At 62.4% G+C, this 55819-nt stretch carries 54 protein-coding genes (2 of these 54 cut by a window edge); 37 read left to right on the forward strand and 17 right to left on the reverse strand.

Translation table 11 applies throughout. The features are described from left to right. Window positions 1–1365: the 3' portion of a DUF1254 domain-containing protein gene (locus tag ABI582_RS15165; protein ID WP_442119626.1), read on the forward strand. 75 nt of this gene lie to the left of the window's left edge; 1365 of the gene's 1440 nt are visible here — the last part of the coding sequence; its start codon lies beyond the left edge, outside the window; its stop codon occupies window positions 1363–1365. A 47-nt stretch (window positions 1366–1412) separates the two neighbouring features. Next, window positions 1413–2906, forward strand: a complete 1494-nt coding sequence (locus ABI582_RS15170; protein WP_442119581.1) for a DUF1254 domain-containing protein — start codon at window positions 1413–1415, stop codon at window positions 2904–2906. Between the two features lie 64 nt (window positions 2907–2970). Here ABI582_RS15170 and ABI582_RS15175 read toward each other — a convergent pair whose 3' ends face one another. Further along, window positions 2971–4491 carry an NCS1 family nucleobase:cation symporter-1 gene (locus tag ABI582_RS15175; RefSeq protein ID WP_442119582.1) on the reverse strand — a complete coding sequence of 507 codons (1521 nt, stop codon included), beginning with the start codon at window positions 4489–4491 and terminating at the stop codon, window positions 2971–2973. Between the two features lie 295 nt (window positions 4492–4786). Here ABI582_RS15175 and ABI582_RS15180 point away from each other — a divergent pair, with 295 nt between their 5' ends. From ABI582_RS15180 to ABI582_RS15205, 6 genes are all read left to right on the forward strand, one after another. Next, the gene (locus tag ABI582_RS15180; RefSeq protein ID WP_442119583.1) at window positions 4787–5821 is read left to right on the forward strand and encodes a L,D-transpeptidase; all 1035 of its coding nucleotides are present in this window, start codon (window positions 4787–4789) and stop codon (window positions 5819–5821) included. A gap of 90 nt (window positions 5822–5911) precedes the next feature. Then, complete coding sequence (locus ABI582_RS15185) at window positions 5912–6622, forward strand: murein L,D-transpeptidase catalytic domain family protein (RefSeq protein ID WP_374045938.1); 711 nt, start codon at window positions 5912–5914, stop codon at window positions 6620–6622. A gap of 191 nt (window positions 6623–6813) precedes the next feature. Further along, window positions 6814–7644 (forward strand): winged helix-turn-helix domain-containing protein, encoded by an 831-nt coding sequence (locus ABI582_RS15190; RefSeq protein WP_442119584.1) that lies wholly within the window; start codon window positions 6814–6816, stop codon window positions 7642–7644. Window positions 7645–7802: 158 nt separating this feature from the next. Further along, the gene (locus ABI582_RS15195) at window positions 7803–8102 is read left to right on the forward strand and encodes a hypothetical protein (protein WP_442119585.1); all 300 of its coding nucleotides are present in this window, start codon (window positions 7803–7805) and stop codon (window positions 8100–8102) included. A 176-nt stretch (window positions 8103–8278) separates the two neighbouring features. Continuing rightward, complete coding sequence (locus ABI582_RS15200; protein WP_442119586.1) at window positions 8279–8851, forward strand: DUF1090 family protein; 573 nt, start codon at window positions 8279–8281, stop codon at window positions 8849–8851. 322 nt (window positions 8852–9173) lie between these two features. After that, complete coding sequence (locus ABI582_RS15205; protein ID WP_442119587.1) at window positions 9174–9488, forward strand: DUF2388 domain-containing protein; 315 nt, start codon at window positions 9174–9176, stop codon at window positions 9486–9488. Between the two features lie 59 nt (window positions 9489–9547). Here ABI582_RS15205 and ABI582_RS15210 read toward each other — a convergent pair whose 3' ends face one another. Both ABI582_RS15210 and ABI582_RS15215 read right to left on the reverse strand, forming a co-directional pair. Then, window positions 9548–10252, reverse strand: coding sequence for an SDR family oxidoreductase (locus tag ABI582_RS15210; RefSeq protein WP_338746672.1), 705 nt, complete (start codon window positions 10250–10252; stop codon window positions 9548–9550). Between the two features lie 97 nt (window positions 10253–10349). Beyond that, entirely contained in the window at window positions 10350–11243 is an 894-nt protein-coding gene (locus ABI582_RS15215; RefSeq protein WP_442119627.1) for a LysR substrate-binding domain-containing protein, read from the reverse strand. 212 nt (window positions 11244–11455) lie between these two features. Here ABI582_RS15215 and ABI582_RS15220 point away from each other — a divergent pair, with 212 nt between their 5' ends. From ABI582_RS15220 to ABI582_RS15245, 6 genes are all read left to right on the forward strand, one after another. Next, entirely contained in the window at window positions 11456–12010 is a 555-nt protein-coding gene (locus tag ABI582_RS15220; RefSeq protein WP_338746673.1) for a helix-turn-helix domain-containing protein, read from the forward strand. Window positions 12011–12037: 27 nt separating this feature from the next. Next, window positions 12038–13384 carry a glutamine synthetase family protein gene (locus tag ABI582_RS15225; RefSeq protein WP_442119588.1) on the forward strand — a complete coding sequence of 449 codons (1347 nt, stop codon included), beginning with the start codon at window positions 12038–12040 and terminating at the stop codon, window positions 13382–13384. 74 nt (window positions 13385–13458) lie between these two features. Beyond that, window positions 13459–14232 carry a gamma-glutamyl-gamma-aminobutyrate hydrolase family protein gene (locus ABI582_RS15230; protein ID WP_258656018.1) on the forward strand — a complete coding sequence of 258 codons (774 nt, stop codon included), beginning with the start codon at window positions 13459–13461 and terminating at the stop codon, window positions 14230–14232. A gap of 70 nt (window positions 14233–14302) precedes the next feature. Next, on the forward strand, window positions 14303–15661 hold the full coding sequence (locus tag ABI582_RS15235; protein WP_442119589.1) for an aspartate aminotransferase family protein: 1359 nt from the start codon (window positions 14303–14305) through the stop codon (window positions 15659–15661). 250 nt (window positions 15662–15911) lie between these two features. Next, window positions 15912–16466: a helix-turn-helix domain-containing protein gene (locus ABI582_RS15240; protein WP_016485777.1), complete on the forward strand. Its 555-nt coding sequence runs from the start codon at window positions 15912–15914 to the stop codon at window positions 16464–16466. A 108-nt stretch (window positions 16467–16574) separates the two neighbouring features. Then, a complete protein-coding gene (locus ABI582_RS15245) occupies window positions 16575–17138 on the forward strand; it encodes a GNAT family N-acetyltransferase (protein ID WP_442119590.1) in 564 nt (187 codons plus the stop codon). Between the two features lie 74 nt (window positions 17139–17212). Here the strand turns inward: ABI582_RS15245 and ABI582_RS15250 are convergent, their stop codons facing one another. Then, window positions 17213–19273 carry a TonB-dependent siderophore receptor gene (locus tag ABI582_RS15250; RefSeq protein WP_442119628.1) on the reverse strand — a complete coding sequence of 687 codons (2061 nt, stop codon included), beginning with the start codon at window positions 19271–19273 and terminating at the stop codon, window positions 17213–17215. 506 nt (window positions 19274–19779) lie between these two features. On the opposite strand from ABI582_RS15250, the gene ABI582_RS15255 reads away from it, so the two are divergent. From ABI582_RS15255 to ABI582_RS15295, 9 genes are all read left to right on the forward strand, one after another. Further along, window positions 19780–20412, forward strand: coding sequence for a hypothetical protein (locus ABI582_RS15255; protein ID WP_442119591.1), 633 nt, complete (start codon window positions 19780–19782; stop codon window positions 20410–20412). 423 nt (window positions 20413–20835) lie between these two features. Next, window positions 20836–21093 carry a hypothetical protein gene (locus ABI582_RS15260; protein WP_338746677.1) on the forward strand — a complete coding sequence of 86 codons (258 nt, stop codon included), beginning with the start codon at window positions 20836–20838 and terminating at the stop codon, window positions 21091–21093. A 125-nt stretch (window positions 21094–21218) separates the two neighbouring features. Further along, complete coding sequence (locus tag ABI582_RS15265; protein WP_043198462.1) at window positions 21219–21506, forward strand: DUF3077 domain-containing protein; 288 nt, start codon at window positions 21219–21221, stop codon at window positions 21504–21506. Window positions 21507–21682: 176 nt separating this feature from the next. After that, window positions 21683–22777 carry a dimethylsulfone monooxygenase SfnG gene (sfnG, locus tag ABI582_RS15270; protein WP_442119592.1) on the forward strand — a complete coding sequence of 365 codons (1095 nt, stop codon included), beginning with the start codon at window positions 21683–21685 and terminating at the stop codon, window positions 22775–22777. Between the two features lie 174 nt (window positions 22778–22951). Further along, the gene (locus ABI582_RS15275; protein ID WP_442119593.1) at window positions 22952–23635 is read left to right on the forward strand and encodes a B3/B4 domain-containing protein; all 684 of its coding nucleotides are present in this window, start codon (window positions 22952–22954) and stop codon (window positions 23633–23635) included. 258 nt (window positions 23636–23893) lie between these two features. Then, the gene (locus ABI582_RS15280) at window positions 23894–24376 is read left to right on the forward strand and encodes a formate dehydrogenase subunit gamma (RefSeq protein ID WP_442119594.1); all 483 of its coding nucleotides are present in this window, start codon (window positions 23894–23896) and stop codon (window positions 24374–24376) included. After that, on the forward strand, window positions 24370–25929 hold the full coding sequence (locus ABI582_RS15285; RefSeq protein WP_442119595.1) for a formate dehydrogenase beta subunit: 1560 nt from the start codon (window positions 24370–24372) through the stop codon (window positions 25927–25929). Before ABI582_RS15280 ends, ABI582_RS15285 begins: the two co-directional genes overlap by 7 nt. After that, window positions 25926–28808, forward strand: coding sequence for a formate dehydrogenase subunit alpha (gene fdhF, locus ABI582_RS15290; protein ID WP_442119596.1), 2883 nt, complete (start codon window positions 25926–25928; stop codon window positions 28806–28808). The genes ABI582_RS15285 and fdhF overlap by 4 nt, the downstream gene beginning before the upstream one ends. Then, the gene (locus tag ABI582_RS15295; protein ID WP_019473176.1) at window positions 28805–29008 is read left to right on the forward strand and encodes a formate dehydrogenase subunit delta; all 204 of its coding nucleotides are present in this window, start codon (window positions 28805–28807) and stop codon (window positions 29006–29008) included. Before fdhF ends, ABI582_RS15295 begins: the two co-directional genes overlap by 4 nt. Before the next feature lie 48 nt (window positions 29009–29056). Here the strand turns inward: ABI582_RS15295 and ABI582_RS15300 are convergent, their stop codons facing one another. Beyond that, window positions 29057–29920 (reverse strand): universal stress protein, encoded by an 864-nt coding sequence (locus tag ABI582_RS15300; RefSeq protein WP_442119597.1) that lies wholly within the window; start codon window positions 29918–29920, stop codon window positions 29057–29059. 157 nt (window positions 29921–30077) lie between these two features. Here ABI582_RS15300 and ABI582_RS15305 point away from each other — a divergent pair, with 157 nt between their 5' ends. After that, window positions 30078–30695, forward strand: a complete 618-nt coding sequence (locus ABI582_RS15305) for a tRNA-(ms[2]io[6]A)-hydroxylase (protein WP_016500662.1) — start codon at window positions 30078–30080, stop codon at window positions 30693–30695. 22 nt (window positions 30696–30717) lie between these two features. Here ABI582_RS15305 and ABI582_RS15310 read toward each other — a convergent pair whose 3' ends face one another. Further along, window positions 30718–31038 (reverse strand): DUF883 family protein, encoded by a 321-nt coding sequence (locus ABI582_RS15310; protein WP_442119598.1) that lies wholly within the window; start codon window positions 31036–31038, stop codon window positions 30718–30720. A 129-nt stretch (window positions 31039–31167) separates the two neighbouring features. On the opposite strand from ABI582_RS15310, the gene ABI582_RS15315 reads away from it, so the two are divergent. Beyond that, the gene (locus ABI582_RS15315; RefSeq protein WP_338746684.1) at window positions 31168–31431 is read left to right on the forward strand and encodes a hypothetical protein; all 264 of its coding nucleotides are present in this window, start codon (window positions 31168–31170) and stop codon (window positions 31429–31431) included. 17 nt (window positions 31432–31448) lie between these two features. Here ABI582_RS15315 and ABI582_RS15320 read toward each other — a convergent pair whose 3' ends face one another. Next, on the reverse strand, window positions 31449–31931 hold the full coding sequence (locus tag ABI582_RS15320) for an LEA type 2 family protein (protein ID WP_442119599.1): 483 nt from the start codon (window positions 31929–31931) through the stop codon (window positions 31449–31451). A gap of 135 nt (window positions 31932–32066) precedes the next feature. On the opposite strand from ABI582_RS15320, the gene ABI582_RS15325 reads away from it, so the two are divergent. Next, entirely contained in the window at window positions 32067–33191 is a 1125-nt protein-coding gene (locus tag ABI582_RS15325) for a sigma-70 family RNA polymerase sigma factor (protein ID WP_442119600.1), read from the forward strand. Window positions 33192–33404: 213 nt separating this feature from the next. Next, window positions 33405–35831: a TonB-dependent receptor gene (locus tag ABI582_RS15330; protein ID WP_442119629.1), complete on the forward strand. Its 2427-nt coding sequence runs from the start codon at window positions 33405–33407 to the stop codon at window positions 35829–35831. A 38-nt stretch (window positions 35832–35869) separates the two neighbouring features. On the opposite strand, the gene ABI582_RS15335 is transcribed toward ABI582_RS15330, so the two are convergent. After that, window positions 35870–36760, reverse strand: coding sequence for a LysR family transcriptional regulator (locus tag ABI582_RS15335; RefSeq protein WP_442119601.1), 891 nt, complete (start codon window positions 36758–36760; stop codon window positions 35870–35872). Between the two features lie 102 nt (window positions 36761–36862). On the opposite strand from ABI582_RS15335, the gene ABI582_RS15340 reads away from it, so the two are divergent. The 5 genes from ABI582_RS15340 to zapE all read left to right on the forward strand — a co-directional run bounded on the left by ABI582_RS15340 (window position 36863) and on the right by zapE (window position 41875). After that, entirely contained in the window at window positions 36863–37942 is a 1080-nt protein-coding gene (locus ABI582_RS15340; protein ID WP_442119602.1) for a polyamine ABC transporter substrate-binding protein, read from the forward strand. 25 nt (window positions 37943–37967) lie between these two features. Further along, the gene (gene speB, locus ABI582_RS15345; RefSeq protein ID WP_258656059.1) at window positions 37968–38933 is read left to right on the forward strand and encodes an agmatinase; all 966 of its coding nucleotides are present in this window, start codon (window positions 37968–37970) and stop codon (window positions 38931–38933) included. A gap of 203 nt (window positions 38934–39136) precedes the next feature. After that, the gene (locus ABI582_RS15350) at window positions 39137–39454 is read left to right on the forward strand and encodes a hypothetical protein (protein WP_442119603.1); all 318 of its coding nucleotides are present in this window, start codon (window positions 39137–39139) and stop codon (window positions 39452–39454) included. Between the two features lie 22 nt (window positions 39455–39476). Continuing rightward, window positions 39477–40622: a PQQ-dependent sugar dehydrogenase gene (locus ABI582_RS15355; protein WP_442119604.1), complete on the forward strand. Its 1146-nt coding sequence runs from the start codon at window positions 39477–39479 to the stop codon at window positions 40620–40622. A 146-nt stretch (window positions 40623–40768) separates the two neighbouring features. Beyond that, the gene (gene zapE / locus ABI582_RS15360; RefSeq protein WP_442119605.1) at window positions 40769–41875 is read left to right on the forward strand and encodes a cell division protein ZapE; all 1107 of its coding nucleotides are present in this window, start codon (window positions 40769–40771) and stop codon (window positions 41873–41875) included. A gap of 32 nt (window positions 41876–41907) precedes the next feature. Here the strand turns inward: zapE and ABI582_RS15365 are convergent, their stop codons facing one another. The 6 genes from ABI582_RS15365 to trhP form a co-directional block, all read right to left on the reverse strand. Continuing rightward, complete coding sequence (locus ABI582_RS15365) at window positions 41908–42906, reverse strand: alpha/beta fold hydrolase (protein WP_442119606.1); 999 nt, start codon at window positions 42904–42906, stop codon at window positions 41908–41910. A gap of 75 nt (window positions 42907–42981) precedes the next feature. Next, window positions 42982–43419 (reverse strand): YqaA family protein, encoded by a 438-nt coding sequence (locus ABI582_RS15370; protein WP_442119607.1) that lies wholly within the window; start codon window positions 43417–43419, stop codon window positions 42982–42984. Further along, complete coding sequence (locus tag ABI582_RS15375; protein ID WP_338746695.1) at window positions 43419–43847, reverse strand: DUF411 domain-containing protein; 429 nt, start codon at window positions 43845–43847, stop codon at window positions 43419–43421. The genes ABI582_RS15370 and ABI582_RS15375 overlap by 1 nt, the downstream gene beginning before the upstream one ends. 14 nt (window positions 43848–43861) lie before the next feature. Beyond that, a complete protein-coding gene (locus ABI582_RS15380; RefSeq protein WP_442119608.1) occupies window positions 43862–44725 on the reverse strand; it encodes a copper resistance protein B in 864 nt (287 codons plus the stop codon). Continuing rightward, window positions 44718–46415, reverse strand: coding sequence for a copper resistance system multicopper oxidase (locus ABI582_RS15385; protein ID WP_442119630.1), 1698 nt, complete (start codon window positions 46413–46415; stop codon window positions 44718–44720). Before ABI582_RS15385 ends, ABI582_RS15380 begins: the two co-directional genes overlap by 8 nt. Before the next feature lie 80 nt (window positions 46416–46495). Then, window positions 46496–47830, reverse strand: coding sequence for a prephenate-dependent tRNA uridine(34) hydroxylase TrhP (gene trhP / locus ABI582_RS15390; RefSeq protein WP_442119609.1), 1335 nt, complete (start codon window positions 47828–47830; stop codon window positions 46496–46498). Window positions 47831–47963: 133 nt separating this feature from the next. Between trhP and ABI582_RS15395 the strand changes: the two genes are divergently transcribed. Together ABI582_RS15395 and ABI582_RS15400 are read left to right on the forward strand one after the other, a co-directional pair. Continuing rightward, a complete protein-coding gene (locus ABI582_RS15395; protein WP_016500644.1) occupies window positions 47964–49028 on the forward strand; it encodes an AI-2E family transporter in 1065 nt (354 codons plus the stop codon). 49 nt (window positions 49029–49077) lie between these two features. After that, window positions 49078–50487 (forward strand): aminotransferase-like domain-containing protein, encoded by a 1410-nt coding sequence (locus tag ABI582_RS15400; RefSeq protein WP_442119610.1) that lies wholly within the window; start codon window positions 49078–49080, stop codon window positions 50485–50487. Here ABI582_RS15400 and panB read toward each other — a convergent pair. Then, entirely contained in the window at window positions 50475–51290 is an 816-nt protein-coding gene (panB, locus tag ABI582_RS15405; RefSeq protein WP_442119611.1) for a 3-methyl-2-oxobutanoate hydroxymethyltransferase, read from the reverse strand. The genes ABI582_RS15400 and panB overlap by 13 nt on opposite strands. Window positions 51291–51537: 247 nt before the next feature. Between panB and ABI582_RS15410 the strand changes: the two genes are divergently transcribed. Then, the gene (locus tag ABI582_RS15410; RefSeq protein ID WP_442119631.1) at window positions 51538–51675 is read left to right on the forward strand and encodes a hypothetical protein; all 138 of its coding nucleotides are present in this window, start codon (window positions 51538–51540) and stop codon (window positions 51673–51675) included. Window positions 51676–52382: 707 nt separating this feature from the next. Here ABI582_RS15410 and phnX read toward each other — a convergent pair. Then, on the reverse strand, window positions 52383–53210 hold the full coding sequence (phnX, locus tag ABI582_RS15415) for a phosphonoacetaldehyde hydrolase (RefSeq protein ID WP_442119612.1): 828 nt from the start codon (window positions 53208–53210) through the stop codon (window positions 52383–52385). A gap of 34 nt (window positions 53211–53244) precedes the next feature. Further along, a complete protein-coding gene (locus ABI582_RS15420) occupies window positions 53245–54351 on the reverse strand; it encodes a 2-aminoethylphosphonate--pyruvate transaminase (RefSeq protein WP_442119613.1) in 1107 nt (368 codons plus the stop codon). Between the two features lie 112 nt (window positions 54352–54463). On the opposite strand from ABI582_RS15420, the gene ABI582_RS15425 reads away from it, so the two are divergent. Both ABI582_RS15425 and ABI582_RS15430 read left to right on the forward strand, forming a co-directional pair. Next, window positions 54464–55327, forward strand: a complete 864-nt coding sequence (locus ABI582_RS15425) for a LysR substrate-binding domain-containing protein (protein WP_442119614.1) — start codon at window positions 54464–54466, stop codon at window positions 55325–55327. A gap of 38 nt (window positions 55328–55365) precedes the next feature. Next, window positions 55366–55819: the 5' end (the start) of an AraC family transcriptional regulator gene (locus ABI582_RS15430; RefSeq protein ID WP_442119615.1), read on the forward strand. Its footprint extends 569 nt past the window's final position; the window shows 454 of its 1023 coding nt (coding positions 1–454); the start codon lies at window positions 55366–55368; its stop codon lies beyond the right edge, outside the window.

A 55819-nucleotide genomic window follows, 5' to 3' on the forward strand; every position in this document is an offset into this window, starting at 1 on the left:
GTGCAGGTAACCGGCCCTGCGGCGGATGTGAAAGTGACCGAGGCCTATGTGCGCATGCAGGCCAGGGATGCGTATTTCTGGGGCTGGACGATGGCCAACATCTACAACCGCAGGCAGAAATTCAAGGACCTGCCCGAAGCCGGGCTGATGGGTGGCATCGTGCCGGTGGCGCCGATCAATCACCTGTCCATGCTCACCGACTACATCTCCCCCGGCGAACGCCTGGTCGCCTGCCCCAACCAGGACGTGGTCTACGGCGCTGGCAGCATTGCCCTGGACATCGAGCCGGTGGTGCTGCAAGTACCGGATTTCAAGGACCGTTTCTGGGTGTACCAGGTGGTGGACCTGCGCTCGGACAGCTTTGCCGAACTGGGCAAGATGTATGGCAGCAAACCCGGCTTCTATCTGCTGGTCGGGCCTGAATGGAACGGAAAAGTACCCGAAGGGATTACCCAGGTATTCCGGGCCAAGACCAATACCGGTTTTGTCATCCCCCGTGTTTTCCAGGATGACACCGACCAGGACCGCGAAGCGATTCAGCCATTCCTGTCGGGTATCGACATGTACCCACTTTCGCAATTCGATGGCAAAGCCAAACAGCGTGACTGGCGCAAGTCGCCCAAATTCCCTGCGCAAGCGGCGGGTGATGAAGAAACCCGCTGGGTATTCCCGGAAAAGTTCTTTGATGAACTGCCGGCCATTCTCGCAGATGCCAAACCCTTGCCCGGTGAAGAGGCCCGCTACGCTCAATTGTCAAACCTGGCACAGATTGCCCAGCGCGACCCTCAGCTGAAGCAGGCGATGATTGACGAAGCACAAAAAACCGATGAGGAAGTGGTCAAGCCGCTGTTGCAGTTCCGCAACTACGGCCAGCAACTGCCCCATCACTGGAGCACGATCAACAATGGCGCAGCGTTTGGTACCGATTACTTCCTGCGCACAGCGGTCGCCCGGTCGAACATCTTCGTCAACAAACAGATCGAGACCAAGTATTTCTACCAGGACCTGGATCAAACCGGACAACGCCTCAACGGTGGCCAACGTTACAGCGTGACGTTCGCCAAGGATGCCCTGCCGCCGGTAAAAGGTTTCTGGTCACTCACGCTCTACAACCAACAACACTTCTTTGCCGAAAACGCCTTGGGCCGGTACTCCCTGGGTACCAAGAACAAAGCGTTGAAACACAATGCTGACGGCTCGCTGACGCTGTATGTGCAGAGCGAATCGCCGGGTGCCGACAAGGAAAGCAACTGGCTGCCCGCGCCGAAGGGCGCCGATTTCTCGCTGTACGTTCGAGCCTACTGGCCTGAAGCCTCTGCAATGAACGGCCAGTGGACGCCGCCGGCGGTGGTCAAGGCCAACTGAAGGCCGCATCAGGCACCCTTTCAAACTGCGCCACATAAGGACATCCCATGAGCAGCTTGCGCAACACCCTGACCGCCCTGGCCGTAGCGGTCTCGCTGGGCAGCGTCGCCAATGCCGCCACGCGTTACGAAGAGCTGGCCAACCAGCCTTTCGAAAATGGCTTCCCGACCGAAGCCACCGCCCGCAGCCTGATCGACGAACTGGTCTTTCAGCGTGCAGTACAGTCGTACCTGTGGGCGTTGCCAGCAATCAACATCTGGTCGATGAAAGAGGCGTCGGAGAAACAGTTCGGTGCCGGCTACAACATCCTGCCGACCTGGAAGAAGCGCATCAATGCCAAGACGCTGGTGACCACGCCGAACTCTGACCTGGTCTACGCCATGAGCTATCTGGACCTGGCGAAGTACGGTCCGTTGGTGGTCGAGGCACCGCCCGGGGTGCAGGGTATGTTCGATGACTTCTTCCAGCGGCCGATTGTGGGGCCCACCATCGATGGCAAGACCTGGCGTGGTGACGTCGGCCTGGCCGGGCCCGACAAGGGCAAGGGCGGTACCTATGTGCTGCTGCCGCCTGGTTATGACGGCCCGGAACCGACCGAGGGCTTTGTCTACCGCTCGCGCACCAACAATGTGTTCCTGTTCTGGCGCACCTTCTTCAAGGACCCGAAGGACCTGAGCGTGCCGGTGGCCGAAGTGGAGCGCACGAAAATCTATCCGTTAGGCAAAAAGGATTCGGCGCTGCCCATGCAGTTCCCGGATGCTACCGGTGCACCGATCAACATGCTGTTCCCCGAAGACGGCCGTTACTTCGAACTGCTCTCGCGCTTCATAGAAGCCGAAGCGGTCGACCCGGCGGACATGGACATGCGAGGCTTCCTGCATACCATCGGCATCGAAAAGGGCAAGGCCTTCGCCCCGGATGCCGAACGGCGCAAACTGCTGGATGAGGCGGCACGCACGGCGTTCAAGATGAGCAAGGTGGTCACCAGTCATCTGCTGATGAAAGAGCCAGGGGGGCTGTACTACACGGATCGCCAGTATGTGAATACGTTCGCCGGGGAAAACACCGAGTTCCAGGCCAGCGGCACGTTCACCAATCTTGAGCAGCGAGTGGCGTTCTTCACCTCTGCCTACTCGGACAGCCCGGGCATGGTGATGAACATGGTCGGTGCCGGCGCCAAGTACCCGGCGACTACCCGCGATGCCGACGGCAAGTTCCTCGACGGTGCCCACACCTACAAGCTCAACCTTCCGGCAAATGTGCCGGCGGCGTTGTTCTGGTCGGTGACTGCCTACGACAACCTGACCGCCTCGGGGCTGGACAACGGCCAGCCGTTCCCGTCGCTCAACCAGATGGACAAGCCAGCGCAGAACAGCGACGGCTCCACCGACATCTACTTCGGCCCTGAATCACCAGGTTCAGGGAAAAACTGGATTCGTACGGTACCGGGCAAAGGCTTCCTGGTGATTGTGCGGCTGTACGGGCCGAAACAGGCGTTTTTCGACCAGAGCTGGAAGCCTAGCGATTTGATCAAGCAGTAGTACTCAAAAAAAGGTTCATCGTGCCCCAGAGCGCGATGAACCTTGTCCCTTCTTGTTGCGCCGGTCAGTGCTGCGCGCTATCTACCGCGATGCTTTCGCCGGATACTTCCACGTGCTTGATGCTGCGATTGGCGATCGCGTAATGAATCAACCCGCCCAAACCCGCCCCGAAGAACCAGGAGAACTGCGACAGCGTCTCGAACGCCGGCACCAGTGCCAGCACGATGGCGATCAGCGCAGCGGGGATAAACGCCGCGACGGCGCGCAGGTTGACCCCGCCGCTGTAGTGGTAGGCGGCCTCCGGGCTTTCGCTATACAGCTGCGGCAGGTTCACCCGGCTGCGGCGTACCAGGTAGTAGTCGGTGACGATGATGCCGTACAGCGGGCCGAGCAGGGCGCCCAGGCCGCCGAGGAAATACACGATCACGGACGGGCTGTTGTACAAGTGCCACGGCAGGATCACCACCGCGATGGCGGCGCTGAGCAGGCCTGCGCGGCGGAAGTTCAGCAGGTTTGGCGCCAGGTTGGCGAGCACGTAGGCCGGTGCGACGAAGTTGGCCATGATGTTCACTGCCACGGTGACGATCAGGAAGGCCAGGCAGGCCAGCACCAGGCCGGCGGTGTTGGGGATGGCGGCGACGATTTCGGTTGGGCCCTGCACCAGCTTGCCATCAATGCTGAACTGCGCACCGGCGAGCACCACGGCGATCAGCGCGAAGCCGAGCATGTTCACTGGCAGGCCCCAGAAGTTGCCCACGCTGATGGTGCGCCGGTCCGGGCAGTTACGGGTAAAGTCGCAGAAGTTGAGAATCATGGTGCCGTACAGCGAGACCCACAACGCAGCGGCGCCGAGCACCTTCAGCCACATTGTGGAGCCGGTTGGTGCGTTGCCGCTCGACCAGGCAATCGACAGGCCACTGCGCCAGTACATCCAGCCCGCCAGGCAGGCGAAAGCCACCAGGATGATCGGCCCTGTGATGGACTCGAAGCGCCGCACCATCTCCATGCCGTAGGCGAAGATCGTCACCTGTACGCACCAGATGCCGAGGAAGGTGAGCCAGCCCAGGGTCGACAGGCCGAGGATGGAGTTCTGGTCGTAGGCCTTGAGGTCTGGAACGATGGCGGTCAGCAGCACGCGCAGGACAACCGAGGCGAGGTAGGTCTGGATGCCGAACCAGGCGATGGCGATCACCGCACGGATCAGTGCCGGAATCTGCGCCCCATGGATGCCGAAGCTGATCCGGCACAGCACGGGGTAGGGCAGGCCGGTCTTCTGGCCCATGTAGCCGGACAGGTTCATCAGGCCGTAGATCACCAGTGCGCCGAGCGCGAAGGCGGAGAGGATCTGCGCGCCGCTCATGCCCAGGGCGAACAGGCCGATGGCGAAGGAATAGTTGGCGATGTTATGCACATCGTTGGTCCACAGCGCAAACAGGCTGTAGCGCCCCCAAGTGCGATTTGCCGCGCGGGTGGGCGCCAGGTCGGCGCTGTACAGGCGGGGGCTCAACGCCAGCTGACTGGGCCCTGCCGTATCGGCCGGGAGAGCATCGAGCTGGTCAACATCGGAACGTGAAATCGACGCCATCGGAACTCCGTGATGGTTGTGTACTTTTATTTTTTGTCTTGTATACAAACAAGATTCATACCAGCCCCCGCGTTTGGTGGGTTTCACGGATCACAGGCGTTCATTCGGCTTTTTTGCGTGATGCGTTGCGCCTTTAAGTGGGTATTTTGTGCACATTTAGTGTGCAAATTTGTTACCAGGTGCACCAGGTACGGGCGCGTGCTGGCCTTGCAGCCGGGGCCGGCGTGTTGAGCGGTTGGCTTTGCGGGGAGTGTTCCGACTAAGCTGGCGGCAGGGTTCTATGGAGGGCGATAGGATGTTGCATGTAACGCTTGGACTGGGTCTGTTACTCAGCGCTGTCTTGGTCGAAGCGGCTCCACTGCAGGTGCCCACACCGGCCGCACTCAGGAGCCAGCTTGAAAGCCTCAAGCCTGGCCAGTTTCTCTGGTACCCGCAGGTTTCGCCGGTGGGGCCGGTGACCGTAGTGGTCAGCCTTACCGAGCAACGTGCCTACGTTTATCGCAATGGCATTGCCATTGGTGTCAGCACCGTGAGCAGCGGCAAGCCAGGGCGGGAAACCCCCACCGGGGTATTCAGCATTCTGCAGAAGAAGGTCGAGCATAAGTCCAGCCTCTACAACAGCGCACCGATGCCCTACATGGAACGCCTGACGTGGGACGGCATTGCCCTGCACGCAGGCCATCTACCGGGGTACCCCGCCTCGCATGGTTGCGTGCGGCTGCCGATGGACTTTGCCAAGAAGCTGTACGAAGTCACCGGCTTCAGTTCGACCACCGTCATCGTTTCCGATACCAGCAGTGCCCCGGTGGAGGTCTACCACCCCGGCGTGCTGGCGCCCACGGTCAGCGATGGCAAGGCCCAAGGCCCGCTGATGCTGAGCAACCAGCAGTTCTGGAACGACCCAGACCCCACGGCAGGGCCCCTGTCGATCCTGATCAGCCGCGCCGACTTGCGTGCCTACGTGTATCGCGGTGGCCAGTTGGTCGGCTCGGCGCCAGCATTTGCGCCTGCAGGCAGCCAGCACCGCAGTGGCATGGCGGTGTATTCCCTGCTGCAAAAACCATCCGCCCTGGCACTCGATGGCGCGCTACCCTTACGGTGGTCGGTGGTGGGCCTGAGCAACCCGGAGTACGGGAATACGCCCTATGAACAACTGGGGCAACTGAACATCAACCCGGAGTTTCGCCGTCATTTACGTACGGCGATGGACGTCGGCACGATGTTGGTGATCACCGACTGGGCGTCGACCCGGGAAACCCGCACCGAAGGAAAATTCACGGTGATCAGCACCGAAGGCAGTGAAGAATCTAAACCATTGGTCAAGAAGTGATCGGCTTTCCTGAGGTAATCAAGCAAAGTAGCCGCTTTTGGCTGCAACAAGGCAAGAAAAGACAGGTTTTTAACAGGGTATTCCATGTCGATGTTCGAACCATTGCGGGGAGCCTTCCGGCTCTCAGCGGCCAGTATTGGCCTGTTTTTCCTCAGCGCTTGGCATGCTGCCTACGCGCAACCCCTGCCTAGCGCTGCCGAGCTGCAGCAGTTGGCCCCTAACGCCAGCCTTTCGACCCTGGCCCTGGCACTCACCGCCTACGCGTGCGCCAGTCACAGCGACGCGGACAAGTTGCTGACGGTGATCGATTACTCCAAGGCTTCGCGTGACAAACGCCTGTGGGTGTTCGACCTGCGCGCCAGGAAGCTGTTGTTCGAGGAGTGGGTCGCCCATGGCAAGAACAGCGGCGCTGATGTGCCGACCACGTTTTCCAATGCGCCGAACAGCTACCAGTCCTCCATCGGCCTGTACGAGACGGGGCAGACCTACAGTGGCAAGCATGGCCGCTCGCTGCGCCTGCAAGGGCTGGAGCCGGGGTTCAACGACAACAGCATGTCTCGGGCGATTGTGATGCACGCCGCTGCGTATGCCGACCCCAAGGTCGTGCCCGGCCTCGGGCGCCTGGGGCGCAGCCAGGGCTGCCCTGCGGTTCGGCCGGCGATTGCTGGCAAGCTGATCGAAACGCTGCAACGCGGCAGCTACGTGTTTGCCTATTACCCGCAGCAAAACTGGCTGAAAACATCGCGTTTTCTTAACGCCCAGAGCTGCCCGCTGGCCAATCAGTCGGTCGCCAGTAAATAGCGCCTTCGCTGCCTGCCTCGGGTCAGGTCAGGTCGCGCTTTTGATCTGCTGGCCATCAACTCGTCGCTTGCCGCATAGGCTGGTTGTAAAGTCAGTGATGATATTATGCGTGGCGCAGCGGGACAGTGGCGGCTGGCTAGCCGGAAGGTTGTCATTGTGCTGGCGCAAGTCATTGGCCGTGGAGGGTATTGATGGAGGTCTGTTACGACGCGGAACGGATGACGCTGAGTTGTGCTCAGTTATCAACAATTTTAGGCAGTAACGAAAGCGATATGTTGCTTGCCCTGATAGCAGGCATTACTGATAAAGAGGCGATAATTTCCCAGGTATGGGGTGGCCGGGGCTTGGTTGTCTCTGAGAGCAGTTATTACAAGACAGTGCATGCGCTTCGTTCGAAGCTTGTTGATGTTGGTGTGCCTCGAGACAGTTTGAAAACATTGCCCAAGCGCGGTTTGATACTTCTGTGTGAAATTACCATGGTTTCCGCAGGCGCTGCAGTTGAACGGGACATGCCATTGCACCTCGAGCAAGTCAGGCCTTCAGCATCAACAGGCGCCAGTGAGCAACCTGTTGGCAATGACAGCAGGCAAACCGGCTCAAGGGAGGCTGCATCTGGCAAGGCGGAGCTCGCTGAAGAAAGGCAGACCTCTGTTATTGCCCCCCTTCCATTGCGTGACGGATGGATAAGAAGAAATAGCCATTTGTTTTTGCCGGCCCTCGCCTTTCTAGGTGCGTTGCTCCCTGTTATCTATGCCTACCTGATGTTTCACAAGCCGCCGGACCTGGAAGCCTGGAAGCGTGTATGGGAAGGGGAAGGAGCAACGCTGTACGCCGAGCAGAGTGAAAGTATGTCCAAGGATGATGTATTGATGGCGATGGCCGGGTTCGAGCCGGCGCTGGTGTTGAAAGATAGCAACTATTATGTCCGCAAGCCTCTCAGTCAATTACTCATAAGCTGTGTAAAGCCTGAAAGCCACGGGGAGGCGTTGTGCGTAAATTATCTGCGCGTTGGAAAAAAGTGATTGGCCTCACGTCACTTCTTTCGGTAATGATCTTTGCAGGGTTGATAAGCAGGTATGTGATATCGGTATACAGGGATATTCCTCGGGCCCCGTGCAGTGCCTCCATTGACTTTGTCCACGTGGAAGAGGGGGAGGGACTTTGGCGCGGCGTTGGAGATATGACGATCGACCCCAATGAAGGGGCGATTTATGTCTATTACAATGTGACAACCCCGCACGGTGTGAAGTATTTGTACGACAGACGCTTCGAGTTGTCGATGACGCACCTGGATACCTCGCGGTATCTCTTCAAGACACGTTCTATTTCAACATTCGATGGCGATACGGCGGGAAGTAATATTCCATTCATGGCCCGTGGTTTTCAAGGGGGCATCATGACCTTTAATGCGTTCTCGGATTTTGAGTACTATTTTAATGTGAATAACCTGGTGGTGGGGGTGTGCCACGTGCCGCGTTAGTGAATGTCGCGCGGCTTGGGCAGGTGCTCGTCCGTTGCCCGGGGGCTGCATTATCAGGGCAGGGTGGCGGTGTACAGGCGTTTGGTAAGAAAAAGTAAGGGCCAGTCGCCTGTTGAGATGGATAAGTAAGGCCAAGTAAGGTTGAAGTAAAGCCGGTCGCGTCATCGCGAGGTACTGTGCTGCTCAAGTTGAGCATGGTGCTCGATGGCCTGTACGTACAAGTACTCATGGCAGCGCACGTCTTGTTGGCGTTGCTGTGCGATGTGGCAAAATTCAGGTTTACAAGGCGTTCAGTTATGAATGGTCGAAGTGTTGTTGGCAAGCAGTTAGAAGGGTATCCGTACAGGAAGCACGTGCTGGGTATTCGTAGCGTGGGGGCAGCGCCTTTTTTACTGGGTGTATTCGCTGTGTTTGCAGTGTGTGACCTGTCTTTGGCTGAAGATAGAAAGAGCTGTGAACAGCGCAGGGACGAGATTGCTCACGAAAGGGAACAGGCAATACGGTATGGGAATATATATCAGCAGAGAGGGTTGGAAGCTGCGTTGTCCCGGGTTCAGCGGTACTGCCGTGATGATGAGCCGAGCTCAAAAGAAGAACAATTGTCTAGCGCACTGAAAGATGTTCACCGCAGGGAGGACCAGCTGGAAGCTGCGATAGAGTCCGGGTCTGCCAGAATGATTGAAAGATACAAAAGAAAACTGGAGCAAGCGCAGGAGCGACTGCGTAGCGTTTCAGGGGAAGAAAAGTAGTTGCATATTGTAGTGAGCGATGATCACTGGGGCGTTTGATGAAATCATTGATGTGTATGTGCCCGCTTTTATTTTCCTTTCTTGTTTCCGGTTGTACCGCGAGTGATTGGATTGAGGTGGCGGGCGGGGTCATGCAAGGGCGTGACGATTACAGTAAATCCCAGCGTGCTGAGCGCTTGAAGCGTGCTAATAATGCTGCTATGCGTATGAAGGGGAGAAACGTTGTTGAGTAATGCAATTAAATGGCTCGCGGGTGAGTGTAGTTAAGCGAAGGGTTGACGACGCTAACACTACTTTGGGTATATTCCATTCAGGTTTAGTAATGCGCTATATATTTTCCTTGTCCATCTGTTGTTTTTTGGTTTTTTCCAGTCCTGCGATGGCGATGAATGATTTCTGGGCCGAAACCCTCATCTCCAGCACGAGCACTGCAACCACCTACTTGACCTCGCGAGATAATAAGCTGATAGCAGCAACTCGAGATGATGCCAGCAGCTTTGTTGCGAGCGATGGCAATATCAAGGGGGTTTACCTTGAAGCTGCGATGGATAAATTTCGACAATCCCATCCGGACATAGCTATCAGTGATATGGCCTTGGCTCAATTCATACTGGCCTACGAGCAGTATTACCCTTGAAGAACACCCATGTTGCATAAACCGAAGGCCGCAGCAGCGCACACTGCGGCCACAGGCAATCACACGCTGCGCGTCAGGCCGCCGTCTACCTTGATGTTCTGCCCGGTGATGTAGGCAGCGCCTTCGCTGGCCAGAAACGCGATGGTGGCGGCGATTTCCTCGCTGGTACCATAGCGTTTGAGCGGCACGCTGTCGCGGCGTTGTTCGGTGGCTGGCAGGCTGTCGATCCAGCCGGGGAGGACGTTGTTGATGCGCACGTTATCCCCGGCAAAATTGTCGGCGAAGATCTTGGTGAACGCAGCCAGGCCCGAACGGAATACAGCAGAGGTCGGGAACAGCTCATTCGGCTCGAATGCCCATGCGGTGGAAATGTTGATGATCACGCCACCCTTCTGGCGTTGCATGTAAGGCGTTACCAAGCGGGTCGGGCGGATGACATTGAGCAGGTAGGTGTCCATGCCCTTGTGCCAGTCTTCGTCACTGATTTCCAGGATCGGCGCGCGCGGACCATGGCCGGCGCTGTTGACCAGCACGTCGACGCGGCCCCACTTTTCCACCACGGCGTCGACCAGGCGTTTCAGGTCATCAACTGACTGGTTGCTGCCGGTTACGCCAATGCCGCCAAGTTCGGCAGCCAGTGCTTCGCCCTTGCCCGAAGAGGAAAGGATGCCAACCTTGAAGCCGTCAGCGGCCAAGCGCCGTGCTGCTGCCGCGCCCATACCACTGCCACCGGCCGTGATAATCGCTACTTTTTCTACTGACATGCTGCCTCCAACGTGAACGGGTGATTGCTTAGGTGCAATCACCTTAGCAGCAGCCCCAGCGGTGAGGGAGGCAGGCAAACTTTACCGTGGCAGTAGATTAACTATTGTCAGCCTGTTGCTTGAGCCAGCGCTGTACAACGCTTAGCGACTCAGGCTGCTGCAGCTTGCGTGGCCACACCAGATAGAACGACTTATCGAGCCTGAGCTGCTGACCGAAGACCTGCATCAGCCTGCCCGCAACGATTTCATCGCTGACGAACGCCAGGCTGGCCAAAGCAATGCCTTGACCACTGATGGCCGCGTCGATGGCCAATGAAGTCTGATTGAACCGCAGGTTTTTCGCAGTCGGTTGGGTGTGTTGCGGGAACACTGCAGCAAGGTACTGAGGCCAGAAATTATGGGCATCGTGCAGCATGATGAATTCTTGAAGCTGGGCAAAGCTGGCCGGGGCATGAGTGCCTTCAAACAGCTTTGGGCTGGCCACGGCGACGATGCGCTGCTCCATCAATAGTTCGCTGTTCAAACCCGCGCCAATTTCGGGCTTGCCATAGCGCACTGCGATATCCACGCCATCGGTGCTGAAGTGCGACAGCCGATCTGTGGCCAGTACACGCAGATCGATGTCTGGATAGGTTTGCGCAAAGCTGCCCAGCCTGGGAATAAGCCACTTGGAGGCAAAGGTAGGGGTAACGCTGACGGTCAGGTGAGAGGTTTGTGGCCGTAGCAGGCGGGTTGCCTCATCGATCATCGCCAAGGCGCTGCGAATGCTGCCGCTGTAACCCAGGCCGGCATCGGTCAGCGCCAGGCCCCGGGGCAGGCGCTCGAACAGGCGAAGGTTCAGGTTCGCTTCCAGCCCGCGTATCTGTTGCGCGACTGCAGCCTGGGTCACACCCAGTTCCTCGGCAGCCACGCGGAAGTTCAGGTGGCGGGCAACCACTTCAAACACGCGTAACGCGTTAAGCGGGGGCAATTCTGGGAAACCGTTTGGCATGACGAGGGCAATGGCCGGGCTGGGAAGATTCACCGCCGAGGCTACTCCCTGAGCACCTTTAAAGAAACCCGCGGCACCGTTGCCAATCCGGATCCTTGCACCCCAAACCCTCTGTTCGCTGCTGCACAAATCAGAGTTCGGCTTGACTCGTGAAAATTTTCATGTAATTTTTCATGAAAAATAACTCTAAAAATTTCACGGCAGCCCAATCGATGAAGATGCACGAAGAGGTTGAAGCCCTCGCGATCCTTATTCACGACCTGCGCAAATTCAAGAACCTGACCCTGGGCGAGCTGGCCGAGCGCATCAATCGCTCGGTCGGCTTCCTTTCTCAGGTCGAACGCGGTGTTTCGCGCCCTACCGTGGCGGACCTCACTGCCATCAGCGAAGCGCTCGGCGTATCCACCGCGTACTTCTACAACCTGAGCAAGCCCCGCAGCATTGGTTGGGTCACGCGCCCCCACGAGCGGCGCACGCTTTACCTGGAGTCGGGCATTACCGATGTGCTGGCTTCGCCCACCATCGCCGGTGCCTTCGCCATGCTCGACAGCCATCTGGAGCCAGGCGCCACCAGTGGCGAGGCGTACCTGAGTGACCGTTCCGAGCAGGGTTGTTTCGTGCTTGAAGGCGAACTCACGGTATGGCTGGACGACAGCGAGGCCGTGACCCTGCAGGCCAACGACTGCTTCCAGGTGCAACCCCACGCGCAGTTCCGTTACGCCAACCTGACGGCAAAACCCACCCGCGTGCTCTGGGTCTTCAATTGAATTCGTTCACCTCACAAGGATAAGAAGATGAGTGTCATCTTTGCGGATCTGCTGGCCGAAGTGCGCTCGTTCCGAGCGGAGCACCCAGAAATTCGTTATGTCGACCTGATTGCGCTGGATATCCCCGGGCACTTCTACGGCAAGCGCTACCCCATGGACATGCTGGAAAAGGTTGCAGCCGGCGCGCCGCTGAAGCTGCCGCAGAACTGCGTGTTGTTGGGTACCCAGGGTGGCCTTTACCCGATTGGCGATTACTGCTTTGCCGACGGCGACCCGGATGCTGTCCGGCGCCTGGTGCCGGGTACCCTGAAGCCGGTGCGCTGGGAAAAGGAAGTGATTGCCCAGATGCTCATCACCTCCGACGGCACCGCCAAGCCTATCGAGTTCGAGCCCCGTGAAGTGCTGGCCCGCGTGATTCAGCGCCTGGCCAAACGCGGCATACGCCCGGTGGTGGCGTTCGAGCTGGAGTTCTACCTGTTCGACCGCAAGCTCGACAACGGCCTGCCACAGTACCCACGCGACACAGCCACCGGGGACGAGGACGACCAGCCGAACATGCACATCGAGCGGCTTTCACGCTTCTCGTCGGTGCTGCACGAGATGGTCGATGGCGCCAACGAGCAAGGTGTGCCGGCAAACGTCATCACCGCAGAGCTGGGCCCTGGCCAGTTCGAGATCAACTTCTCCCACAGCGACGATGCCCTGAGCGCGGCGGACTGGTCGGCGCTATTCTGCCGCAGTACCCGCGGTATCGCCATGAAGCACGGCTACCGTGCCAGCTTCATGAGCAAGCCGTACCTGGACGCGCCGGGCAGCGGCATGCATGTGCACGTCAGCCTGTATGACGCCGCCGGCAACAACATCCTGGCCGGCGCTGAACAACGCAAGCTGCGCCATGCGGTGGCGGGGTGCCTGGAGCTGCTGCCGCACTGCATGCCGATCTTCGCCCCCAACCACAATGCTTACCGGCGCTACGGCGCCATGGTGAACGCGGCTAGCAAGGCCAGCTGGGGCTTCGAAGACCGTGATGCGTGCATTCGCATCCCCGAATCCGACCCGCGCAACCTGCGCATCGAACACCGCATCGCCGGTGCCGATGCCAACCCGTACCTGGTGTTGGCGGCCATCCTGACCGGCATGGAGCACGGCCTGGACCGCGGTGTCGAGCCCATCGCCCCGCTGAACGAAAACCGTCAGAGCGGCATCGACTTCCCCAAGGATGCCCTCAGCGCCCTGGCCGCCATGCGTCACCACCCGGTGGTCAACGAAGGCCTGGGCAGTGAGTTCGTGATGGTCTATTGCGAAAACAAATACCAGGAGCAACTGGACTTCATGCGCTACATCGATGCCCGCGAATACCGCTGGTTCCTGTAGGTGCCGAGTTCGCACAGCGACGCTGCACCCTCCCTTTCAACACAACGCGCAATATGGATTTGCCGGAGGAAGATATGCCACGTGTGCCCGTTATCGGCATTACCGCATGCACCAGCATGATCGAGCTGCATGCAACCCAGACCATCAGCGAGAAGTATGCGCGCGCGGCAGCCAAGGCAGCGTGTGGGCTGCCCATCGTGATTCCCAGCCTCGGTGAACTGATGGACAGCGCCGATATTCTCGACGTGGTGGATGGGCTGATCTTCACCGGTTCGCCGTCCAACATCGAGCCGTTCCATTACAACGGCCCGGCCAGTGCTGAGGGCACCCATCACGACCCGTTGCGTGATGCCACCACCTTGCCGCTGATGCGTGCGGCCATCGCCGCCGGCGTGCCGGTGCTCGGCATTTGCCGTGGCTTCCAGGAAATGAATGTGGCACTGGGCGGCACTCTGCACCAGAAGGTCCACGAGACCGGTGTGTTCATGGACCACCGCGAAGGCAAGGGTGAGCCCATCGACAAGCAGTATGGGCCACGCCACACCATGCATGTAGAGCCCGGCGGCCTGCTCGACCGCATGGGCTTGCCCGCGGTCTTCGACGTCAATTCCATCCATGGCCAGGGCATCGATGTACTGGCCCCGGGGCTACGGGTGGAAGCGCTGGCACCCGATGGCCTGGTGGAAGCGATTTCGGTCGAGAACGGCAAGGGGTTTGCCCTGGCCGTGCAATGGCACCCCGAGTTCCAGGTCATGGACAACCCGCATTACCTGACCATCTTCCAATCCTTTGGCAAGGCCTGCCGGCACCGCTCGGTACTGCGCCAGAGGCTGTTGCTGTCGGCCTGAACAGCGACCGTTCCCAACTATAAAAAGTACCCGCGCAGCCCGGCTGCGCACCTTGATGGAGTAGAAGTCAATGAGTGAAAAGAATTCGCAGACCCTTGCCTGGCAATCGATGAGCCGCGACCACCACCTGGCCCCGTTCAGCGATGTCAAACAACTGGCCGAGAAAGGCCCACGCATCATCACCTCCGCCAAGGGCGTGTATCTGTGGGACAGCGAGGGCAACAAGATTCTTGATGGCATGGCGGGCCTGTGGTGCGTGGCGGTCGGCTACGGCCGCGATGAGCTGGCCGAAGTTGCCAGCCAGCAGATGAAGCAGCTGCCTTACTACAACCTGTTCTTCCAGACCGCGCACCCGCCTGCGCTGGAGCTGGCCAAGGCAATCGCCGACGTGGCGCCGCAAGGCATGAACCACGTGTTCTTCGCCGGCTCCGGCTCCGAAGGCAACGACACCGTGCTGCGCATGGTGCGCCATTACTGGGCGCTGAAGGGCAAGAAGAACAAGAACGTCATCATTGGCCGCATCAACGGTTACCACGGGTCTACCGTGGCGGGCGCAGCCTTGGGTGGCATGAGCGGCATGCACCAGCAGGGCGGGGTGATCCCGGATATCGTGCATATTCCGCAGCCATACTGGTTCGGCGAAGGCGGCGACATGACCGAGGCCGAGTTCGGCGTGTGGGCGGCCGAGCAGTTGGAGAAGAAGATTGTTGAAGTTGGCGTGGACAACGTTGCCGCCTTCATCGCCGAGCCGATCCAGGGCGCCGGTGGCGTGATCATTCCGCCGCAAACTTACTGGCCGAAGGTCAAGGAAATCCTGGCCAGGTACGACATCCTGTTCGTTGCCGACGAAGTGATTTGCGGTTTTGGCCGTACCGGTGAGTGGTTCGGTACCGACTACTACGACCTCAAGCCCGACCTGATGACCATTGCCAAGGGCCTGACCTCTGGTTACATCCCCATGGGCGGGGTGATCGTGCGTGACGAAGTGGCCAAGGTCATCAGCGAAGGTGGCGACTTCAACCACGGCTTCACCTATTCCGGCCACCCGGTGGCGGCTGCGGTGGGCCTGGAGAACCTGCGGATTCTGCGTGACGAGCGGATCATCCAGCAGGTGCACGATAAAACCGCGCCATATCTGCAACAACGCCTGCGTGAACTGGCCGACCACCCGCTGGTAGGCGAAGTGCGCGGCCTGGGCATGCTCGGCGCGATCGAGCTGGTGAAAGACAAGGCCACCCGTGCCCGTTACGAAGGCAAAGGTGTCGGCATGATCTGTCGCCAGCACTGCTTCGACAACGGCCTGATCATGCGCGCCGTGGGCGACACCATGATCATCGCGCCGCCGCTGGTGATCAGCATCGAAGAGATCGACGAGCTGGTGGAAAAAGCCCGCAAGTGCCTGGACCTGACCTATGAGGCTCTCCGGTAAGGGCAAAGCACATCTTCCAAACCTGGCGCGGTTCTGTAGGAGCGGCCTTGCGTCGCGATAGGGCTGCCCAGCAGCCCCGGGATCTTAGGGTGGATGCATCGATTGCCGGGGCTGCTGCGCAGCCCTGTCGCGACACAAGGCCGCTCCTACAAGGGGCCGTGTCAGCCGCTGTGTGAAGCAATTTGCTTTGTGAGATGAATCATGTACTTTTCAGGGCATTATTTTCCCGTCTGAAAGTCGCGATTCAACTATGAAAGTGCACGAAGAAATCGAAGGCCTGGCAGTACTGATTCGCGACCTGCGCAAGTTCAAAGGCCTGACGCTGGGCGAGCTGGCGCAGCGTATCGGCCGTTCGGTGGGTTTTCTGTCTCAGGTCGAACGCGGCGTATCGCGCCCGACCGTGGCCGACCTTACGGCCATCAGCGAAGAGCTCGGCGTCTCGACCGCCTACTTTTACAAACTGGACAAGCCCCGCGAGCTCGACTGGGTTACCCGCCCTCACGAGCGGCGCACGCTGCACCTGGCCGGTGGCATTACCGATGTGCTGGCATCCCCCACGATAACGGGCGCGTTCTCCATGCTCGATAGCCACCTGGAGCCAGGGGCGAGCAGTGGTGAGGAGTACCTGGACGACAGCTCGGAGCAGGGCTGCTTCGTGCTTGAAGGCGAGCTGACTGTGTGGCTGGGTGGCGGCGAGCCGGTCACGCTGCGCGCCAGTGACAGTTTTCAACTGCAACCCCACGCCAGTTTTCGCTACGCCAACCTCACCGACAAGCCTACCCGCGTGCTTTGGGTGTTCAGCTGAGAGGCGTCTGGATGCAGGTCACATAGGTAAGCCGTTATCCCGCTCGACAACAAACGACCCATCGCAGACTATCAGAAGCTTCCACAAGGATGCCCAGGAACGAATGCCATGGATTGCCTGCCGACGCTGTATACCGATCGCCTTGTACTCACGCCCCTGCGACTGGAGGATGCGCCTGCAATCCAGAAGTTGTTCCCGCAATGGGAAGTTGTCCGCTACCTCGATCGTCGCGTCCCATGGCCATATCCGGAGGACGGTGCGCTGGTCTATGTGCGGGATATCGCCCTGCCTGCCATGGCTGCGGGCCGTGAATGGCACTGGATGATCCGCCTGCGCAACGAGGCGGAGTGCACCATTGGCAGCATCAGTTTGTATGAGCAGCCTGGAAACAACAGAGGCTTCTGGCTTGCGCCGCAGTGGTGGGGCATGGGCTACATGCGCGAAGCCTGCAGGGTCATCAACGCCTATTGGTTTGAGGCGTTGTCACGCCCGCTCATGCAGGTTCCCAAAGCCGTTGCCAACCATGCCTCGCGCAGGGTTTCAGAGCATGAGGGCATGCGTAGGGTGAGTACCCGTGATGGATATTTTGTTTCTGGGCCAATGCAGGTCGAGGTATGGGAGCTGACACGCAGTGAGTGGCTCGACGGGTCGAAAAACCGCTCACTAGCTTGAGCATTCTGGTCACTCGACCAAGACAAGCCATCACTGGATGCCGTTCAGTGCGCCGCTACACAGTATGGGCGGGGTCAATATTTCCAGGTCACCGAAGCCGTCAGGTTGCGGGGTGCACCGTAGCTGGCGGTTGTCGCGTTGTTGTACAGCGACAGCAGGTATTTGCGGTCGGTGACGTTGTTCAGGTTCAGCGACGTGCTCCAGTTGCTGTCAATGTCGTAGCTGGTCATCAGGTCAACCAGGCCGTAGGCGTTCTGGTGGATGGCGCTGTTGGTGTCGTTCTCGACGCCAGTCTGCCAGCTGACACGGGCGCCAACCTTCATCTGTGGCAGGGTCGGCAAGCGGTAAGTGACCATGCCGCGCAAGCTGTGGGCCGGCACATATTTGCGCGCACGCTCGCCGTTGTCATCGTCAATACGTACATAGGTGTAGCCGGCGAGCAGGTCGAGCCCCGGCGCCACTTCGCCGGACGCCTGCAACTCTACGCCGTGGCTCTTGAAGTCGCCCGGTGTGTAAACCTCTTGAACCCCGTCGAATCCGGCATCCACAGCCACGTTGCGCTGCTCGGTCTTGAACAGCGCAGCGGTCAGGTGCAGGCGCTCGTCCATCACGCTGCCTTTTACCCCCACTTCCATGCTCTTGCCTTCCAGTGGGTCGAGCAGCTTGCCGTCGGTACCGACCACGTTGTATTGCGGGTTGTAGATCTTGGTCCAGCTGCCGTAGATGCTCCATGCCTCGTTCAGGTCGTAGACCAGGCCGGTGTAGGGCGTGACTTTGCCATGGGCGCGCGTGGAGTGTTCTGAACCGTAGCTCTCACCCTTGCCGTCGGCGCTGAGCATGCGTGCACCGGCTATCCAGTGAAGGTTATCGGCCAGGTTGAAGCGCGCACCGGCGAATACGCTTTTTTGCGTGTCCTGGAAGTTCTGCGCCAGGTCGTCACTGGTGACGCCAAACGAGGGCATTGGCGTATTGCCCGCCAGGATGCCCGAGAACGAAGTGTTGAAGAAACTGCCATGCTCCAGGTCTTCGTCATACTCCTGGCCTTTTTGGTGCGTGCGCCCGTACGCGGCCCCGAAGGTCAACTGGTGCTCGCGACCGAACAGGCTGAACGGGCCTTGCACCTTGGCCTCGCCCAGCAGTTGGTGAGCCTCGCTGCGGGTGTGGTTGGCATACGCGTCGGCTACATCACCGGAGACGCCACCTACATAAAGCATGTTGGTGTTCTGCTTTTCCTGCTGCCCGGTGGCCGTGAGCGTGGCGTTCCAGTCATTGCCGAAATCATGCTTCAGCTCGACGAAGGCCCGCTGGGTGTGCAGGTTCCAATAGGTCCACGGCTGGCCGATGCTGTTGCTGCGCCCGCTGTAGTGGATGGCATTGCCGTCATTGTCCACCAGTGGCAGGTTGCCCCAGGTGCTGCCGTTGGAGTCACTGTTGTGCTGGGAGAAGCCCACGGTCACGGTGTCGGCGTCGGACACATCGAACGCCAGCAGGCCGGCAGCAACGTTGCGCTCGTGGCTGTAGCGGTCCATCCATGAGTTGCCCTTGTCGTGGGAGTAGATGAAGCGGCCGCGCACATTGCCGCTGTCGGTCAGCGGGCCTGCAACATCGACGTCGATACGGCGGCTGTCCCACGAGCCGACGCTGGTGTCGACCTGCGCCTGGAAGGTATCTGTCGGGCGTTTACGCACGAAGTTGACCGTGGCCGACGGGTTGCCGGCACCACTCATCAAGCCATTGGCGCCGTGCAACACGTCGATCTGCTCGTACTCGGCCAGGTCCTGGTCACCTACCAACGTGCTGCTTACGAAAGGCAAGCCCATGCCGTCGTACTCGAAGGTGTCGATGTCGAAACCGCGCGAAGTGAATTCGGTACGGTCGGTTTCGGTTTGCTCGACGGTTACCGACGGTGCTGCGCGCAGTGCGTCCTTGATACCGGTGATCTTGAAATCGTCCAGCGCCTGGCGGGTGATGGTTGTCACGCCCTGCGGGGTCTGCTTGTCGGTCAGGCCCAGTTTGGTGGTGCTGGATGAAGCCCTGCCTTCGTAGCCCTGGCTCACGCCATCCACCACTTCGCTCGTGCTGTCGATCTGGGTCGCGGGCAGGGTGAGGTTGTCGGCGGCATGAACGACAGGCATGGCGCTGCATGCGCCGACCAGCAGGAGGCGGGCAGGGAGATGACGTTTCACGGGGAATTCCTGAGGCGGGGGGCTGGTAAAAGGGTTACAGATTTCGTGCGAATGAGAAGCTACATCAAATGAGAAAATATATTGATAAATAATGTTTCATGCTTCTTCACTCTCGCGCGGTTGGGCCTCAATGGATGGCACATGGGAGCGGCGACCCCGGACCTTGCTCCGTAACTGTGGGAGCGGGTTCACCCGCGAAGAATGCGACGCGGTGTATGACATCGGGTTGCCTAACGCATACGCGTATATGGGCAGCCGCCAGCAACCATAAAAGCGTTGAGTCTTCGCCCGAACCCGTAGGCGTGCCGCTGGTCGCTTTGGCTTCGCAAGCGGTAGATTCCATTCTGGTTTGTACGATAAATTTCGTACTGGCAGCGGTGATGTATGACAATTGGGTTCAGAGAGGCCCGGTGCGCAGAGATAGCTGCGCTTGAATCAGCGGGAGTACCCAGATCATGAAGATTCTGTTCGAAGGGGATAGCGGAAAAGCACTGTGCGAGCAGTGCCAGGCAGTGGTGACCACTCGCTATGCCCGCCGGGATGTACCGTTCAGCGATGGCAAGGGTGTGGCCAGGGACATACTGGTGGGCGTGTGTACCCGTTGCGATGGCGTGGTCGCCCTTCCACCGCAATCCACACCAGCCATTCATGAGGCGCGCAAGCAGCAGCTCAAGTCTATCGAGGCACGCTTGCCGGCGGTCTACGTGGACGTGCTGGATGCGGCCATGCATGCAGTCAGCAGCGACGCCGGGGCCAATTTACGCAAGTTGTTTCTGGCCCACTATGTTCAGCGATTGGCGCAGGTTCAGCAGGGGGGGCGATTGCGGGCTGCGCACCTGGCGTTCATCCAGGCGTTGGATGAGCAGCGGGAGCAGCGAGGGCTTGCAAGGTCCAACGCAACCCGGCGGTTGTCGATGAAGGTTAATCCGCACATGGCAGAGGACATGCTTGCGCTTCAACAACAAACAGAGATGAACCAGACCGAGTTGCTGAAGGCAGTGATCGCCCTGATCCAGGCGGATGTGCTCGAAGAGCGGGACGAGGGAGTGATTCTGGCTCTGCAGCGGCTGGCGCGGTTGGCGGTTTAGTCAGCACTGAACATTGTCGCTTTGCGTGAGGCAACCACGCACAGGGCTCTTGGTTGGTCCGCCACATTCTTTGTCGTTCCTACACGATAGAGCCAGATTTTTCCCCTTCCATGTAGGCCGTTTCTGAATCATCCTTTTCAAGCCGTTTCACCATTGCGATGGAAACCTGATCTCCCTAGTCTCGACCTGTCGTTGCAAATTCAACGACCGGGTCTGCAAGCCCGGGGAAGTATCGAAAGCGTGTTCACCATCGAGCTATTGGCCTGCGCCAATGGTCGTGCTTAATGGTGGCTGCGTGCGGGTGACCTTCGGGTCAGCCGGGTTTTCTCGATCTTCCCCGGTCTTGCAGGCCCGTACGCAGCCGCCACCCATTCTCTGCAAGGGATGGGGTGTGGTTTTCTCTCACGAAATCGAGATGTGACCATGCTCAAAATTGTCCCGGATCCACCCGTTTCCTCAGACCCTTCGCACCACCTGGAAGACACCCTGATCCAGGCCACGGAATACGTCCTCTGCGCCTTGTCCGTAGGCCATCACGCCATCTCCACGCTGCCCAAGTCTCCCGCCACCGTCATGACCTTGGCGGTGATGCATGAAGTGGAGGCTGTGCGCTCGTTACTGGAGTCGGCGATTGCGCAGGTGCAGTTCAAAGGCAAGCCGCAAATGCATACCTTGCATTGATTGGCTGAAATCAAGTTTTGCCAGCGGTGGATGGCGCGGGCTGCGCCCGTGTTCGCGGGTGAACCCGCTCCCACAGGATAGTGGAGGGCAGTACCACTGGCTGGCAGATTCAGAAGAGGTTCAAGATGGACAAGGAGTTGGATGACGACACCGGCACCCTTGGGCTGACCGTAGGCTCGGCCACTTTCCTGGACGGTATCATTGACGGCAAGAAGCTGTTCCGTGTCGAGCCCGGCAACTGCTGTGACCATGCTGTCGAGCAGGCCTCTGTGCTGATGGATTGCTCGCGGCGGGCATCGTTTATCGGGGTAATGGACAACGAACCGGTGCTGGTCTGGGCCTCGCACTTTCTCTGCGACATGGCCAAAGCCTTGATGGATGACGCTCACATGGGCATGCGCAAGAACCGGTGAGCCAGCAACAAGCGGCGATGTTGCGCAGGCAACAGTGATCCGACAGCGTGTTTGATCACATGCAGCCAGCATCGCCGACTAATTCCATTAACCCGTTGAAAGTAAAGCAATCCAGCCGTTGGCATGCTTGCTGCTCCTGCCTCCTTGCACCCCAAGCATTCTCAAGGAGCTTCCCCATGAGCCACGCCCCACTCAAGTTCGCCTACTGGGTCCCCAACGTCAGCGGTGGCCTGGTGGTCAGCACCATCGAGCAACGCACCAGCTGGGACATCGACTACAATCGCAAGCTTGCGCAAATCGCTGAAAAAGCTGGCTTCGACTACGCCCTGTCGCAAATCCGCTTCACCGCCGGCTATGGTGCCGACAACCAGCACGAGTCGGTCACCATCAGCCACGCGCTGCTGGCTGCCACGGAAAAGCTCAAGGTCATCGCCGCCATCCTGCCAGGGCCGTGGAACCCGGCGCTGGCGGCCAAGCAGTTGGCCAGCATCGACCAGTTCACCCATGGCCGCATCGCCATCAACGTGGTCTCGGGCTGGTTCAAGGGCGAGTTCCACGCCATTGGTGAGCCGTGGCTGGACCACGACGAGCGCTATCGCCGTTCCGAGGAGTTCATCCGCGCGCTCAAGGGCATCTGGACGCAGGACAACTTCACCTTCAACGGCGACTTCTATCGCTTCCGTGACTACAACCTCAAACCCAAGCCGCTGCAGCAGCCGCACCCCGAGATCTTCCAGGGCGGCAGCTCGCGTGCGGCGCGGGACATGGCCGCGCGGGTGTCGGACTGGTACTTCACCAACGGCAACAGCGTGGAAGGGATCAAGGCCCAGGTCGATGACATCCGCGCCAAGGCCGCAGCCAACGGCCACTCGGTCAAGGTGGGGGTGAATGCCTTCATCATTGCCCGCGACACCGAGGAAGAGGCGCGGGCGGTGTTGCAGGAAATCATCGACAAGGCCAACCCCGAGGCGGTTCGGGCGTTTGGCAACGAGGTAAAGCACGCCGGGGCTGCCAGCCCGGAAGGCGAGGGCAACTGGGCCAAATCCAGCTTCGAGGACCTGGTGCAGTACAACGATGGCTTCAAGACCAACCTGATCGGCACGCCGCAGCAAATTGCCGAGCGTATCGTTGCACTGAAGGCGGTAGGGGTGGACTTGATCCTGTCCGGCTTCCTGCATTTTCAGGAGGAAGTGGCGTACTTTGGCGAGCGCGTATTGCCGCTGGTGCGTGAGCTGGAAGCCGGGCGCGGCGTAGACAAGGCAGTGGCCTGAGGCCTGTACCGAATGGCCGGGGGCGCTTTGCGCCCCTTTCCGGCCGGTACGGCGCCCGGCATGGCTGCTCTCGCGGGGCATTAGCCTGGCTTATGCAGGGTAAGCAGATATCACTTTTCCAACGTCAGCTTTCAGCGGCATTCTGCTTGCTCCATACCCCGCACGAGCCTGCCAATGCCCTCCGTCATCCCGTCCATCGCCCCTGCCATTTCAGAACTTGCACCAGGCTTTCGCGCCCTGAGCATTGTTGCGCACGCCGCACCGATCCAGCAGCCACAGGTTGCCAGCCAAGCGCTTGAGCAAGCCTGCACGACGGTGCTGGCGGGTGGGCCTGCATGGGCTGATGCGCACCTGGCTGCCTGGGCCGAAGTGTTTCAGGCCTTTGGCGCCAAACCCAAGCGTACACCGTGTTCTGCCGATGCCCTGCGCAAGCGGGTGATGCGCGATGGCAGCATGCCGGGCATCGACCCGGTGGTGGACCTGTACAACGCCATCAGCCTGCAGTACGCGGTGCCGGTCGGAGGCGAGAACCTGGCCGCCTATAAAGGCGCGCCACGTTTGCTGGTTGCCGATGGCTGCGAGCTGTTCGACTGTTACAAGGATGGCGTGCTGGCCAACGACCCGCCTGCACCGGGCGAGGTTGTATGGCGTGATGACCACGGCGTGACCTGCCGGCGCTGGAATTGGCGCCAAGGGGTACGCACGCGGCTGGATGCCGATGCGCAGCAAATGTGGTTCATTCTCGAGAGCTTGCCGGCGATGCCCCTTGCTGCCTTGCATGAAGCAGGGGAACGGTTGGTGGATGGGCTGCGGCAGATGATGCCTGGGGTACTCATCGAAGCACCTGTACTGCTCTGAAACCTCGCCTACCGCGCAGGGGGCGTGCCCTTGGCGTCGGTTTCAGGATGCGCCTGGTCGTTCGCACGCAACCCCCTGGCCCCACAAGTGCCATGCTTGCAGGATGCCTTCGGACCAGCGTGCGCAGATGCGCGGCCGTGGGCGAGGAGGCCGTCGGCGCCGCGCAACCGTGACGTGGCCGACGCGCCGCAGCAGAACACGCCGGATACCTGCCCCCACAACAATTCAGGCGGGGTCCGTGATGCCGAGGTCCGCTGTATGCCTGATGAATTGCTCCACCTGCCCGTGATCCAGCGCATTCTGGCTCGCGACAAGGACGCACCCGGTGCCTTGTTGCCTATCCTGCATGCCATCCAGCACGACATCGGTTTCATCCCCGACGCTGCTGTCCCCGAAATTGCCCATGCCCTGAACCTCAGCCTGGCTGAAGTGCGCGGGGTGATCAGCTTCTACCACGACTTTCGTACCTCGCCACCGGCGCGCCACACCTTGCGCCTGTGCCGCGCCGAATCGTGCCAGAGCCGTGGCGCCGAGGCCCTGGCCGCGCAACTGCGTGATCAGCTTGCACTGGACGACCATGGCACCAGCGCCGACGGTGCCATCAGCCTGCGCCCTGTTTACTGCCTGGGCGCCTGTGCCTGCTCGCCAGCGCTGGAGCTGGACGGCCAGGTGCACGCGCGGCTTACCCCTGAGCGCCTGCGCGCTCTGGTGACCGCTTGCCGGGAGGACGCAGCATGCTGAAGCTCTACATCCCGGGCGATTCGGTGGCCCGTGCCGTAGGGGCCGACCAGGTTGCCGATGCCTTGCAGCGCGAGGCCGAGCGCCGCCAGTTGCCGCTGGATATCCAGCGCACCAGCTCTCGCGGGCTGTACTGGCTGGAGCCGCTGATCGAGTGCGACAGTGCGCAAGGGCGCCTGGGTTTCGGCCCGGTTACTGCGCAAGACGTGCCCGCTTTGCTCGATGCCCTGGCCGGTGAGCCAGGTGGCCACTCGCTGGCGTTGGGGCTGGTCGAAGAAATCCCTTACCTGAAAAGCCAGCAGCGGTTGCTGTTCGCCCGCGCCGGCATCACCCGCCCATTGTCGCTGGACGACTATCGCGCCCATGGCGGTTTCGCCGGCCTTGAAGCGGCCGTGGCCCTGAACGGTGCCGAAGTGGTCGCGGCCGTGCTCGACTCCGGCCTGCGTGGCCGTGGCGGTGCGGCGTTCCCTGCCGGTATCAAGTGGCGCACCGTGCGGGACGCCGGCGCTGGGCAGAAGTACGTGGTATGCAACGCCGACGAGGGCGACTCTGGCACGTTCGCCGACCGCATGCTGATGGAAGGCGACCCCTTCCTGCTGATCGAAGGCATGATCATTGCCGGCCTTGCCGTGGGGGCCGACAAGGGCTACATCTATGTGCGCTCGGAATACCCGGATGCCATTCGCGTGCTGGGCCAGGCCTTGACCATTGCACGTGAGGCCGGCTTCCTCGGCACTGACATTGCCGGCAGCGGCCAGGCGTTCGACCTTGAAGTGCGGGTGGGTGCCGGCGCCTACATCTGCGGCGAAGAAACTGCGCTGCTCGAATCCATCGAAGGCAAGCGCGGCATCGTCCGGGCCAAGCCGCCACTGCCCGCGCTGCAAGGCCTGTTCGGCCTGCCCACGCTGGTGCACAACGTGCTTACCCTGGCTTCGGTGCCCACCATCCTGGCCAAGGGCGCGGCGTTCTATCGCGATTTCGGCATGGGCCGCTCGCTGGGCACCATGCCGTTCCAGCTGGCCGGCAACATCCGCCAGGGGGGACTGGTGGAACGTGCCTTCGGCCTGACCCTGCGCGAGCTGGTGGAGGGTTATGGCGGTGGTACGGCCAGTGGCCGGCCGCTGAAGGCTGCGCAGGTCGGCGGCCCGCTCGGCGCCTGGGTACCCCCCAGCCACTTCGACACCCCGCTGGACTATGAAGCCTTCGCCGCCATGGGCGCGATGCTTGGCCACGGCGGTGTGGTGGTGGCCGACGATACCCTGAACATGGCCAGCATGGCGCGCTTCGCCCTGCAGTTCTGCGCCGAAGAATCCTGCGGCAAGTGTACCCCGTGCCGCATCGGCTCCACGCGGGGCATGGAAGTGGTCGACCGGTTGATCGCAACGACTGATTTCACCGAGCGCCACGACCAGGCCCTGTTGCTGCGCGACCTGTGCGACACCATGCAGTACGGCTCGCTGTGCGCCATGGGCGGCATGACTGCCTACCCGGTGGCTAGCGCCCTCAAGTACTTCCCCGCCGATTTTGGGCTTACCACCACGGAGGCCGCGCAGTGATCAATTTCTTCGACCCCGCTTCTGATAAAAGCAGCGACCTCGGTACCCCGGCCCGTGACAGCGACGTGCAGGTCAGCCTGAGCATCGACGGCCGTGCCATCAGCGTGCCTGCCGGCACCTCGGTGATGCGCGCCGCGGCCATGCTCGGCACCAGCATCCCCAAACTGTGTGCCACCGATAGCCTCGAAGCCTTCGGCTCATGCCGCATGTGCATGGTGGAAATCGACGGCATGCGCGGCTACCCGGCGTCCTGCACCACGCCGGTCAGCGAAGGCATGGTGGTGCGTACCGAAACGCCACGCCTGGCCGGCCTGCGCCGCAACGTGATGGAGTTGTACATTTCCGACCACCCGCTGGACTGCCTGACGTGCTCGGCCAACGGCAACTGCGAGCTGCAGACCGTTGCCGGCCAGGTGGGCCTGCGCGAGGTGCGCTACGGCTACGACGGCGCCAACCACCTGGCCGAGAAAAAGGACGTATCCAACCCGTATTTCGATTACGAGCCCAGCAAGTGCATCGTTTGCAGCCGCTGCGTGCGCGCCTGCGAAGACATCCAGGGCACCTTCGCCCTGACCATCACCGGCCGCGGTTTCGAGTCGCGGGTGGCGGCAGCGGGCGGCGATAACTTCCTCGCTTCCGAATGCGTGTCGTGCGGCGCCTGCGTACAGGCCTGCCCAACAGCGACGCTGACGGAAAAGAGCCTGGTACAGCTTGGCCAGCCCGAGCGTTCGGTGATCACGACCTGCGCCTACTGCGGTGTCGGTTGTTCGTTCCGCGCCGAAATGAAAGGCGACCAGCTAGTGCGCATGGTCCCGGACAAGAACGGCGGCGCCAACCACGGCCATGCCTGCGTCAAGGGCCGCTTTGCCTGGGGCTACGCCACCCACCCGGACCGCATTACCAAGCCGATGATCCGCAAGCGCCTGGAAGACCCGTGGCAGGAAGTGAGCTGGGACGAAGCGGTAACCTACGCTGCCAGCGAGTTCCGCCGCATCCAGCTCAAGTACGGGCGCGATTCCATCGGTGGCATCACCTCCAGCCGCTGCACCAACGAAGAAGCCTACCTGGTGCAAAAACTGGTACGCACGGCGTTCGGCAACAACAACGTCGATACCTGCGCGCGGGTGTGCCACTCGCCCACCGGCTATGGCCTGAAACAGACCCTGGGTGAATCGGCCGGCACGCAAAGCTTCGATTCGGTGATGCAGGCCGACGTGGTGCTGGTGATTGGCGCCAACCCCACCGACGCTCACCCGGTGTTCGGCTCGCAGCTCAAGCGCCGCCTGCGCCAGGGTGCGCGGCTGATCGTGATCGACCCACGGCGCATCGACCTGGTCGACTCGCCGCACGCCCGCGCCGAACTGCACCTGCAATTGCGCCCGGGTACCAACGTGGCCATGCTCAATGCCCTGGCCCACGTGATCGTCACCGAGGGCCTGCTGGCCCAGCGTTTCATCGATGCCCGCTGCGAAACCGAAGACTTTGCCCGCTGGCGCGACTTCGTCAGCCAGGCAGACAACGCCCCCGAGGTGCTGGGCCCGGTGTGTGGCGTGCCCGCCGAGCAGATCCGCGCCGCGGCGCGCCTGTATGCCACCGGTGGCAACGCGGCCATCTACTACGGCCTGGGCGTGACCGAGCACAGCCAGGGCAGCACTGCGGTGATGGGCATCGCCAACCTGGCCATGGCCACCGGCAATATCGGCCGTGAAGGGGTAGGGGTGAACCCGCTGCGTGGGCAGAACAACGTGCAGGGTTCGTGCGACATGGGCTCGTTCCCCCACGAACTGCCCGGCTATCGGCATATTTCCAACGAGGGTGTGCGCGCCGAGTTCGAGCGCGCCTGGGGCGTGACCTTGCAGCCCGACCCGGGCCTGCGCATCCCCAACATGTTCGAGGCGGCGCTGGACGGCAGCTTCAAGGCCCTTTATTGCCAGGGCGAGGATATCGCCCAGAGCGACCCCAACACCCAGCACGTCACGGCGGCCTTGCACGCCATGGAATGTGTGGTGGTGCAGGACATCTTCCTCAACGAAACGGCCAAATTCGCCCATGTGTTCCTGCCGGGCAGCTCGTTCCTGGAAAAGGACGGCACCTTCACCAATGCCGAGCGGCGCATTTCACGGGTGCGCAAGGTGATGGAGCCGCTAGCCGGCAAAGCCGACTGGGAAGGGACCGTAGCCCTGGCCAACGCCTTGGGCTACCCGATGAACTACCGCCACCCGTCCGAGATCATGGACGAGATTGCCCGCCTGACCCCGACTTTCCGCCGCGTCAGCTACGCCGAAATCGACCGCCATGGCAGCCTGCAGTGGCCGTGCAACGACGCCGCGCCCGACGGCACGCCGACCATGCACATCGACCAGTTCGTGCGTGGCAAGGGCCGGTTCATGCTCACCGGCTATGTGCCCACCGACGAAAAGGTCAACAACCGTTACCCGTTGCTGCTCACCACCGGTCGCATCCTCAGCCAGTACAACGTCGGCGCCCAAACCCGGCGTACCGGCAACGTCGCCTGGCATGACGCCGACCGCCTGGAAATCCACCCGACCGATGCTGAAAGCCGAGGCATCCAGGACGGTGACTGGGTGGGCATCGGCAGCCGCGCCGGGCAGACCGTGCTGCGTGCGAAGGTCAGTGCGCGGGTAGCGCCGGGGGTGGTGTACACCACGTTCCACTTCCCCGAGTCGGGGGCCAACGTGATCACCACCGACAACTCCGACTGGGCCACCAACTGCCCGGAGTACAAGGTGACGGCAGTGGAAGTGGTGAAAGTGTTCCAGCCATCGCAATGGCAAAAGCGCTATCAGGACTTCAGTGACGAACAGCGGCGCTTGCTGAAGGAACGCCGTACAGCGGAGCAAGCCGAGGTGCGCCGATGAGCAGCGACAACCTGGTCAAGATGGCCAACCAGATTGCCCATTACTTCGACAGCGAACCAGACCGGGCGCTGGCGGTGCAGGGGGTGCGCCAGCATTTGCAAAGCTTCTGGACGCCGGCCATGCGCCGGCAGCTGGCAGAATGGATCGAGGCCAATGCAGGAGAGGGGCTGGACCCGAAGGTGCTGGAGGCTATGCCGTAGCGGATTGGCGCGGTCCCTACAGGGACCGCGCCAATTGTGGACCTTGCGTCAGCCGCGGGCTAATTCGGCCTGGTGGGCGATGGCTTCCTCGCTCTTGAGCACCAGCACATCCCCCTCAAGGGCATCCAGCACCACCTCCGAGGTATTGCCAATCAACGCCCCGGAAATCCCCTTGCGGCACACGGTGCCGATCACCGTCACCACCGCATCAAGCTTCTTCTCGGTAAAGGGGATCAGCACATCCGCCGGCCCTTCAGCCACATGCAGGCAATCGTCGCTGATGCCATATTCAGCCTGGAACGCCTTGCACGCATCGCGGTAGCGCTGCTCGATGGTCTCGCTCAGCTGGTATGTCGGATCGGAGGCCGACAGCATTGGCGACGGATGGGCGCTGATGACATGCAGTTCGCCCTTGGCCAGTTTGGCAATCTCGAAGCCATGGTCGATGATGCTGGCATGCAGGCGGCGATGGTCTTCGTCCTGGTTGCCTACGTCCACCGCGGCCAGAATCTTGCCACCGGTCCACGGCCGTTCGCTCTTGACCATCAGCACGGCACACGGGCACTGGCGCAGCAGCTTCCAGTCACTGGGGGTGAGCAGGGCTTTTTTCAGCGGGTTGTCCGGGCGGTGTTCCTTGATCACCAGCTCGCAGCCCTCGGCCTGCTGCACATAGATGATGGTGTCGTGCAGGTTGTCGCGCCAGGCCTCCTCATGGGTGACGTTGTCGTACCCGTCATCGTGCAATTGGCTACTCAGCAGGCTAAGCAGTGCAGTGTGGTCATGCTTCTTGTCGCACATCAGCAGGTGCAGGCGTGCGCCGGTGACGCCGGCGATCAGCTTGGCCCGGGTCAGCGCCCGGCTGTGGGCGTGCTCGGGGTCGAGGACGACGAGGATGCTGCGGACGGCTTGCATGGGCGTTAGCTCCCTTCAAAGGTGGCGACCGATGCCTGACTATAGACGGCGCGCCCGCCGCTGGCGCTTGATGTACATCAACAAGCATAGTCACTGGCGCCGCCCGCCGCCGCCGGTATAATCGCCAGCCCTGCCTGTTCTGTGTGGTTGCACGCTTATGTCCCTGATCCCCGAAATCGATGCCTTCCTCGGCTGCCCGACGCCAGACGCCTGGATCGAAGCGGCGCTCGCCGACCAGGAAACCCTGCTGATCGACCACAAGAACTGCGAATTCAAGGCCGCGAGCACCGCCTTGAGCCTGATGGCCAAGTACAACACCCACCTCGACCTGATCAACATGATGTCGCGCCTGGCCCGCGAGGAGCTGGTGCACCACGAACAGGTGCTGCGCCTGATGAAGCGCCGTGGCGTGCCTCTGCGGCCGGTGTCGGCGGGCCGCTATGCCTCGGGGCTGCGCCGCCTGGTGCGCGCCCATGAGCCGGTCAAGCTGGTGGACACGCTGGTGGTGGGGGCGTTCATCGAGGCGCGCAGTTGCGAGCGCTTTGCCGCGCTGGTGCCGCACCTGGACGAAGAATTGGGCCGCTTCTATCACGGCCTGCTGAAAAGCGAAGCGCGCCATTACCAGGGCTACCTGAAACTGGCGCACAACTACGGTGATGAGGCGGACATCGCCCGCCGGATTGAACTAGTGCGCGCTGCAGAAATGGAGCTGATCCAGTCCCCGGACCAGGAACTGCGCTTCCACAGCGGTATCCCGCAAGCGCTGGCCGCCTGATTCGCACCAGGCGGCCCAGGCTTCAGTTGCGCCGCCCCAGCAGCAGGCCCACCACCAGCCCCAGGCCGGCGGAAATGGCGACGGTCTGCCAAGGGTGGCCGCCGATGTAGTCCTGGGTGGCGTCCACCACCGGTTGCGCTTTGTCGCGCATAGTGCCAGCGGCCTGGCGCGCCTGTTTCAGTTTCAGGCTGACCTGCGCTCGCAGGGTTTCTGCTTCTTCGCCCACCAGGGTGGCACTGTCGTTCAGCAGTTTTTCCGATTCTTCGATCAGCGATTGCAGTTCGCTGAATACCTGGTCCTTGATTTGATCGCTGTCCGCCAGTGTGGCGTTTTTACGGGCCATGAACTCGTCCTCGTTGATGGGGTGGTGTGAACAATGGATGCCGCTGCGTCGGGAAAGTTGCGGCGGCTTTCCGATGTTGCGTTACCTGGGTGTAAGATAGCGGCCATTTTCAAACCTGCAGGTACCTTCATGAGTTTCAATCTGGCCAACATGAGCTTCGAGGAACGGGCGCAGATCGAGGCAGAGAAGGCGCGGCTGTTCGAGATGTGGCAGAGCAGCCTGGGCAAGGCCAAGGGCGATGCGGCCCGGCTGATCGCCGAAAAGCCCCGGCGCAAGGGTAAATGGGCCGAGTGGGTGCGCGCCGAACTGGACGCCATGTCGCCGCCCGAATACGCCAGCATGGTGCGCAGCGAAGTCAACAAGCTGATGGCCGCTGCCAGCGCCAGCCGCTGATTACCCCTGGCGGGCGCTTACCAGTTCGCGCCTTTGGGCAGGTCCAGCTTGCCCTCGTCAGTAAAGCGCACGGTCCCCAGCAACCCGCCTGCCAGCTTGCCGCGTAGCTTGTAGGGCAAACCCTTCAGCGAGTCCACCGTGCCCAGCCCATAGGCCTGGCGCAGGAAGGAAAACGCCGTGATGCTCACCGGCACCACGATCACCGCTTCGTCATAGCGGCCAATATGCCCCTGCTGGTCGCTGACCCCGGCGGCCAGCGGCTGGCCGTTCACTTCCAGGTTCAGGGCAATGCCGTTGTAGTCGATCGGCGACTCGTTAGGGTTTTGCACGCGCATTTTCACCGCCATGCGCAGTTCCAGTTCCTGCCCGGGCAGCGGCTCGATGCCGATCACGCTGATGTTGACCGGGTCGCGTGGCTGGAATAGCGCGCAAGCGCCCAGGCCATAAGCCATCAGCAGGACGAGAAACAGGCGGGTACAGCGGTACAGGCGGGCAGTCATTGAGGGCGACCTTGCCGGAGTGGGCGAGTAGTCAGTGTGGCAAATGCGCGTCGGCGTTGAAAGTGTCCTTGCAGATGAAAGATACTGTTTCTCATTAACGCCCGATAACTCATCCCACTGGCTGTTCCCAAACCCATGCTGACGTCACCCGTGTCGGGCCTGCTGGCGACTTTCCAGGAGCATTACGACGACCTGTTGCAGTTTCTGACCCGGCGCATGAGCGACCGCCAGCGCGCTGCGGACGTGGCGCAGGAAACCTACCTGAAGCTGGTGAAAGTCGATGCCCAGGCGGTGCCGGTGCTGCACGCCCGCAGCTTCATCTTCCGCGTGGCCGGTAACCTGGCAATTGATGCCTTGCGCCGCGAGCAGCGCCTGGCTGCCAGCCATGACGACTGTGACGGGACCGGTGAACTGGCCTGCCCGGCGCCAGCGCCCGAGGCGATGTTGCTGGCCCGGGAGCGCCTGCAAATCCTTGACGATGCGCTGCTGAAACTGCCCGACAATGCCCGCCAGGCGTTGTTGCTGAACCGCGTCGAAGGCATGACCCAGGCGCAGATTGCACAGCGGCTGGGGGTTTCCGAGAGCATGGTGGCCAAATATATCGGCCAGGCCCTGCGCCATTGCCGCGACTGGCTCAAGCAGGCCGGTGTGGCGGCCTCCGTGGTGTTGCTGGTCGCCGCTGTGGCGGGTTGGCAGCAGGCACCGGTGTTGTTGGCCGACTACCACACCGCTGTGGGTGAACGGCAGGTGATTACCCTGGCGGACGGCACGCGGGTGACGCTGAACAGCGCCAGTGCGCTGAGTGTAGTGTTCAGTGAGCACGAACGCCGGGTGGTGCTGGCTGCCGGTGAGGCCCTGTTCGAGACCACGGATGATCCGCGGCCGTTTGTGGTCGATACGGCAGGCGAGCGGGTGCAGGGCGGTGCCGCCACCTTCAGCGTGCGTCGCGATGGCCGCGTGGTGTTGGCACGCGGTGAAGCCAAGGTCGGCGAACATGAACTGGCGGTGGCCGCCGATGCCGGTGCGCAGATGGCCTGGCAGCGCGGCAAGCTGATCTTCAACGGCAAGCCGCTGGGGCAGGTGCTGACGGAGCTTGAGCGTTACCGGCATGGGCGCATCGTGCTGTCTGATAGCAAGCTGGCGGCGATGGAGGTGAGCGGGGTGTTTGACCTTGACGAGCCTGAAGCACTGCTGCGCACGCTTGAGCAGCGGTATGGGCTGAAGGTTACCTATCTGCCGTGGTTGGCTGTGGTTCATTGATCAGCCTGTGCCGGCCTCTTCGCAGCACAAGGCTGCTCCTACAGGCATGTGCGATTCCTGTAGGAGCAGCCTTGTGCTGCGAAGAGGCCGGCACACAAATAAAAATATTTTCCAGTTGGCACTGCAAGTTCCTGCAAGCCAGATCGTCGTAGTGGGACTGATCAGCAACCCATTCTCATTTACGACTTGTCAGGAAGCTCATTCGTGCCTCTGATGCTCAAGCCCTTGCACCGCCGTCGCGGTTCTTTTCACCACGCCCTGGTGTCCTGCAGTGCCCTGGCCATGCTGGTCGGCCCCCTGCATGTGTTAGCCGCGACTACCGCCGAACAGGCCCAGATGCAGGCTCGCCAAGTCCAGCTCGACCTGCCAGCGCAGCCGCTGGACCAGGCCCTGACCACCTTTGCCGACCAGGCCGGCCTGCACTTGCTGTACACCACAGGAGATGCAGCAGGCTTTGCCAGCCCGGCCATGCACGGCAGCTACAGCGTCGAGCAGGCCCTGCAGCAGTTGCTGGCCGGCAGCGGCATGAGCTGGCACTTCAGCGACGCGCGCACCGTAACCCTGCGCAAGGCCCAGGCAGCGCCCCAGGCGGTTAACCTGAAGCCGATCGAAGTCAGCGTGGCCTCGCGCACCAGCACCGCAATCAGTGAAATCCCCGGTACTGTCTGGGTGGTCGACCAGCAGCAGCTGCGTGAGCAGATCGACAGCGGCGTCAGCCTGAAGGAAGCCATCGGCAAGCTGGTACCTGGCCTGGACCTGGCGCCGGAAGGGCGCACCAACTATGGCCAGAACATGCGCGGGCGCAACGTGCTGGTGATGATCGACGGGGTCAGCCAGAACAGCTCGCGCGGCCTGTCGCGCCAGTTCGACAGCATTTCACCGTTCAACGTCGAGCGTGTCGAAGTGCTGTCTGGCGCCAGCGCCATCTACGGCGGCGGGGCCACCGGCGGTATCATCAACATCGTGACCAAAAAGGGCGAACCCGGCCCGGCGCGTTTCGAGACCCAGCTCGGTGCCAGCAGCGGGTTCAACAACAGCGATGATTTGGCCACCCGCTTTGCCCAGTCGATCAGTGGCGGCAACGAGCGGGTCAATGCCCGCCTGGGTATTTCCGGCGAGCAGAACGAAGCCTTCTACGACGGTGCCGGCGACCAGATCTTCATCGACAACACCCAGACCGACCTGCAATACAACCGCACCATCGACGTGCTCGGCACCCTGGGCTTGCAGTTGAACGACCAGCAGAGCCTCGACCTGTTGGCCCAGTACTACGATTCGGGCAACCACGGCAGCACGGGCATCTACTTCCCCAACCTCAACTACAACGCGCCATCCGACCTGGAAGACGCCGAGCTGCGCAGCGGTTATTCGTCGGACCTGGAGCCGCGTACCCGGCGCCTGTTGCTGAACGCCAATTACCACCACAGCGACGTGCTGGGCCAGGATTTCTACCTGCAGGCCTCGTACCGCAAGGAAGACGACAACTTCTACCCGTTCCCGTACTACAACCGCGCCACGCCCACCGGCTCGCGCGGGGTGTATTTTGCTGCCTCGCAGCAAAACTTCGAGGTCACCAGCCTCAAGGGCCTGCTCGCCAAGCAGTGGGACACGTTGAAGCTGACCTACGGCGTTGACCTTGACCGCGAGCGCTTCAACGCCGAGCAGACCACGTTCAACGCCTTGACCTCGTCCGAGTCGGGCGGCCTTGAGTTGGAAAAGGACAGCAAGGCACCCCGCTACCCCAGCTACCGGGTCGATGGCGTGTCGGTGTACGCCCAGCTGGACTGGCATGCCACCGACAACCTGACGTTCTCCGGCGGTGCCCGTCGCCAGCAGATGGACGTCGACGTCAGCGACTTCAAGGGCGTGCCGGGCGGCAGCAACGATTATCAGGTCAACCTGTTCAACGTAGGCGCCATCTACGACTTCAAGAACGGCCACCAGGTATGGAGCAACTATGGCGAAGGCTTCGACCTGCCAGACCCTGCCAAGTACTACGGCAAGCCGGGCCTGAGCGTGGCCGACAACCCGCTGGCCGGCATCAAGAGCCGCCAGGTGGAACTGGGCTGGCGCTATGCCGACCTGGACTGGGATGCCCAGGCGGCGTTGTACTACATCTGGTCGGACAAGATCATCAACGTCGATTCGCAAACGCTGACGATCAACGTGGAAGAGCAGAAGAGCCGCGACTTCGGCTTTGAAGGTGCGCTGACCCGGCACTTCCAGACAGGCTGGGAAGCGGGCGGTACCCTGCACCTGACCCGCTCCGAGGAAGAGGCTGCCGACGGCGGCTGGAACAAGCGTGATGCCCGCTATGCATCCTTGTCCAAGGCCACTGCATTCGTTGGCTGGAAGGGCGATGGCCGCAGTGCGCGGCTGCAGGCCAACCATGCGTTCAGCCTGAAAGACGATGCCGACCACGAGATCGACGGTTACACCACCTTCGACCTGCTGGGCAGCCAGGACACCGGCTTCGGCACCTTCAGTGCCGGCATCCAGAACCTGCTGGACAAGCAGTACAGCACGGTCTGGGGCCAACGCGCGACGCTGTTCTATTCGCCGACCTACGGCCCGGCGTACCTGTATGACTACCAAGGGCGCGGGCGCACCTACACCCTGACCTGGAGCATGGCTTACTAACCCTTCTCCAAGGCGTGCCCGGCCCTTGTAGGAGCGCATCAGGTAAACGCTACGAGCAAATCCTCGGCAAACGCCTGTTGCGCTTCACCCGTCACCTGTGCCCGATGCCGGGCCAGGGTAAATGGCACCACAAAATCCAGCCCTGGGTTCAACGCCCACAACAACCCTTCCGCCTCCCAGGCGTGCGCGCAGTGGCAGGGCAGGTAACCCATATGCCGCCCCGACAGAATGAACGTCAGCACGCTCTCGATCTGCTCCGCTACAGCCATGCTGTGCCGGCTCTGGAACGGCTCACCGCCTTTGAGAAACCGGTATGGATGGCGCACCTGGTCCATCTCCAGCAACCGCTCAAGCTCAATACCCGATTCGCCGAACAGCACATGCCCCTTGCCGCAATACAGCCGTTGCCGTTCCTCGAACAATGGCTGGTAATCAAAGGCCGCCTGGTTGCCGGAAAAGTAGCTGATGGCGTAATCCAGCCGCTGCTCCAGCAACAACCGCTCCAGCTCCGCCGGCGGTGCACTGATCAGCTCCAGCTGCACTGATTCCTCCCGTGTGCGGAACGCCGCGATGGCCGCCGCCAGTTTCAGGCTCACTGCCTTGTCCTGGTTTTCTGCCATGCCGATGCGCACGGTCCCCAGCAACCGTCCGGCAACACCGTTGGCCTGCTGGCGAAACTGCTCGATGTTCAGCAGCAGCTCACGCGCTGCATCCAGCAGCAACGCGCCTTTCTCCGTCAGGTGAAAGCCACCCTTGCCTCGTCTGCACAGGCGGTAGCCCAGGCGTGTTTCCAGCTGCGCCATGCGCTGGCTGATGGTGGGCTGGCTCAGGCCCAGCACGCCTTGCGCGGCGCTGAAGCCCCCGGCCTCGACTACAGTGACGAACAGCCGCAGCAGGTGCAGGTCGGTATCGTGCACTTGTCCGAGCATTACATTGCTCCTGATGAATGTCAGCTTTGCAAACTTGCAATTCCTGCAATGTAACCCGGCTGGCATGCTCGCGGCATCCACCCATTTGCCGAGGTGTCCGTCATGCGTCGATCATTGTGCCTGTTGTCCCTGTTTCTGGCCCTGCCGCTGCAGGCCGAAGAAAAGGTCGTCAACCTCTACAGCTGGGCCGATTACGTCGCCCCGCAAACCCTCCAGCGTTTCGAACAGGAAACCGGCTACAAGGTGCGGTACGACACCTTCGACACCACCGAGGTGCTGGAGACCAAGCTGCTCACCGGTGGTAGTGGTTACGATGTGGTGGTGCCATCGTCGACCGTGCTGGCCCGGGCACTCAAGGCCAATGCCCTGCAAGCGCTCGACCCCCAGGCCATGCCCGGCTACAGCAACCTCGACAAAGACCTGCTGGCCAAGCTGGCCGAGGCCGACCCCGGCAACCGCCATGCCGTGCCGTACACCTGGGGTACGCTGGGCCTTGGGGTGAATGTGCAGGCCGTGCGCCAGCGCTTGGGCGACGTGCCGCTGGACAGCCTCGACCTGCTGTTCAAACCCGAATACGCCAGCCGGTTGAAGGACTGTGGCATCGCCATGCCCGATTCGCCGCAGGAAGTGATTGGCGTGGCCCTGAACTACCTGGGCAAGGACCCTTACAGCCAGGACAAGGATGACCTGGCCGCCGCGCAGCAGCTGCTGAGCCAGCTGCAACCCTCGATCAGCTACGTCGCCAATGGCCGGCAGATCAGCGACCTGGCCAACGGTAGCGTGTGCCTGGCGCTGACCTACAACGGCGATGCAGCGATGGCGGCCGACCAGGCCCGTCGTGCCAACAAGCCTTTCGAGCTGATCTACCGCATTCCGCGCGAAGGCACGCTGGTGTGGCAGGACAACCTGGTCATCCCCAAGGACGCCCCGCACCCCGAAGCTGCGCGGGCGTTCATCGCCTTCATGCTCAAGCCCGAGTCGGTGGCTGCGCTGACCAACACACTGTTCTTCGCCAACGCCAACCAGGCCGCCACGCCGTTGGTGGACGAGGCGGTGCGTAACGACCCGGACATCTATCCGCCTGCCGAAGTGCGTCAGCGCCTGTTCGCCGACCGCAGCATGGCCCTGGCCGACCTGCGCCAGCGCAACCGCCTGTGGACGGCCTTTCGCACGCGCCAGTGACTGATCACAACCAAGGAGCCCGACCATGGAGCAAGCCGCAAGCAACGACCAGGCGATGACCCGCGACAGCCTGTATGGCACTGCCGCAGAAAGTACCTACGCCGGCATTACCAGTTTCTCCCGCCGCCGCTACAGCCGCGATTTGCGCGGTGTGGATGTGGTGGTCAGCGGAGTGCCGTTCGATACCGCCACCAGCAACCGTCCAGGCGCGCGTTTTGGCCCACGGGCGATTCGCGCCGCCTCGGTGCAGCAGGCCTGGGCCCGGCACTGGCCGTGGGCGTTCGACCCGTTCGACCACTTGGCAGTGATCGACTATGGCGACTGCGCTTTCGACAATGGCACGCCGCAGTCGGTGCCAGACAGTATCGAGGCCCATGCCGCGCATATCCTTGAAGCGGGCTGCGCCATGCTTACCCTCGGTGGCGACCACTTCATCAGCTACCCGTTGCTCAAGGCCCACGCCCGTCGGCATGGCCCGCTGGCGCTGATCCACTTCGATGCCCACAGCGACACCTGGCCGGACGAGGAGGGCAAGCGTATCGACCATGGCACCATGTTCTGGCATGCCGCCCGTGAGGGCCTGGTGGACCCGGCCTGCTCGGTGCAGATTGGCCTGCGTACCACCAATGACGACAGCCAGGGCTTTGCCATCCTCGACGCACGCCAGGTGCACCGTCAGGGCACCGAGGCGGTGATTGCGGCGATTCGCCAGCGTGTAGGTGAGCGGCCGGTGTACCTGACCTTCGACATCGACTGCCTCGACCCGGCCTATGCGCCTGGCACCGGTACGCCGGTGTGTGGCGGGTTGAGCACGGTGCAGGCGCTGGAGATTCTTGGCGGGCTGCGGGGGATCAACCTGGTGGGCATGGACCTGGTGGAGGTGGCGCCGGCTTATGACCATGCCGATATCACAGCGCTGGCGGGGGCGACTTTGGCGATGGAGATGCTGTGCCTGTATGCGGCGCGGCACAGGGTAGACAAGAGCCAGTGATCCGGGGCCGCTTTGCGGCCCATTCGCAGCACAAGGCTGCTCCTACAGGGCCTTGCGTCGCAATAGACTGCAAAGCAGCCCCACGAGCACATACTGAAACATCAGGAATCATCTCCGCCCAAATTCACGCTTTTGTCTCGAACCCCTCGCGCCTTAGGCTATCAAACCCACCAGGCGCGGCATTTTCGTACAGGAGGTGAAGCATGACCCCAACATTGCCCATCCTGGCCCTCGGCCTGGCTTTGTGCCTGCCCGCGCACGCGGCCTTGCAGCAGCCTTTGCAGCTTGCGGCCGGTAACAACAACCCCTACAACAGCCCGATCCAGCGCGCCAACCCCAACAGCCGCCAGGGCAGCATGCCGGCAACGCCCCCGGTGCGCGGCCCGTCCACCGACCCGTACCAGCGCACGCCCAGCCTGGACAACCGCGGCATCGGCAACGGCGACAACCTGCGTCGGCAGCAACAAACCCCAAACCTGGAACCGACCCGGCCGCCCCGCGACAGCACGCGTGCGCCGTGAGCCCATACGAAAGGAATCCTGCATGCCCAGAGCAACCTGGCTAGCCACCCTGACTGCTGCTGCACTCATGCCCCTGCTGGCACAGGCGGCGGCAGAGCAACAGTTTCGCAGCGAAGAAGGCACGTTGACCGTCAGCACCCTGGCGGACGGCTTGCGCAACCCTTGGGCCCTGGCGTTTCTGCCGGGCGGCAAGGACATGCTGGTAACCGAGCGCGCTGGCAACCTGCGGGTGGTCAACGCTGAAGGCAAGGTCGGCCCGCCGATCAGCGGCGTGCCCAAGGTGTGGTCCGAGGGCCAGGGCGGCCTGCTGGATGTGGTGTTGTCGCCGGAGTTCGACAAGGACCGTACCGTGTATCTGTCCTTCGCAGAGGAGGGCAGTGACGGCAAGGCCGGCACCGCCGTCGGCCGTGGCCAGTTGTCCGAAGACCGCGCCCGGCTGGATAACTTCAGCGTGATTTTCCGCCAGCAGCCCAAGCTGTCGGTGGGCAACCACTTCGGCTCGCGCCTGGTGTTCGACCGCGACGGCTACCTGTTCATCGCCTTGGGCGAGAACAACCAGCGCCCTACGGCCCAGGACCTGGACAAGCTGCAAGGCAAGATCGTGCGCATCTTGCCGGATGGCGAAGTGCCCAAGGACAACCCCTTCGTCGGCAAGGACAACGTGCGGCCAGAGATCTGGTCGTTCGGCCACCGCAACCAGCAAGGTGCCGCGCTGAACCCCTGGACCGGCAAGCTGTGGACCCACGAGCACGGCCCGCGCGGCGGTGACGAAATCAACATCCCCGAGCCCGGCAAGAACTACGGCTGGCCGATTGCGACCCATGGCATCAACTACTCGCTGCTGCCGATCCCCGAGGCCAAGGGCAAGCATGTGGACGGCATGGTCGACCCGCACCATGTGTGGGAGAAGTCGCCAGGCATCAGCGGCATGGCGTTCTACGACAGCCCGACATTCAAGGCCTGGGACCACAACCTGTTCATTGGTGCGCTGGCGACACAGGAGCTGATCCGTTTGCAGCTGAAGGGCGACAAGGTGGTGCATGAGGAGCGTTTGCTGGGTGACTTGAAGGCGCGTATCCGCGATGTGCGGGTTGGGCCGGACGGCTACATCTATGTGCTGACCGATGACAAGGACGGCGCATTGCTGAAGGTAGGCCTGGCCGACTGACGCGGTCCCTGTAGGAGCGGCCTTGTGCCGCGATGGGCCGCGCAGCGGCCCCAGGATTTCAGCGTTGCTGCATAGATTGTTGGGGCCGCTCTGCGGCCCATCGCGACGCAAGGCCGCTCCTACAGGGACCTGTGTAGAATGCGGCCATGGCCATCACTCCCCAATCCCTTTACCAGCATGCCCTGAGCACTCAGGGCTACGTCGCCGACCCAGCCCAGGCCCGTGCCGTCGAGGCCCTGCAAGCTTGCTTCCAGTCCCTTGAGCAGGGCCTCCCCACCCAGGGCATCTACCTCTGGGGCCCGGTCGGCCGGGGCAAGACCTGGCTGATGGACCAGTTCCACCGCTGCCTGTGCATACCCAGTCGGCGCCAGCACTTTCATCACTTCATGGCCTGGGTCCACCAGCGCCTGTTCCAGCTCAATGGCACCGCCGACCCGCTGCTGGCGTTGGCCCGGGAGCTGGCCGGGCAGATCCGCGTGTTGTGCTTCGACGAACTGTTCGTCAACGACATTGGCGACGCGATCATCCTCGGCCGCCTGTTCCAGGTGCTGTTCGACCAGGACGTGGTGATTGTCGCCACCTCCAACCAGCCACCCGAACATCTGTACCGCGACGGTTTCAACCGCGAGCGGTTCCTGCCGGCCATCGCCGCCATTGAGCGGAACATGCAGGTACTGCCGGTGACGGGCGAGCAGGACCACCGCCTGCACCCCGGTGCGGAGCGGCAGCGCTACTGGGTGGCAGCGGCAGGGCAGGCCAGCAGGCTGGGCGAGGTGTTCTGCCAGCTCAGCCCGGATCACACGGGTACTGATCAGCCCTTGGTTATCGGCTCCAGGCAGGTGCAGGTCGTGCGGCGCAGCGAGCAGGCTATCTGGTGCCGCTTCATCGACCTGTGCGAACAACCGCTGGCGGCCATGGAATTCATGGCACTTTGCGACCGTTTTCCGGCCATCCTGGTGTCGGGTATTCCGGCGCTGGGCGGTAAGCAGCAGGCCGGTCGCATTGCGCGTGGCACTGAAGATGGTGCGGCGCGGGTGGTGGCAGGCGACCGTGAGCTGCCGGCGCTGTCGCCCAAGGACGATGCGGTACGCCGCTTTATCGCCCTGGTCGATGAGTGCTACGACCGCCGTGTGGCACTGTACCTGGAGGCCGAGGTGCCGCTGGAAGAACTGTATACGCAGGGGTATCTGGCATTCCCGTACCAGCGAACCTTGAGCCGGTTGCGGGAGATGCAACTACAGCGGTTTGGCTGATGAGTGCTGGGGGCCGCAAAGCGGCCCCCGTTTCACTTGGCCAGCCACTCGACCAGGGTACGGTTGAACCGCAGCGGTTCTTCGATCTGCGGCGCATGCCCCATGCCTTCGAACGTGATCAGTTCACCTTTGGGGATCAGCTTGGCAACCTGCGGGCCAAGCACTTCATACTTGCCCAGCTTCGCCTTTACCTCCGGCGGTGCGATATCGCTGCCAATGGCCGTGGTGTCCTTGTCGCCGATCAGCAGCAAGGTCGGCATTTGCAGGTCCTTGAACTCGTGGTACACCGGTTGGGTGAAAATCATGTCGTAGATCAGCGCCGAGTTCCACGCCACCGCTTCATGCCCCGGCCCCTTGTTCAGGCCCACCAGCATCTGTACCCAGCGCTCGTACTCCGGCTTCCAGCGCCCGGCGTAGTAGGTCTTGCGCTCATACTCGCGCACCCCCTCGGCATCCAGCTTGAGCTCGCGGGCATACCACTGGTCGACCGTACGATAGGGCACGCCCAGGGCTTTCCAGTCTTCCAGGCCAATCGGGTTGACCATGGCCAGGCGTTCCACCTGCTGCGGGTACATCAGCGCATAGCGGGTGGCGAGCATGCCGCCCGTGGAATGCCCTAGCACGATGGCTTGCCTGATACCCAGCTGTTCGAGCAAGGCATGGGTGTTGTCGGCCAACTGCTGGAAGCTGTACTGGTAATGCGCGGGCTTGCTGGAAGTGCAGAAGCCAACCTGGTCGGGGGCGATGACCCGGTAACCGGCCTTGCTTAGCGCGTCGATGGTGGTTTCCCAGGTGGCGGCGCAGAAGTTCTTGCCGTGCATCAGCACCACGCTGTGGCCGTTGGCCTGGCCTTGTGGGGGGACGTCCATATAGCCCATCTGCAGGGCCTGGCCCTGAGACTTGAAGTCAAAGTGCTTGAGCGGGTGCGGGTAGCTGAAGCCTTCGAGCTGGGGACCGTAGGTAGGTGGCTCGGCGGCGATGGCCGGGCTGCCGACAAGGCAGGCCAGGGCCAGGGCGGTTGCGCGCAGCATGGGGGCACTCCGTGTAGGGCCGTGTAGGAATAGGCGACTTTAGCAGCCAGGCGTGCGACGGGATCGTGAAAGGTGTTACCAGGCGTGAAACCAGCCCAGGGTAATCATCACCAGCACTGCATAGCGGCCTGCCTTGGCAATTGTCACCAGCAGCAGGAAGCGCCAGAACGGCTCGCGCATGATGCCCGCGATCAACGTCAGCGGGTCGCCGATCACCGGCATCCAGCTGAGCAGCAACGACCACTGCCCCCAGCGCTGGTAACGCTGCTGCGCGCGCTGCAGTTGGGCAGCGCTGAACGGGAACCAGCGTTTGTCGCGCAGGTGCTCGACGGCGCGGCCCAGCAGCCAGTTCACGACCGAACCCAGCACATTGCCCAGGGAGGCCACCAGCAGCAGTGTCGCCCAGGCCTCGGGCTGGCGCAGCAAAAGGCCGACCAGCACGGCCTCCGATTGCAGCGGCAGCAAGGTGGCGGCGCCAAAGGCGCTGAGGAACAGCGCCCACAGGCTGAGCATCAGTAGTTGGCGACTACGGTTTCCTGGCCATCCTGGGTGACCCCGATGACCTGGTAGGCATCCTTGTGGTCACCCATTTCCATACCGGGCGAGCCCATCGGCATGCCCGGCACGGCCAGGCCTTTGAGGTCGTTGCGCTTGGCCAGCAGGCGCACCTGCTCAGCCGGCACATGGCCTTCGACGAACTTGCCGTCGATCACCCCGGTGTGGCACGACGCCAGGCGCGGCGCCACGCCCAAGCGCTGCTTGACCGCGCTCATGTTCGGCTCGACGTGGTCGTTGACGGCGAAACCGTTGTCACGCAGGTGGCTGATCCAGGCCTTGCAGCAGCCGCAGTTGGGGTCGCGGTAGACGTCGATGGTCTCGGCGGCCTGGGCCAGGCCGGTGATGGCCAGCAGGCCCAGGGGCAGTAGGTGTTTGCGCAGCATGGTGGAGCACTCCTTTAGAAACGCAGGCGGACACCGGCAACCAGGCGGGTCTGGCCCAGGTCTTCGCCGTCTTCGCGGGCCTGGTCGGCACGCTTGCCGTGCAGGCGGTTGAAACTGACCCCGACATAGGGGGCGAAGCCACGGGTGATCTCGTAGCGCAGGCGCAGGCCCACCTCGCTGTCGGCCAGCCCTGCGCCTTGCTCGCGCCCGGCGTCGTTGCGGCCGTAGAGGTTGGCTTCCAGGGTTGGTTCCAGTATCCAGCGGTTGGTCAGCAGCATAGCGTAAGCGGCTTCCAGACGCAGCGCGGTCTGTTGCCGCTCGCCGGCGTAGGCGGTGGCCTGCAACTCCACGCCATACAGCGGCGTGCCCTGGATGCCGAAAGCGGCCCAGGCCTGGCCACTGGCAGGCTTGAAGTCCTGGCGTACGCCAGCCACCAGCTCCCACCACGGGCTCACGGCATGGCCCCACAGCGCCTGCAGTTCGGCCTTGTGCGTCTTGCCCTGCTCGCGCTCGCCTTCCGTGCGCAGCCACAGGCGGTCGATATCGCCGCCGACCCAGGCCGTGGCGTTCCAGTTCAGGGCACTGCTGCTCTCGAAGTTCTGGTATTCGAGCTTGTCGACGATCACGGCCCCGTTCAGCGCCCGGTCGTGTACCTGGTGCCCTGGCAGTGGCGGGAAGGCAGCGCGGCGGTCGGCGTCGGTGATTGCAGGCAGGGGCGTGCGCGGCGGGCTGGGCGTAGCCGGGCCATGGCCCATGCTTTCATGGTTCATCTGGCCATGGTTCATGTGCTCCATGCCAGCGGCCAGCACACGTTCACTGGCGAACAGCGTCAGCAGGGCCACGCCTGCCACGACGCTGCGGTTGCGGGTGTCATTCATCGACGCGTACCTCGCGGAACATGCCGGTCTCCATGTGGTAGAGCAGGTGGCAGTGGTAGGCCCAGCGGCCAAGGGCGTCGGCAGTCACCCGGTAGGAGCGTCGGCTGCCGGGCGGGATGTCGACGGTGTGCTTGCGCACCAGAAACTGGCCGTGCTCGTCTTCCAGGTCGCTCCACATGCCGTGCAGGTGGATGGGGTGGGTCATCATGGTGTCGTTGACCAGAGTGATGCGCACCCGCTCGCCGTAAGTCAGGCGCAGCGGCGCGGCGTCGCTGAACTTGATGCCGTCGAACGACCAGGCGAAACGCTCCATGTGGCCGGTCAGGTGCAGCTCGATGTCGCGCGATGGCGTGCGGCCGTCCGGGTCGGGGTAGGGGCTGCGCAGGTCGGCGTAGGTCAGCACGCGGCGGCCATTGTTGCGCAGGCCTATGCCGGGGTCGGCCAGGTTGGCGCGCGGTGCCATGGTCTGCATGTCCACCAGCGGGTTGCCGGTTTCGCTGGCCGGGTGTTGCTGCATGGCTGGCATGGCAGCGTGGTCCATGCCGGCCATGTTGCTGTGGTCCATGCCCGCCATGGCGCCCATGCCGCCGTGGCCCATGTCGTCCATGCTCAGCACCGGGCGCGGGTCGGGTGCAGGCACCGGGGCCTGCAGCCCGGTGGCGCGGGCCAGGGTGCCGCGGGCGAAGCCGGTACGGTCCATGCTCTGGGCGAACAGGGTGTAGGCAGGTTGGTCGCCCACGGTCACCAGCACGTCATAGGTTTCGGCCACGGCAATGCGCAGCTCATCCACGGTCACCGGCTTCACCGGCAAACCGTCGGCGGCGATCACCGTCAGCTTCAGACCGGGTATACGGAAATCGAAATAGGTCATGGCCGAGGCGTTGATCAGCCGCAGACGCACGGTTTCGCCCGGCTGGCACAGGCAGGTGAAGTTGCCCTCCGGCGGCTGGCCGTTGAGCAGGTAGGTGTAGGTGGCGGCGCTGATATCGGCGAGGTCGGTAGGGCTCATGCGCATGCGCGCCCAGGCTGTGCGCTCGGCGACGGTGGGGCTCCAGCCGTTGTCGGCCACGTCGTCGATGAAGTCGCCAACCGTGCGCTTGTGGTAGTTGTACGCGTCGGACTGTTTCTTCAGGGTGGCCATCAGCTGTTCCGGCGCCTGGTCCGACCAGTCGCTGAACAGCAGCACGTGGTCGCGCTGGTAGCGATGCGGTTCGGGTTCGCGTGGCTCGATCACGATGGCCCCGTACACCCCGGCCTGTTCCTGCAGCCCAGAGTGGCTGTGGTACCAGTAGGTACCGCTCTGGCGCAGGGTGAACTGGTACAGGTAGTCGCCGCCGGGTTCGATACCGGCGAAGCTCAGGCCTGGTACGCCGTCCATGTTGGCGGGCAGGAGGATGCCGTGCCAGTGGATCGAGGTGTCCTGGGCCAGGCGGTTGCGCACGCGCAGGGTCACGGTGTCGCCTTCGCGCCAGCGCAGCAACGGGCCTGGCAGGCTGTTGTTGAGGGTGAGTGCGGTGCGCGGGCGGCCGGTGATATTGACCGGGGTCTGGCCGATGAACAGCTCGAAGTGCTGGCCGGCCAGGTCCTGGCCTTCGGCGGCCTGGGCCAGCGGGCGCCACAGCCCCAGGCCCGCCAGTGTGCTGGCGGCGCCCAGGCCTTTGACAAAGGTACGGCGGGTGGGGTTGCGCAACATGGCGTGGCCTCTGTGGGGGAGCCACGATGTTGGCTGAAGGCGCCTGTCAGGCAGCTGAGGCGCACATTACAGCATTGTCAGCTTGCCACCTCGTCGCCGCGCAGGTCGCGCATCAGCAGGGCGTGGTCCAGTGCGACCTGTTCCGGGATGGGCAGGTACACCACATGGCCGTCGCCTGGCGCCACGTCGATGGCCTGCTGCTGGCGGTTGCACAGGCGGTGCAGGTCGAAGTGGTAGTTGCCACGCGGGGTCATCAGCTCCAGGTGGTCACCCACGGCAAAGCGGTTCTTCACCTTTACCTCGGCCAGGCCTTCGACCCGCACGCCGGTCAGTTCACCGACGAACTGCTGGCGCTCCGAGACCGAATTGCCGCGTTGGTAGTTCTGGTATTCATCATGCACGTGACGGCGCAGGAAGCCTTCGGTGTAGCCGCGTTGCGCGAGGGATTCGAGGTTGCCCATCAAGGCGCGGTCGAACGGCCGTCCGGCCATGGCGTCGTCGATCGCCTGGCGGTACGACTGCACGGCACGGGCGCAATAGAAGTGCGACTTGGTGCGGCCTTCGATCTTCAGCGAATGCACGCCCATGTCGGCCAGGCGCTCGACGTGCTGGATGGCGCGCAGGTCCTTGGCGTTCATGATGTAGGTACCGTGTTCATCTTCGAACGCCGGCATTTCGGTGCCGGGGCGGTTGCTTTCCTGCAGCAGGAAAACCTGCTCGGTAGGGGCGCCCAGGCCAAGGGTGGGCTGCACTTCGCGCACGATGTCGCCGGTGGCGTTCTCGGTGGCCGGCGTGGCGTCGTACTTCCAGCGGCAGGCGTTGGTGCAGGTACCCTGGTTGGCGTCACGCTTGTTGAGGTAGCCCGACAGCAGGCAACGGCCGGAGTAGGCCATGCACAGCGCGCCGTGGACGAACACCTCCAGCTCCATGCCCGGTACCTGCTGGCGGATTTCCTCGATCTCTTCCAGGGACAGCTCGCGCGACAGGATCACCCGGCTCAGGCCCAACTGCTGCCAGAACTGCACGCTGGCCCAGTTGACTGTGTTGGCCTGCACCGACAAGTGCACCGGCATCTGCGGGAAGTGCTGGCGTACCAGCATGATCAGGCCAGGGTCGGACATGATCAGCGCGTCCGGCGCCATGTCGATGACCGGTGCCAGGTCCTTGAGAAAGGTCTTGAGCTTGGCGTTGTGCGGGGCGATGTTGACCACTACGTAGAAGCGCTTGCCCAGGGCATGCGCCTCCTGGATGCCCAGCGCCAGGTTGGCGTGGTCGAATTCGTTGTTGCGCACCCGCAGGCTGTAGCGCGGCTGGCCGGCGTAGACCGCGTCGGCGCCGTAGGCAAAGGCGTAGCGCATGGTCTTGAGGGTGCCGGCGGGGGCCAGCAGTTCGGGCTTGGCGGTAAGGTTCATGTGCGCACCGGGGCAAAAAGGCCGGGATGCTAGGGGCGATGGACAAGGCGCGTATTGATTTGCGTCAAGTGAGCGCGGCACTTTTGCCCGAGTGCCATGCACTAATCTCTCACAAGCCATGAGAGGAACTGCAATGAACGAAACCGCGTTACAGAACAAAGCCCTGGCAGTACTCCTGGCGCTGGTGACCATTGCCTTCTTCTGGATCCTGTTGCCGTATTACGGCGCAATCTTCTGGGCGGTGATCCTCGGCATCCTGTTCGCCCCGCTGCAGCGCCACCTGCTGATCCGCTTCGGGCGGCGACGCAACCTGGCCGCGGCCACGACCACGCTGGTATGTCTGCTGGTGGCGATCCTGCCGGTGATCATCACCAGCGCGCTGCTGGTCCAGGAGGGCGCCACGCTGTACCAGCGCATCGAAAGCGGGCAACTGGACATTGCCGGTTACGTCGAGCACGGCAAGGACCTGCTCCCGGCATTCGCCCAGCATGGCCTGGACAACATGGGCATGGGCAACCTCGACGGGTTGCGTGACAAGATCACCAAGTGGGCAACCCAAGGTAGCCAGGTATTGGCCAGCCAGGCGTTCAGCTTTGGTCAAGGCACGTTCGAGTTCGTGGTCAGCTTTGGCATCATGATGTACCTGCTGTTCTTCTTTCTGCGCGACGGCCCGGAAGTGGCCCGCCGGGTGAGGCAGGCCGTACCGCTGCCCGAGCATCAGAAGCGCCGTTTGCAGCTGAAGTTCAACCGTGTGGTGCGGGCGACGGTGAAAGGCAACGTATTGGTGGCCATTACCCAAGGGGCGCTGGGCGGGTTCATTTTCTGGGTGCTGGATATCCCCAGCGCACTGGTGTGGGCGGTGCTGATGGCGTTTCTGTCGCTGCTGCCGGCGGTGGGTGCGGGCATCGTCTGGGCGCCGGTGGCCGCGTATTTCCTGCTGACCGGTGCGATACTGCCGGGGATTATCCTGACCGCGTTCGGGGTGCTGGTGATTGGCCTGGTAGATAACGTGCTGCGGCCGATTCTGGTGGGCAAGGATACGCGCATGCCGGACTACCTGATCCTGGTGTCGACGCTGGGTGGGCTGGCAGTATTCGGGCTCAACGGCTTCGTGATCGGGCCATTGATCGCGGCGCTGTTCGTGTCCAGTTGGGCAATCTTTGCCGCAACCAAGCCGCAGGTGCAATTGCCACAGTAGGGGTTTACCAACGCGCCAGGGTTGGGTTCAATGCGTCACAGTCGCCGCCATGGACAACAGTCAGATCGACAAGCCCAGCTACACCTACCAGGCGGTCTACCGCTACTTGCTCGACAGGATCGAGGCAGCACCCTGCGATGTGGAGCAGCGCTTGCCGTCGCTGCGCGAGCTGGCCCAGCGCCTGAGCGTTTCGGTATCCAGTACCAAGTACGCCTATGCGCTGCTGGAAGACGAAGGGCGGGTGTATGCCCGGCCCAAGCAGGGCTACTTCAGCCGATCCCGCGCGCCCACCATGCGTGGCCAGCATTCACCGAGCCTGCTCGACACAGTTTTCGCCAGCGCCCGTCAGCCGGGCATGCTGGCCCTGGGCAGTGATGCGCCGGCCATGTTGCTGTCGCTGCAACAGCCGTTACTGATGATCGAGCGCGAACTGGCGCGCCAATACCCGCACTCGTTGGCACCGTTGTTCCAGCCGTTCGGTGAGCCCGAGTTGCGCAGCGTGCTGGCCGACCGCTACACCCGCTCGGCGCAGCATTACTGGAGCGCCGATCAGGTGTTCATCGGCGCGGACCTGCGCAGCATCCTAGAGTTGTCGTTACGCGCCCTCGACCTGGAAGGCCAGGTGGCGCTGGTGGAGTCGCCCTGCAACTGGGCGGTGCTGAGGCAGTTGCAGGCTGCGCGCATGACCATTATCGAAGTGCCACTGGGTGATGACGGGCGTTTCGACCTGCAGCAGTTCCACCGGCTGCTGTGCGATCAGCCTGTGCGCCTGGCAGTGCTGTCGTCGGCGGCCAACGTGCCGCAAGGTGGCTTGATGCCCGCGGCGGACAAACAGCAGATTTGCCGCTGGCTGGCCGAGCACGCGGTGTGGCTGTTTGAAAACGATGGCTACGGCGAGTTGTGTTTCCACGCGTCAGCGCCGCGCTACCGGGACTTCGCCGACCCTGAACGGCTGCTTGTGTTTTCGACCTTCGACAAGCTGATCGGCGCAGAGGCGCCCTTTGGCTATCTGCTGTGCCGGCAGCATAACCAGCGGTTGCAGCAGCTGTTTCTGGAACGTGCTTTTCGCTTGTCACCGATTCGCCAAAAGGCCATCGCCAGGCTGTTCACCTCGCGCCGGGTCGAGCTGCATGTACAGCGCTTGCGGCCCATGCTGCGCCAACGCCTGCAGCAGATGAACGCGCTACTGGACGTTCACGGTCAGGGCTGCCTGCGCATCACCGAGCCCCAAGGCGGGGCCAGCCTGTGGTTGCAGGCGACCCGGCCGGTGGATATGCGCCGGGTCTTCGAGCGGTTGCTGGCGCAGCGCATCGTCATTGCCCCCGGGGAGCTTTTCAGCCAGTGTGGCCTATGGCGCAGCCACCTGCGGCTGTGCTGCACAGTGGACTGGAGCAAGAATATTGCCTTTGCACTGCAATGCCTGGTCGAGGCGATTCAGGCCGAAGCTCAAACCCCGTAGCAGTGGTGCAGGGCAGGGAACGCCCCGTCGCGCACTTCGCCTGCATAGCGGGTGCAGGCCTCGCGAATCACCTGGCCGACGTCGGCATACTGCTTGACGAAGCGTGGCACGTGGTCCCCCCCCAGCCCCAGCAGGTCTTCGGTGACCAGCACCTGGCCATCGCAGGCGGGTGAGGCGCCAATGCCAATGGTCGGTTTGTCGCTGGCCTGGGTGATGGCGCGGGCCACGGGCTCCGCCACCCCTTCGAGCAGCAGGCTGAAAGCCCCGGCGTGCAGGTTGGCCTGCGCATCCGCCCGCAGCGCTGCCGCGCTGTCCGGGCTTAGCCCCTGGGCCTTGTAGCCGCCCATGGCATTGACGAACTGCGGCATCAGCCCGATGTGCGCCATGATCGGGATACCCCGTGCGACCAAAAATTCGACGGTGCTCGCCAACGCCTGGTTGGCCTCCAGCTTGAGCGCGTCGCAGCCGGTGCTGGCCAATACCTGGGCGCAATTGCGAAAGGCTTGTTCGTGGGATTCCTGGTAGCTGCCAAACGGCATGTCGGCGACCACGCAGGCCAGGCGGGTGCTGTCGACCACGGCGCGGGTGTGGGCGATGGTCTCGTCCAGGCGCATGCCCAGGGTGGACGGGCGGCCGTAGCCGACCATGGCCGTGGAATCGCCGACCAGGATGAAGTCGACCAGCGGGTCGATCACCCGGGCAATGGAGCTTGAGTAGGCGGTGAGCGAAACGATCTTCTGCCGGCCTTTCATGGCTACCAGTTGCGGGACGGTGAGGCGGCAGGTGCGGGTATGTGTGCTCATTGGGGGCTGGGCATCTCAGGACAGGGATGGCCCATTTTGGGAACTTGCAGCGGCAACTCAATGTACAGATCCAGACTGAAAAGCGACCCAGGTTACCTGCTTGATCCGCCCGGCTTTGTAGTCTTGTGTGGGCGCGGCCTTGTGTCGCGATCGGGCCGCAGAGCGGCCCCTCGGATTCAGCAAAAAGGGCTGGATTGCTGGGGCTGCTGCGCAGCCCGATCGCGACACAAGGCCGCTCCACAAGGACATGGCCATTCAGACCGATTGTGCCATTGCCGGCAAAAGTGCCATGGTGGATATCCGCACCGGTGAGCAGACCATCCTCGATTACCTGATCCAGCCGCTGAACCGGGCCAAGGAGGCACGGGTTCAAGTCATGCTGTAGGAGCAGCCTTGTGCTGCGAAGAGGCCATAGCTGGCGAAGATAATCTTTTGCCTTGCCGGCCTCTTCGCAGCACAAGGCTGCTCCTACAAGGAAATGGCCAGCCTGAGCGATTGGGCCATTGCCGGCAGAATTGCCATGGGGGATATCCGCACCGGTGAGCAGACCATCCTCGATTACCTGAGCTAGCCGCTGAACCGGGCCAAGGAGGCACTGGTTCAAGTCATGCTGTAGGAGCAGCCTTGTGCTGCGAAGAGGCCATAGCTGGCGAAGATGATCTTGTGCCTTGCCGGCCTCTTCGCAGCACAAGGCTGCTCCTACAAGGAAATGGCCAGCCTGAGCGATTGGGCATTGCCGGCAAAATTGCCATGGGGGATATCCGCACCGGTGAGCAGACCATCCTCGATTACTTGATCCAGCCGCTGAACCGGGCCAAGGAGGCACTGGTTCAAGTCATGCTGTAGGAGCAGCCTTGTGCTGCGAAGAGGCCATAGCTGGCGAAGATGATCTTTTGCCTTGCCGGCCTCTTCGCAGCACAAGGCTGCTCCTACAAGGACATGGCCAGCCTGAGCGATTGGGCCATTGCCGGCAAAATTGCCATGGGGGATATCCGCACCGGTGAACCATTTGATACGGCCAAGCTTTTCAGCGCTGAACACCTCGGAAAAGCTTGACCGCCAACAGAGTATCTACAGGCCTTACGCACGGCTTCAGAAGGCTTGTGGCATCTCGCCTTTGGCCAGGCGCCGGTTGATGTCGGCAATCACTTCGGGCAGTTCGTTGATGGTGTCGATCAGGTAGTGCGGGCGCGAGCCGGCAAACAGCGCATGGATGCGCTGGCGCTCGCTTTCCAGCTGCTCGGCGCTCAGCGCCCGGAAGCCTTCCCAGGTCAGCCCCAGCGCGTTGCCCGAGCACACCAGCGCCACGGTCCACATGCCGGCACGGCGGCCTTCGAGAATACCCGGTACGGTATCGTCGACCTTCACGCAGGCCGCCACATCGTCAATGCCCAGTGCAATCACGTTGGCCAGGGCCTGGGCCGGCCATGGTCGGCCGTTAGGGGTTTCGTCGGTGGCCACCACGTGGTCGGCCACGTAGCCGTTCTGGGCCGCCAGTTCCACCACCTTGTCCATCACCACCTTCGGGTAGCCCGAGCACGAGCCGATCTTCAGGCCGTCCTGGCGCAGCCCGGTGAGGGTGTCCAGCGCACCGGGGATCAGTGCCGAGTGCACGGCGATCTTCTCGATCTGCAGCGGCATGAAGCGGTTGTAGATGGCGGTGACGTCATCGTCGGTCGGCGTGCGGCCGAACACCTTGCGGTAGCGCTCGGCAATGTCCGGCACGTCGCACAGGGTGCGGATGTGGTCCCATTTGCCCATGCCCATCGGGCCACGGGCTTCTTCGATGGACACTTGCACGTCGAACTCGGCAAAGGCCTCGACAAAGATCTGGGTGGGGGCGAAAGAGCCGAAGTCGACCACGGTGCCGGCCCAGTCGAGGATGGCGGCTTGCAGCTGGGGGGGGTTGCTGTAGTTCATGTGCGCTAATTCCTGAATTCGGGTGGGCAAAGGGTCAGATGTCCAGCACTTCCATTTCCCGCAGCACTTCGGCCACAGCATTCACGGCGGCCTGCATGCCATCGGCACCGACCACGCCAATGCAGCCGACGCGGAAGGTTTCGACCTGGGTCAGCTTGCCCGGGTAGAGGATGAAGCCCTTGGCCTTGACCCGCTCGTAGAAGTCCTTGAACTGGTAGCGAGGATCGTTTGGTGCGTGGAAGGTGACGATGATCGGCGCCTGGATGTCGGCTGGCAGGAAGCTGCGCAGGCCGATGGCGGCCATGCCGTCGAGCAGGGTCTTGCAGTTGTCGGCATAGCGTTGGTGGCGCGCAGGCAGGCCGCCTTCTTCGTTGTATTGCTGCAGTGCTTCGTGCAGGGCCGCGACCACATGGGTGGGCGGGGTAAAGCGCCACTGCCCGGTCTTGGCCATGTAGGCGTGCTGGTCGTACAGGTCCATGGCCAGCGAGTGGGCATTGCCCTCTGCGGCAGCCAGGGCTGTTTTTTCGGCGAAGACGAAGCCCATGCCGGGTACGCCTTCCAGGCACTTGCCGGAGGCGGCGATCAGCGCTTCGAAGGGGATTTCGCGGGCATCGATCGGCAGCGCGCCGAACGAGCTCATGGCATCGATGATCAGGCGCTTGCCGTGGCGTTTGATCACCTGGGCGATCTCGGGCAGCGGGTTGAGGATGCCGGTGCTGGTTTCGCAGTGGATCAGTGCCACGTGGGTCACGGCCGGGTCGGCAGCCAGCAGCCTGTCGACATCAGCGGCAGTGGTGGGCTGGTCTTCGGCGGTTTCGAAGGTGCTGTAGGTGCGGCCCAGCACTTTGCAGATCTTTGCCAGGCGCTGGCCATAAGCGCCATTGATCAGCACCAGGACCTTGCCGTCGCGTGGCACCAAGGTACCGATGGCCGCTTCCACGGCAAAGGTGCCGCTGCCTTGCAGGGGCACGCAGTGGTGGTTGGCGGTGCCCTCGATGATCGCCAGCAGTTGCTCGCAGACGCTGGCCGTCAGCTGGTTGAAGTCACGGTCCCAAGAGCCCCAGTCCACCAGCATGGCTTGGCGGGTGCGGATTGATGTGGTCAGGGGACCGGGGGTCAGCAAGATAGGGGCGTTGCTCATTCCGTTTTTCCTCACAAGCGGTGGAGTGAAACTACGGGGCCTAGGTTGCAATTCGGGCTGCCATCAATCAAATTGTTTGTTGTTATCCCAGCTATAAGTCAGGCCGATAAATATGAACCTGTTCCAGCTACGTGCCTTCGACGCCGTGGCCCGTGAGGGCAGCTTTACCCGTGCTGCCGAGCGCCTGTTCATCAGCCAGCCGGCGGTGACCGGGCACGTCAAGGCCCTGGAGGAGCACTACCAGATCACCTTGCTGCGGCGAACCGCGCGGCGCGTGGAGTTGACCGAAGAGGGCACCCGCCTGGCGGCCATCACCCGGGCCATGTTCGGCCTGGCGGAAGAGGCACAGGCCATGCTCGAAGCCAACCGGCAGTTGCTGACCGGACGCCTGGAGGTGGCCGCAGACGGGCCGCACCGGGTCATGCCCATGCTGGCGCAGTTACGCGAGCGCTACCCCGGCATCACGGTCAATTTGCGGCTGGGCAACGCCCAGGAGACACTGGCTGCACTGTTGTCGGAACATGCCGACGTGGCGGTGCTGACCGAGATCGAGCCACGCAAGGGCCTGTACCTGCAGAACCTGTGCGAATCGCGCTTGTGCGCGTTGTTGCCAGCGGGCCATGCCTGGGCTGGCGGCGAAGGCGACTTGCCCCTGGCCGAGCTGCACCAGCAGATCATGGTGCTGCGCGAACCCAGCTCGACCACCCGGCGCACCTTCGACAAGGCCTGCGCTACTGCCGGTGTGCAGCCACGGGTGCTGCTGGAGCTGGACAGCCGTGAGGCGGTCACCGAGGCGGTGGCATCGCAGCTGGGCATCGGTGTGGTGTCGTCCACGGAAGTGGCCAACGACCCCCGGGTGGTGGCGCGACCGCTGGGCGGGCAGGGGCTGGTCAACCAGCACATGGTTGGCTGCCTGGAGCGGCGCCGTGAGTTACGCTTGATCCAGGCATTCCTGGGCCTGGCGGCCAGCCTTTGAGCCGGCCTGAGATGCCGGCATAACCTGATGGACAGTTGATGAGCGAGAAAGACACCATTTCCATGCAACTGGTGCGCGAAGCCTTGTTGCAGACCTGCCCGGCGGGTGAGCCGGATGTGGGATTACTGGCCCGCGCCGGTATTGACGCCGGGCAGTTGCAGGCACCGGATGCACGGGTCAGCGCCGAGGCGTATGCCCGGCTCTGGCGCTTGTTGGCGCGGCGTTGCAATGACGAGTTCTTTGCCATGGACCCGCGCGGCCTGCGCAGCGGCAGCCTGGCGTTCCTGTGCCGCGCGAGCATGGCCCAGCCCACCTTGGGCGATGGCCTGGAAACCGCGCTGGCGTTTCTATCGCTGATGCTCGAGGACTTGCAGCCGAGCCTGGTGCGTCAGCAGGGCCTGGCCGAGATTGTCATCAATGAGCCGCGCGATCTCCCACGGCGCCCGTTCACCTATTTCACCTTCTGGATGATCGTGCATGGCGTGGCCTGCT

The sequence above is a fragment of the Pseudomonas sp. SAS7 genome, assembly GCF_052112345.1.
In the GTDB taxonomy this organism is placed as follows: Bacteria; Pseudomonadota; Gammaproteobacteria; order Pseudomonadales; family Pseudomonadaceae; genus Aquipseudomonas; species Aquipseudomonas putida_Q.

Excerpts from the sequence above, each read along its gene's own strand:
- ABI582_RS15170 (WP_442119581.1), top strand. The coding sequence starts at position 1,413 with ATGAGCAGCTTGCGCAACACCCTGACCGCCCTGGCCGTAGCGGTCTCG.
- ABI582_RS15175 (WP_442119582.1), bottom strand. The coding sequence starts at position 4,491 with ATGGCGTCGATTTCACGTTCCGATGTTGACCAGCTCGATGCTCTCCCG.
- ABI582_RS15180 (WP_442119583.1), top strand. The coding sequence starts at position 4,787 with ATGTTGCATGTAACGCTTGGACTGGGTCTGTTACTCAGCGCTGTCTTG.
- ABI582_RS15185 (WP_374045938.1), top strand. The coding sequence starts at position 5,912 with ATGTTCGAACCATTGCGGGGAGCCTTCCGGCTCTCAGCGGCCAGTATT.
- ABI582_RS15190 (WP_442119584.1), top strand. The coding sequence starts at position 6,814 with ATGGAGGTCTGTTACGACGCGGAACGGATGACGCTGAGTTGTGCTCAG.
- ABI582_RS15195 (WP_442119585.1), top strand. The coding sequence starts at position 7,803 with ATGACGATCGACCCCAATGAAGGGGCGATTTATGTCTATTACAATGTG.
- ABI582_RS15205 (WP_442119587.1), top strand. The coding sequence starts at position 9,174 with ATGCGCTATATATTTTCCTTGTCCATCTGTTGTTTTTTGGTTTTTTCC.
- ABI582_RS15210 (WP_338746672.1), bottom strand. The coding sequence starts at position 10,252 with ATGTCAGTAGAAAAAGTAGCGATTATCACGGCCGGTGGCAGTGGTATG.
- ABI582_RS15215 (WP_442119627.1), bottom strand. The coding sequence starts at position 11,243 with ATGCCAAACGGTTTCCCAGAATTGCCCCCGCTTAACGCGTTACGCGTG.
- ABI582_RS15220 (WP_338746673.1), top strand. The coding sequence starts at position 11,456 with ATGAAGATGCACGAAGAGGTTGAAGCCCTCGCGATCCTTATTCACGAC.
- ABI582_RS15225 (WP_442119588.1), top strand. The coding sequence starts at position 12,038 with ATGAGTGTCATCTTTGCGGATCTGCTGGCCGAAGTGCGCTCGTTCCGA.
- ABI582_RS15230 (WP_258656018.1), top strand. The coding sequence starts at position 13,459 with ATGCCACGTGTGCCCGTTATCGGCATTACCGCATGCACCAGCATGATC.
- ABI582_RS15235 (WP_442119589.1), top strand. The coding sequence starts at position 14,303 with ATGAGTGAAAAGAATTCGCAGACCCTTGCCTGGCAATCGATGAGCCGC.
- ABI582_RS15240 (WP_016485777.1), top strand. The coding sequence starts at position 15,912 with ATGAAAGTGCACGAAGAAATCGAAGGCCTGGCAGTACTGATTCGCGAC.
- ABI582_RS15245 (WP_442119590.1), top strand. The coding sequence starts at position 16,575 with ATGGATTGCCTGCCGACGCTGTATACCGATCGCCTTGTACTCACGCCC.
- ABI582_RS15250 (WP_442119628.1), bottom strand. The coding sequence starts at position 19,273 with ATGCCTGTCGTTCATGCCGCCGACAACCTCACCCTGCCCGCGACCCAG.
- ABI582_RS15255 (WP_442119591.1), top strand. The coding sequence starts at position 19,780 with ATGAAGATTCTGTTCGAAGGGGATAGCGGAAAAGCACTGTGCGAGCAG.
- ABI582_RS15260 (WP_338746677.1), top strand. The coding sequence starts at position 20,836 with ATGCTCAAAATTGTCCCGGATCCACCCGTTTCCTCAGACCCTTCGCAC.
- ABI582_RS15265 (WP_043198462.1), top strand. The coding sequence starts at position 21,219 with ATGGACAAGGAGTTGGATGACGACACCGGCACCCTTGGGCTGACCGTA.
- sfnG (WP_442119592.1), top strand. The coding sequence starts at position 21,683 with ATGAGCCACGCCCCACTCAAGTTCGCCTACTGGGTCCCCAACGTCAGC.
- ABI582_RS15275 (WP_442119593.1), top strand. The coding sequence starts at position 22,952 with ATGCCCTCCGTCATCCCGTCCATCGCCCCTGCCATTTCAGAACTTGCA.
- ABI582_RS15280 (WP_442119594.1), top strand. The coding sequence starts at position 23,894 with ATGCCTGATGAATTGCTCCACCTGCCCGTGATCCAGCGCATTCTGGCT.
- ABI582_RS15285 (WP_442119595.1), top strand. The coding sequence starts at position 24,370 with ATGCTGAAGCTCTACATCCCGGGCGATTCGGTGGCCCGTGCCGTAGGG.
- ABI582_RS15295 (WP_019473176.1), top strand. The coding sequence starts at position 28,805 with ATGAGCAGCGACAACCTGGTCAAGATGGCCAACCAGATTGCCCATTAC.
- ABI582_RS15300 (WP_442119597.1), bottom strand. The coding sequence starts at position 29,920 with ATGCAAGCCGTCCGCAGCATCCTCGTCGTCCTCGACCCCGAGCACGCC.
- ABI582_RS15305 (WP_016500662.1), top strand. The coding sequence starts at position 30,078 with ATGTCCCTGATCCCCGAAATCGATGCCTTCCTCGGCTGCCCGACGCCA.
- ABI582_RS15310 (WP_442119598.1), bottom strand. The coding sequence starts at position 31,038 with ATGGCCCGTAAAAACGCCACACTGGCGGACAGCGATCAAATCAAGGAC.
- ABI582_RS15315 (WP_338746684.1), top strand. The coding sequence starts at position 31,168 with ATGAGTTTCAATCTGGCCAACATGAGCTTCGAGGAACGGGCGCAGATC.
- ABI582_RS15320 (WP_442119599.1), bottom strand. The coding sequence starts at position 31,931 with ATGACTGCCCGCCTGTACCGCTGTACCCGCCTGTTTCTCGTCCTGCTG.
- ABI582_RS15325 (WP_442119600.1), top strand. The coding sequence starts at position 32,067 with ATGCTGACGTCACCCGTGTCGGGCCTGCTGGCGACTTTCCAGGAGCAT.
- ABI582_RS15330 (WP_442119629.1), top strand. The coding sequence starts at position 33,405 with ATGCTCAAGCCCTTGCACCGCCGTCGCGGTTCTTTTCACCACGCCCTG.
- ABI582_RS15335 (WP_442119601.1), bottom strand. The coding sequence starts at position 36,760 with ATGCTCGGACAAGTGCACGATACCGACCTGCACCTGCTGCGGCTGTTC.
- ABI582_RS15340 (WP_442119602.1), top strand. The coding sequence starts at position 36,863 with ATGCGTCGATCATTGTGCCTGTTGTCCCTGTTTCTGGCCCTGCCGCTG.
- speB (WP_258656059.1), top strand. The coding sequence starts at position 37,968 with ATGGAGCAAGCCGCAAGCAACGACCAGGCGATGACCCGCGACAGCCTG.
- ABI582_RS15350 (WP_442119603.1), top strand. The coding sequence starts at position 39,137 with ATGACCCCAACATTGCCCATCCTGGCCCTCGGCCTGGCTTTGTGCCTG.
- ABI582_RS15355 (WP_442119604.1), top strand. The coding sequence starts at position 39,477 with ATGCCCAGAGCAACCTGGCTAGCCACCCTGACTGCTGCTGCACTCATG.
- zapE (WP_442119605.1), top strand. The coding sequence starts at position 40,769 with ATGGCCATCACTCCCCAATCCCTTTACCAGCATGCCCTGAGCACTCAG.
- ABI582_RS15365 (WP_442119606.1), bottom strand. The coding sequence starts at position 42,906 with ATGCTGCGCGCAACCGCCCTGGCCCTGGCCTGCCTTGTCGGCAGCCCG.
- ABI582_RS15370 (WP_442119607.1), bottom strand. The coding sequence starts at position 43,419 with ATGCTCAGCCTGTGGGCGCTGTTCCTCAGCGCCTTTGGCGCCGCCACC.
- ABI582_RS15375 (WP_338746695.1), bottom strand. The coding sequence starts at position 43,847 with ATGCTGCGCAAACACCTACTGCCCCTGGGCCTGCTGGCCATCACCGGC.
- ABI582_RS15380 (WP_442119608.1), bottom strand. The coding sequence starts at position 44,725 with ATGAATGACACCCGCAACCGCAGCGTCGTGGCAGGCGTGGCCCTGCTG.
- trhP (WP_442119609.1), bottom strand. The coding sequence starts at position 47,830 with ATGAACCTTACCGCCAAGCCCGAACTGCTGGCCCCCGCCGGCACCCTC.
- ABI582_RS15395 (WP_016500644.1), top strand. The coding sequence starts at position 47,964 with ATGAACGAAACCGCGTTACAGAACAAAGCCCTGGCAGTACTCCTGGCG.
- ABI582_RS15400 (WP_442119610.1), top strand. The coding sequence starts at position 49,078 with ATGGACAACAGTCAGATCGACAAGCCCAGCTACACCTACCAGGCGGTC.
- panB (WP_442119611.1), bottom strand. The coding sequence starts at position 51,290 with ATGAGCACACATACCCGCACCTGCCGCCTCACCGTCCCGCAACTGGTA.
- ABI582_RS15410 (WP_442119631.1), top strand. The coding sequence starts at position 51,538 with ATGGCCATTCAGACCGATTGTGCCATTGCCGGCAAAAGTGCCATGGTG.
- phnX (WP_442119612.1), bottom strand. The coding sequence starts at position 53,210 with ATGAACTACAGCAACCCCCCCCAGCTGCAAGCCGCCATCCTCGACTGG.
- ABI582_RS15420 (WP_442119613.1), bottom strand. The coding sequence starts at position 54,351 with ATGAGCAACGCCCCTATCTTGCTGACCCCCGGTCCCCTGACCACATCA.
- ABI582_RS15425 (WP_442119614.1), top strand. The coding sequence starts at position 54,464 with ATGAACCTGTTCCAGCTACGTGCCTTCGACGCCGTGGCCCGTGAGGGC.